We start from the raw sequence: 56,194 nt of genomic DNA, 5'->3' as shown, positions 1-56,194 counted from the left end.
CACCCCGTCGGCCGGGATCGCGGCGTGCTCGGTCGCGGCGACGTTCGCCGTCGGGTAGCCGAGCTCGCGGCCCCGCTGGTCGCCGCGGACCACGACCCCCTCCACGCGGTGCGGCCGACCGAGCGCGTCCGCGGCGGCCTCGACGTCGCCGGCCGCGATCGAGCTGCGGATGTAGGTGGACGAGAACGTCACGGTGCGGCCGCGGTCGCCGTCGGCGACGAGGTCGAGCCCGATCGCCTCGAACCCGAAGCGCTGCCCGAGCCGCACGAGCTCGTCGACGTCGCCGGCGGCCCGGTACCCGTAGGTGAAGTTGCGCCCGACGACGACGGCCGAGGCGTGCAGCCGGTCCACGAGCAGCTCGTGGACGAACTCGTCCGGCGCGACGTGGGCGAAGTCGGTGGTGAACGGCAGCACCCAGAAGGCGTCGACGCCGAGCTCGGCGACCAGCTCGGCCCGCCGGGTCAGCGTCGTGAGCTGCGCCGGGTGCGAACCGGGACGCAGCACCTCGCTGGGGTGCGGGTCGAAGGTGATGAGCGTGGTGGGCACCCCGAGCTCACGGGCCCGCTCGACGGCGTGGCCGATCAGCTGCTGGTGACCGCGGTGCACGCCGTCGAACACGCCGATGGTGACCACGCAGCGCCCCCAGCCCGGGGGGACGCCGTCACGACCGCGCCAGCGTTGCACTGCTCGGGCCTCCGGGGCGGGTCGACGGGGTCGGGTCCACCGCCGCGGGCGGTGCGACGGCGGGTCGGCCGCCAGCGTACGGCCGTCGGCGCGGGTGCCCGCGCGCGCCGGGGGACCCGACACGATCCCGTCACCGGAGCGCCACCGCATGGGGTGATCGGTCGGCGGGGGTGTCGGCGAGGGGCACGTCACGCATCCCGACGACGCCTCCCGCCCGCGCCATGTGCCCCTCGTCGACCAGGTGGCCCGGCGCCTAGCCGGCCGGAGCCAGCACGAGCACCGGCCGCGCCCGCCCGTCGTCGTCGGCGACGAGGCCGATCACGTGCCCGTCCGGCCCGAACACGCCGGTGGTCCCCGCCGTCCCGGTGGTCGGGAGCGGGCGGCCGTGGGCGAGGTCGTCGGCGCCACCGGCATCCACGTCGCGGCGGGGGAACGCCGTCCCGACGGCGGCGTCGAGGTCGAGCGACAGGCTCGCGCGGCCCGCCTCGCCGTCGGCCTCGGCGCCGAGGGTCTCCAGGTCGCGGGCGTGCGCGAGGGTGAACGGCCCCACGCGGGTGCGCCGCAGCGCGGTGAGGTGCCCCCCGACCCCGAGCGCCCGGCCGAGATCCCGGGCGAGGGCGCGGACGTAGGTGCCCGAGGAGCAGTCGACGACGACGTCGAGGTCCACCGTCGCGTCCTGGCGGCGGGTCTCGAGCACGTCGAAGCGCGCCACGTGCACCGGCCGAGCCTCGAGCTCGACCTCCTCCCCCGCGCGGGCCCGCTCGTACGCGCGCTTCCCGTCGACCTTGATCGCCGAGACGCTGCTCGGGACCTGCGCGATGTCGCCGGTCAGCGCTGCGATGCCGTCCACGACCGCCGCATCGGTGACCGCACGGGCGTCGGCCGTCGCCGTCGGCTCACCCTCGGCGTCGTCGGTGGTGGTCTCGACGCCGAGCCGGATCGTGGCCAGGTAGGTCTTGGTGTCCAGGGCCAGGTGGCCGAGCAGCTTCGTCGCCCGCTCGACGCCGAGGACGAGCACGCCGGTCGCCATCGGGTCGAGCGTCCCCGCGTGCCCGACCTTCCGGGTACCGACGAGCCCGCGGACCTTGCCGACGACGTCGTGCGAGGTCCAGCCGGCCGGCTTGTCGACGACGAGCAGTCCGGGCGGCGGGGGCTCGCGGCGGGGTCGGCGGGGGGATCGCTGGTTCATCGCCGGGCATCATGCCCCGCCCCTGGCCCCTCCCCCACGCGCACGTCCTCGAAGGAGATCGAGACCGCCGGGATCCGCCGCGGCGCAGGGACCTCGTCGGGGCCGTGCATCCAGACCGGCAGCGCGGCGAGCCACGTCGGCCCGGTGTCGTGCTCCCAGGGCACGGCGAGCCAGCCCGCCGTCGTCGCCGAGACCGGGTCCCCCGTCCACACCAGCACGACGTGGGACAGCCCGACGCGGCCGTCGTCGGGGACCGCCCGCGGTGGGAGGCCGAAGCCGTCGAACCACAGCTGCCCCGTGCGGTCGTCCGGGGAGGGGGCGTAGACGAGGCCGTTGGCGGTGGCCGCGGCGCCGCGGACCTCGCCGACCCAGCGCAGCGTCCCGAAGTCCGGACGGCTGCCCGACCCGTCCGGCGCCTTCATCAGGTGCAGGACCACCCCGTCGTGCGCGACCGCCAGGGAGTTCCACGGGGCACCGACGAGGACACCCCGCGGCTCCCACTCCGGCGCGGTGCGCAGCAGCACCGTGCGCAGGTTCTCCGAGGAGGTGATCCCGAGCGTCACCGGGGTGTCACCGGCGACCTCGGGATCGTGCCTCGCGACGTTGCGCTCCCACACCTGCGCGACGGCGTCCTCCAGCACCCCGAGGACCCCGACCGCACTCCACCGCTCCCGCACCCCGCGCAGCCACGCCAGGGCCGGAGCGTCCCAGCCACCCTCGCCGCCGTCCCACGTCCCGCTCACGGGTCGGATCAGAGCACGGACCCCCGACAGCGTGGCCCCGGGCGGGACGGCTCAGGTCTTGGGGCCGCCCGCGACGTAGATGACCTGGCCGGAGACGAACCCGGCCCCCTCGCCGGCGAAGAACGCGACCATGTTCGCGATGTCCTCGGGCGCCCCGGCGCGCTGCACCGGGATCTCCTTGGCGCGCCCGGCGACGAACTCGTCCCACGGCACGCCGAGCCGCTCGGCGGTCGCCTTGGTCATCTCGGAGGCGATGAACCCGGGGGCGACGCAGTTCGCGGTGATCCCGAAGCGGCCCAGCTCGATCGCCAGGGTCTTGGTGAAGCCCTGCAGACCCGCCTTGGCCGCCGAGTAGTTCACCTGGCCGCGGTTGCCCAGCGCCGAGGTCGACGACAGGTTCACGATCCGGCCCCAGCCGGCGGCGACCATGTGCTTCTGGCAGGCCCGGGTCATCAGGAACGAGCCGCGCAGGTGCACGCCCATCACGGCGTCCCAGTCGGTCTCGGTCATCTTGAACAGCAGGTTGTCGCGGGTGATGCCGGCGTTGTTGACCAGCACCGTCGGCCCGCCCAGCTCGGCGACGACGCGCTCGATCGCCGCGTCGACCGCGGCGGAGTCGGAGACGTCGGCGCCGATCGCGATGGCGCTGCCACCGGCCTGGGTGATCGCGTCCGCGGTGCCCTTGGCCGCGCTCTCCTCGAGGTCGATCACGGCGACGGCGTGCCCGTCGGCGGCGAGGCGCTGCGCGGTCGCGGCACCGAGTCCGCGGGCGGCACCCGTGACGACGGCGACGCGGGAACTGGGAGCGGTCATGGTCTGCGAGACCTCCTGGTCCGAAAGCGATCGTTCACCGGCATCCTGCACCGGGTCGGCACCCGACGTTCAGATGCCCCCGGGCACCATCCACCGATCACCGCGCGCCCGCACGCCGACCCCGAGCGCGCGACCCAGCATGAACAGCGACAATCCGGCCCACACGCCCGCGAGCCCCCACCCGAACGCCAGCGAGAGCCAGATCATCGGCAGGAAGCCCACGACCGCCGAGCCGAGGGTCAGTCGGCGCAGGAAAGCCGCATCTGCGGCGCCGAGGAGCACCCCGTCCAGGGCGAACACGTACCCGGCCACCGGCTGCAGCGCGACGAAGAACCACCATGCCTGCGGGATCGTCGCGAGCACCGTCGGGTCGGGGCTGAACACACGGGGCAGCACCCCGGCGAGTGCGGCGAACACCACACCCGCGAGGACACCCAGGACGAGCCCGTAGCGGGTCACGCGGCCGGTGACCGTCCGCGCCGAGGACCGCGACGACGCTCCCAGCGCGGCCCCCACGAGCTGCTGGGCGGCGATCGCGAGCGAGTCGAGCACGGTCGACATGAACGTCCACAGCTGCAGCACGACCTGGTGCGCGGCGACCGAGGCCGCCCCGAAGCGGGCGGTGACCGCGGTCGCGGACAGGAAGCAGGCCTGGAAGGCCAGGCTGCGCAGCAGGAGGTCGCGCCCCAGCCCGAGCTGGGCCCGCAGATCGGCGGGCACCGGGCGCAGCGGGACCCGCAGTGCCGTCGCCTCGCGGACCAGCGCCGCCCCGAACAGCAGCAGCACCACGGTCTGCGCGCCGACGTTGGCGATCGCGGAGCCGACCAGTCCCAGGCCGGACCAGGAACCGGCCCCGTGCACCAGGAACGGACACGCCACCGCCGACGCCCCGTTCCCCGCCAGCACGACGACGACCGGTGCCCGGGTCGACTGCACGCCCCGCATCCAGCCGTTGCCGGCCATCGCGACGAGGATCCCGGGCGCGCCGCACAGCGCGACCCGCATCCACGACACGGCCTGGTCGGCCAGCGCCCCGCCGTCGCCGAGCACCTCGGCGACGGGACGCGCGATCAGCTGCCCCACGACGACGACGGCGAGGCCGGCCAGCAGCGCGAGCCACGTCGCGGCAACCCCCTCGGCGATCGCGCGGTCCCGCCGCCCCGCACCGAACGCGCGGGCCGCGCGCGCCGTCGTGCCGTAGGCGAGGAAGGTGCCCAGCGACGACACCTGGGCGAGCACCACGGCGCCCACCGCGAGCGCGCCGAGCGGCAGCGCCCCGAGCCGCCCGACGACGGCGGTGTCCACCAGCAGGTAGAGCGGCTCGGCCACGAGCACGACGAGCGCGGCGGCCGACAGCGACAGGACCCGGACCGGGCCGGCGTCGAGGACCTCGGGCCCGGAGGTCGGGTCCGCGGAGCTCACAGCAGCGGGGCCGCCGCCAGGGCCCGGCGGACGTCGGCGACCACGTCCGAGCCGTCGGTGGTGGTGGCCTCGACGGTGAACCCGGAGGCCGAGCGGTGCCCGCCGCCGCCCATCGCCATCGCCGCCGCGGCCACGTCGAGCCGGCCCTTGGAGCGCAGCGACGCCGTCCAGCGCAGCGGGCCGACCTGCTTGAGCACCATCGCGACCTCGGCCTCGGCGGTCGTGCGCAGCACGTCGATGATGCTCTCGACCTCCTCCTGCCGGCCGCCGTGGATGTGCTCGGTCGTCGCGCACGCCCAGACGAAGCCGAGCCCGCGGGCCTCGTCGGGCTCCAGCGTCGCGGTGGACAGGACCGCCGAGAGCATCGCGAGCCACGAGAACGGGTGGGTGTCGAGCAGCGGCCGCGTGACCGCCTCGGCGTCGACCCCGGCCACCAGCAGGCGGGCGGCCATGTCGTGGGTCTTCGGCGATGCCGCCCGGAAGTTGCGGGTGTCGGTGACCAGGCCGGCGTAGAGGCACCGGGCGATCGGCAGGTCCACCGGGGCGCCGAGCGCGTCGAGCAGGCCCAGGACGATCACCGCGGTGGCCTCGGCGGTCGGCTCGACGTAGTACGCGGTGCCGAACCCGCCGTTGGACACGTGGTGATCGATGACGAGCGTGGTGCCCGCGCCGTCGACCCGCGAGGCCAGGGAGCCGAGCCGGTCGACGCTGCCGGTGTCGAGGACGACGAGCAGCTCGGGCGCGGCGGGGACCTCGGCCGCGGGGACGACGAGGTCGGCGACGTCGAGATCGCGCAGCGACTCGGCGGGCTGCTCCGGGGCCCCGAACGACACGTGCACCCGGGCGCCGCGCCGGTGCAGCGCGAGACCGAGGGCGAGCGCGCTGCCGAGGGCGTCGGCGTCCGGGTTGACGTGGGCGAGCAGGACGACGTCGTCGGCCGCCGCGAGCATCGCGACGGCCTCGTCGATCCCGACCGCCCGGGGGTTCACCGCGACGGGCCGCCGAGCGCGGCGTCGTCCGAGAGCCCGTCGTCGGAGAGCTCGTCGTCGAGGTCGTCGGCGTCGAGATCGTCCTCGTCCTCCCGCGGCTTGCGGTAGGGGTCGGCCTCGCCGGCGTAGGACGCGCCCGCGGCGTGCGAGGCGACCTCGGCGTCCGCCTCCCGGGCCCCCGCGAGGAGCTCCTCCATGCGCGCGGCGCCCTCGGGCACCGCGTCCGGGACGAAGTCGAGGGAGGGCGTGTGGCGGACGCCGGTCTGGCGGCCCACGGCGGAGCGCACGACGCCCTTCGCGCTGTCCAGCGCCATGGCGCTCGCCTGCCGGGCGTTGTCGTCGCCGTAGACGGTGTAGTAGACCGTCGCCTCCCGCAGGTCCGCGGTGAGCCGGGCGTCGGTGATGGTGACCATCGCCAGACGCGGGTCCTTCACCTCGTGCTCCAGGGTCGAGGCGACGATCTGGATGATCCGCTTGGCGAGCCGTCGGGCCCGCGGTGCGTCGGCCATCGGGGAGGCCTTCCTCCTGCCCACCGGCGTTGGCCGGCGAGGGTCGTCAGTCGTCGTGCGGGCCCAGCCAGCGGGTCCGCGCGGAGAGCACCTGGAACTCGGGATGGGAGCTGACCAGGCGTTCGCAGTGATCGAGCACGTCGGTGACGTGCCCGGGGTCCGCGGCCACCACCGCCACGCCGATGAGGGCGCGACGGTGGAGGTCGAGGTGTCCGGCCTCGGCGACCGAGACCGCGTACTTCCGCTTGATCTCGGCGACGACCGGGCGCACCACGGAGCGCTTCTCCTTGATGCTCCCGACGTCGCCGAGGAGCAGGTCGAGCTCGAGGGCGCCGACGTACACGTCAGCGCCCCCGAACCCCGATCAGGACCGTCACTCGCGCGGCTTCTCCCGCATCTCGTAGGTCATGATCTTGTCGTCGACCTTGAGGTCGTTGAACGACCCGAGCGTCAGACCGCACTCGTAGCCGTCGCGGACCTCGGTCGCGTCGTCCTTGAACCGTCGCAGCGAGGCGATGGACAGGCTCTCCGCGACCACCGCACCGTCGCGGACAAGCCGGGCCTTGGCGTTGCGCCGGATGATCCCCTCGGTGACCAGGCAACCGGCGATCGTGCCGAACTTGGAGGACCGGAAGACCTCGCGCACCTCCGCGGTGCCGAGCTCGACCTCCTCGTAGATCGGCTTGAGCATGCCCTTGAGGGCCGCCTCGATCTCGTCGATCGCCTGGTAGATGACCGAGTAGTAGCGGATGTCGATGCCCTCGCGGTTGGCCAGCTCGGTGGCCTTGCCCTCCGCGCGGACGTTGAAGCCCATGACGATGACGTTGGACGCGATCGCGAGGTTGATGTCGCCCTCGGTGATCGCACCGACGCCCCGGTGCAGCACGCGCAGCTGCACCTCCTCGCCGACGTCGATCTTCGTGAGTGCGTCCTCGAGCGCCTCGACGGTACCCGAGTTGTCACCCTTGATGATCAGGTTGAGCTCGTTGGTCTCCTTCAGCGCGGCGTCGAGGTCCTCGAGCGAGATGCGCTTGCGGCGGCTGGCGAGCTCGGCGTTGCGCTCACGGGCGCGCCGCCGGTCGGCGATCTGACGGGCCACGCGGTCCTCGTCGACGACGAGGAACGTGTCTCCCGCGCCGGGCACCGACGTGAAGCCGATAACCTGCACCGGACGGGAGGGCAGCGCCTCCTTCACGTCCTCGCCGAACTCGTCGAGCATCCGCCGGACACGGCCCGAGGCGTCGCCGGCGACCACCGAGTCGCCGACGCGCAGCGTGCCGCGCTGGACCAGGACCGTCGCCACGGGGCCGCGGCCGCGGTCGAGGTGAGCCTCGATCGCGACGCCCTGGGCCTCCATGTCGGGGTTGGCCCGCAGGTCCAGGGAGGCGTCCGCGGTGAGCAGGACGGCCTCGAGCAGCCCCTCGATGTTGATGTTCTCGCGTGCCGAGATGTCGACGAACATCGTGTCGCCACCGAACTCCTCGGCGACGAGGTTGTACTCGGTGAGCTGCTGACGGATCTTGGAGGGGTTCGCCCCCTCCTTGTCGATCTTGTTCACCGCGACCACGATCGGCACGTCGGCCGCCTGGGCGTGGTTGATCGCCTCGACCGTCTGCGGCATGACGCCGTCGTCGGCCGCCACCACGATCACCGCGATGTCCGTGGACTTCGCACCACGGGCACGCATGGCGGTGAACGCCTCGTGACCCGGGGTGTCGATGAAGGTGATGGCCCGCTCGGCACCCTCGAGCTCGGTCTCGACCTGGTACGCGCCGATGTGCTGCGTGATGCCACCGGCCTCGCCCTCGGCGACCTTCGTCTTCCGGATGGTGTCCAGGAGACGCGTCTTGCCGTGGTCGACGTGACCCATGATCGTGACGACCGGAGGCCGGGCCTCGAGGTCCTCGTCGTCGCCGTCGTCCGAGCCGTAGGTCAGCGAGAACGACTCCAGCAGCTCGCGGTCCTCCTCCTCGGGGGACACGACCTGCACGTCGTAGTTCATCTCGCCGCCGAGCAGCTCGAGCACGTCGTCGGACACCGACTGGGTGGCCGTGACCATCTCGCCCAGGTGGAAGAGCACCTGGACCAGCGAGGCCGGGTTCGCGTCGATCTTCTCGGCGAAGTCGGTCAGGGACGCGCCGCGGGGCAGCCGGACGGTCTCGCCCTTGCCCTTCGGCAGGCGGACACCGCCGACCGACGGCGCCTGCATGTTGTCGAATTCCTGACGCTTCTGCCGCTTCGACTTGCGACCACGACGCGCGGGACCACCCGGACGCCCGAAGGCACCCGCGGCACCGCCGCCACGACCGCGGCCACCGCCGCCGCCGGGACGTCCGCGGAAACCGCCCGCGGGCGCGCCGCCGCCACCGCCGCCGGGTCCGCCGCCCCCACCGGGACGGAAGCCACCGCCGCCGCCACCGGGACGGCCACCGCCACCGGGACGGCCACCGGGGCCACCACCGCCGCCGGGACGGCCACCAGGACCACCGCGACCGGGGGGACCGGCCGGGCGGGCCGGCATCATGCCGGGGTTCGGGCGCGGGGGCATGTTGCCCGGGGACGCGCCGCCGCCGCCCGTGCCGCCGGGACGCGGCGGCCGGTCGTTCGCGGCCGGACGCTGCTCGCCGTCACGGGGCGGACGCGGCGGGGGGGCCTCGCCGTCACGCGGCGGACGGGGCGGACGCTCGCCGCCGCCGGCACCGCCGCCACCGGCCGGGCGCTGGCCCTGCGGACGCGGCGGGGCGCCGGAGCCGACGCCGAAGGGGTTGTTGCCGACGCGGGGCGTCTTCGGGCCCGGCTTGGGGGCCGCGGGACGCGGCGCGACGGTGCTGCCGTCGGCCGCCGCGGCGGCCGGACGCTGGTCCTGGCCGCCCTGGCCCGGACGGCCCTGGCCGGGACGGCCGCCGCCCTGGCGCTGGTCGCCGCCCTGGCGCTGGTCGCCGCCGCGCTCGCCGCCCGGACGCTGAGAGCCCGGCTTCGGGATCCCGCGGGACTGCTGGCGGTCCGAACGCTCCGTGCCGCCCGGGCGCGGGCCCGGACGACCGGCGTCGCCCGACTGGCCCTCACCGGGGGTCGGCGCGGAGGGACCGTCCCCACCGGGACGCGGGGCGTCGTCGGGGCGCGGGGCCGCGGGGGCGTCCGCCGGGGACGCCGACGCGGCGGGGGCCTCCGGAGCCGCGGGCGCGGCCGGAGCCGCGGGACCGGGCTTGGGGCCGGCGGGACGCGGGCCGGGCGCCGGGGCGGAACCGCCGGACGCCGGGGCACCGCCGTTGCCGGCGCCGGAACCGGAGCCGCCGGGGCGGGCGCCGGGACGCGGCTTGCGGGCGGCGCCTGCGCCGTTGCCGCCGCCGTTCATGGAGTCGCGCAGCTTGCGCGCGACGGGGGCCTCCACGGTCGAGGACGCCGACTTGACGAACTCGCCGAGGGATTCCAACTGCGTGAGTACCTGCTTGCTGGTGACGCCGAGCTCCTTCGCGAGCTCGTGCACCCGGGCCTTGCCTGCCACTGATCTCCTCATTCTCGAGGTCGGCGGCGTGCCCGCGACCTCGTGTCCTACGCCTGCGCGCTCATCGCGAGTGCTTCACGGCTGGCTCATCGGGGGTCGACCTGCTTCCTTGTTCTCCGGTTCCGGCGGGGCCGTCGGAACCTGCACCCGCGTCGGACGGCGGCGGGTCCACCTCGAGCAGTGCGTGCAGCGCCCCGGTGTCGAGCGACCCCGGGACGCGTAGCGCCCGGGAGAACGCCTTCCGGCGCTCCGCGCGGTGCAGACAGTCGGAGGCGGGATGCATCCAGGCTCCCCGCCCCGGCTTGCGACGCCGTGGGTCGGGTTCGCATGCCCCGTCCACGGCCACCACTCGCAGCAGTTCCGACGCCGGCCCCCGCGTTCGGCACCCCACACAGGTGCGCACCGGTCCTTCGATCGGTGGAACCTCATGGGGGACCGGGCGGGTCCGGGCCATGGGTAACTCTACCGCGCCCCGCCCCCGCCGCTCGACGTGGTCCGAACCGGAGGGCGGAGGAGGATCGATCCCGGTCAGGGCGCCACGAGATCCGGCTCGGCCTGACCCGGCTCGGCGTCGGACCGGATGTCGATCCGCCATCCGGTCAGACGTGCGGCCAGACGGGCGTTCTGTCCTTCCTTCCCGATCGCCAGCGAGAGCTGGTAGTCGGGGACGACGACGCGGGCGGCGCGCGCCCGTTCGTCGACCACCTCGACCGAGACGACCTTCGAGGGCGAGAGCGCGTTGCCGACGAACTCGGCCGGGTCGTCCGAGTGGTCGATGATGTCGATCTTCTCGCCGTGCAGCTCGTCCATGACGCCCCGCACCCGCGCGCCCATCGGGCCGATGCAGGCGCCCTTGGCGTTCAGACCGGCCACGTTCGAGCGGACCGCGATCTTGGACCGGTACCCGGCCTCGCGGGCGATCGCGGTGATCTCGACCGCGTCGCTGGCGATCTCGGGGACCTCGAACGCGAAGAGCTTGCGCACCAGGTTGGGGTGCGTGCGCGAGAGGGTCACCGCCGTGCCGCGCGGCGTCCGCGTCACGCCGATGACGTAACACCGGACCCGCTCGCCGTGTTCCAGCTTCTCGCCCGGGACCTGCTCGGCGGACGGGATGACGCCCTCGATCGAGCCGATGTCCACGACGACGACGCCGCGGGCGTTCGCGCGGGCGTCGCGCTGCACGACCCCGGCGACGACCTCGCCCTCGCGGGTGGCGTACTCGCCGTAGTTGCGGTCGTTCTCCGCGTCGCGCAGCCGCGCGACGACGACCTGGCGGGCGGTCGACGCGGCGATGCGGTCGAAGCCGGCGGGGGTGTCGTCGACCTCGCCGAGCGGCTCGCCGTCGTCGGAGAGCTCGGGGACCAGCACGCGGATCTCACCGCTGTCGCGGTCGACCTCGGCGCGGGCGCCCGGCGTCTCGCGTCCGGTCTGGCGGTAGGCCGAGAGGAGCGCGGACTCGATGGCGGTGACGACGCTCTCGAAGGAGATGTCCTTGTCACGCTCGATCGCGCGCAGGGCCATCAGGTCGACCTTCACTGCTCCGCCTCCCGCCGTGCCGCCCGCAGCGCCTCGACCTCGGCCTCGGGCGCGGGCTTGAACTCGACCTCGACCGCCGCGCGGGTGACGTCGGCGAGGGGCACCGTGCGCAGGTCCTTCCCGACGGCGAGCGTGACCGTCGCGGGCTGGGTGCCGACGCCGCCGACCCGGCCTGTGAGGGTCTCGCCGTCGGTCAGCGTGACCGCGACCCGGCGCAGCCAGGCGCGTTCCCAGTGCCGCGGCTCGGTGAGCGGCCGGTCGGTGCCGGGGGTGGTGACCTCGAGCGTGTAGGAGCCGGAGAGCGCGGAGCGCACCGCCGGGTCCTCGGCCTCCCGCGCGTCGACGGCGGCCGACACCTCGCGGGACAGCTCGGCGACGGCGTCGAGGTCGACGCCTCCGGTCGGGCCGTCGTCGACCCCCGGGACGTCGGAGGATTCGACGGTGACGCGGACGACGAGGCTGCGACCGGCGGGGCGGACGTCCAGTTCGTCGAGCACGAAGCCGGCGCGCGCCACGACGTCGTCGACGACGGGTTGCAGCGCGCTGGCGGCGGCACCGGTGGGTGAGCCCACGGGCGCACGGGACACGGGGGTCCTCCTGGCTGGGTGGAGTCCGGGCTGGGGGCGCCGCGGGGCACGGACTACAGCTCCCGCGGGCCTCCCAGGGTAGCCCGCACCGCACCGGCGCGGCCCGGACCCGCGTCCGGCCCGTCGCCCGGTCCGGCTGGCAGGATGAGCGCCGATGTCCACCCCGTCACCGTCGCGGCGCAGCGTCCTGCGCGCGACGGCCGGGCTGGTGCTGACCGGGACGGCGCTCACCGCCGCGGCGGCCTGCGGGAACGCCGACCAGGGCCCGGACGAGCTGGAGGCCCCCCTCGCGGCGGCCCGCGCGGATGCCGCGCTGGCCACGGTGGCCGGCCAGGTGTTCCCCGACCTCACCGCGCGGGTGACCCCCGTGGCGCAGGCGCGCCGCGCCCACGCCGACGCGCTCGCCGCCGAGGTGCGCCGCGCCCGGCCGGACCGTGCCGACGCCGTCGACGCCCCCGTGACTCCCCCACGCCCGCCCGCCTCGTCCGCGGCCGCCGCGTCGGCGCTGCGGACGTCGCTGGTCGCGGCGCGGGACGCGGGCTCGGACCTCGCCGTGCGGACCGCGCGCTACCGCAGCGGGCTCATGGCGTCCGTGGCGGCCGCGTGCGCCGGGTACGCGGAGGTGCTGGGCTGATGGCCGGTCCGCTGGACGACTCCGACACCCGCAACGCCGTCCAGGCCGCCCTCGGCGCCGAGCACGCGGCGGTGTGGTCGTGCGGCCTGGCCAGCGCCTACCTGGCGCCCGGGGACCAGGGCACGCTCTCGGAGTCGGCGCTCGCGCACCGGGAGCGGCGGGACTCGTTGGTGGCGCTGTGCGAGGCGGGGGAGGTCGCGCCGGTGGCGGCCGCTGCCGCGTACGCGACCCCGCGGCCGGTGAACGATGCGGCGAGCGCGGCCGCGCTGCTCGTGGTGGCCGAGGACGACTGCGCGGTCGCGTGGCGGGCGGTCCTGGAGCGGACCGACGACGCGGGGCTGCGGAAATCCGGGGTCGCGGCGGTGGTGTCGTCGGCGACGGTGGGCGTGCGCTGGCGGCAGGTGTCGGGCACCCAGCCGGTGGTGCCGACGTTCCCGGGGACGCGCTGAGGCCCGTCCCGTTCTGAGCGAAGGGCTCCCTCGCTCGATCTATCCGGCCGTGGGCGCCCCTCGCCGGAATCGGGGGCGCTCCGGCGGCGCAGATCCTGGCCTTGATCGTTTTCTGTGTGAGGAAAGGGGGCGAGGACCGAACGGTCCATCACACCCGTCGCGATCTTGTGGGATCAGCCCAGGCCGAGCGCCTGCTTGGCGACCTTGTCCAGCGTGCTCTCCCCCACCGACCCGGACCCGGCCGAGGCCGTCTCGGTGATCACCACCGAGTCGCCGAGCAGGGCCGACCCGTACCCCGCGTTGCCGAGGGAGGCGGGCGCTCCGGGGAAGCCCCGACCCTCGCGCAGCAGGTCCGCGACGTTGCCGGTGCCCGACGAGTCGACGAGCGCCTTGAACGCCGTCGCCGACGCCACGTCGTGCATCCGCACCAGGGCGACCGAGGCCACCATCGGGGTGCCGCCGACGTCGCCGGACCACAGCGACCGGTCGAGCTGCGTGCAGGGCCGTTCGCGGAGGAACTGCACCGCGAGGCCGTAGGCGTGGCCCTCGCAGGTGGGCTCGGTGGCCACGACGCGCTGCGTCCAGGACACCCCGTCGACCACCCGCACCGGCTGGGCGGCGACGTCCTCGGGCGCCGGGGACACGCCACGCACCACGAGCACGGCGACGCCGAGCGCGACCGCGAAGGTCACGACGGCGGCGACCGCGAGACCCCGCCAGGTGCTGAGCCAGGTGGTGAGGGCGGGTCGCCGGGTCGGGCGGCCACGACGGCGGCGCGGTCTGCTCCCGGCGTCGACGGCCGGCCAGGGCCCGGGAGTCGCCCAGGTGCCGGACGTCGCGGGCGCACCGGCGGAGGCGTGCGTGGCGCGGTCGTCGGCCGCCGGGATCGGGGAGGTCGAAGGTCGGGGTGCCGCCTCGTCCTCGGGGAACCCGTCGGGGCCGACGGGCAGGACCCCGGTACGCGGCGGTCCCGCGGGCGCACCTCCGGGACTCGACGCACCCGCGGAGCGCGCGGCCGGGACGACGGCCGGGACGGCGGAGCCCGACACGCCGGGGCCGGACGACGTCGGGCCGGCGCCGCCGACGGCCGGGTTCGAGCCGGACGACGTCGGGCCGGCGGACGGGCCGGGAGCGGACCGGCCGGGGCCGGACGACGTCGGAGCACCCGACGGCCCGGAGGTCGGGGACCCGAACGACGCGAACCCTGCCGGCGCCGAGCTGGCCGGAGCGATCCCGGGCGGCACCGAGCGCGGCCCGGACGACGAGGACCCCGACGAGCCGGCACCGGACGACGACCCCGACCCCACGACGCCGGACCGGTCCCGGCCGCCGTCCGCGAGCTCGCCCGGGAATCCGGCGGTGTGCAGGTCGGCGGCGTCCGGGACGAACTCGGCGAGGCGCCAGGCGGCGAAGAGGCGGCGCACCTCGCCGGCGTCGAGGACGCTCGGCCCGGCGGAGGCGGTCAGGACGAGGCGCGCGGCGGTCGCGACGCCGACGCCGGTGTCCTCGTCGGTGCGCTCCGGGTCCTCGTGGCGCGAGGTGGCCGGCGCATGGCGGTCGACGATGGGGACGACCTGGCGCGGGGCGGTCGGGGTCGGCTCGGCCAGCGCCAGCAGGCGGTCGATCTCGGCCGCGGCGAGCTCCTGCGGGCCGGCGCCCGCGCCGCCGTCCGCACCAGCCGTCGTGACCCCGACGCCCACCGGGTCCCGACGCGACGACGGCGCCGGGACGAGACCCAGGACGCCGTCGGGACGCAGCACCAGCGCGTCCAGCTCGCCGTCGGGTCCGCCCGGGAGCGCGACCGCGACGCCCGGTGCGGTGGGCAGCCCGTCGAGCAGGGTGCGGACACGACTGATGCGCTCCGGAGAGATCCCCAGGCGGGGATCCGGGGCGACGAGGAGCATCCGGCCTCCACGATCGGGGGACGACGACCGGCGCTCACCGTAGCCCGTGAGATCACGGCGACGTCACGACCCCCGGCGTCGTCGGCCGGTCACCGGACGGGCCGGCGCCGTTCGCCGATGCGGGCGACGATCGGGGTCAGGGTGCGGGAGGCGGCCGGGAGTACGGACTGTGTCCGGGTGAGCCAGCCACGCCAGGCGGGCAGGACCTTCAGCTGCCGTCGCGAGGAGAGCAGGTCCATGGCGCCGGCGACGACCTCGTCGACCCCCAGCACCCGGGGCCCGGTGAAGAGCAGGGCCGAGCTCGGGCGGTCGGCGACGGCGTGCAGCAGGTCGGTGCTCACGGCGTCGGGGCACAGCGCCCGCACCCGGATCGGGCGCCGCGCGGCGCCCAGCTCGATGTGCAGCGCCTGCGAGTACGACAGGGCGGCCGCCTTGCTGGCCCCGTAGATCGCGAGACCCGGGGTCGGGCCCAGGCCGGAGAGCGACACCACGTTGAGGATGTCGCCGCGGCGCATGACGTCGACCGCGGCGCGGCAGCCGTGCACCAGCCCGAGGGTGTTGATCTCGATGGTCGACGTGACCTCGGCATCCGTGGACTCCCAGACCGACGCGGTCGAGAGGACGCCCGCGTTGTTGACCCACACGGTGACGTCGCCGAGGTCCGCGGCGGCGCGGGCGACCGCGCGGTGGGCGGCTGGGTCGCGAACGTCGAGGGGCATGGCGGTGGCGGGGCCGTCGAGGGAGTCGGCGGTCGCGCGGGCGGTGTCGCCGTCCACGTCGGTGACGACCACGTGGTGGCCGCGCGCCGACAGGGCCCGGGCGATCCCGGCCCCGATGCCGCGCCCGGCTCCGGTGACCACGGCGACTCCGGCGTGACCGGTCATGGCGACGTCCTCTCGGTTGCGGGCGGGCCTGGTCGAGCTGTCAGCGATGGTCCGTTGCTGACGTCTGTCGTCAGCAACGGACCATCGCTGACACGACGAGCCGGGCGATTCTGACGCACCGCCACGACCCGTAGGCTCGAGACCGATGCGCAGCGAGGAGATCGAGATCCGGACCGGTGATGACGAGGCCGTCCGCGACATCACCCGCGAGTGCGAGCGCTTCCTCTCCGACGCGGACGCCGGCGACGGCCTGCTGCACGTCTTCGTCCCGCACGCCACCGCGGGCATCGCCGTGATCGAGACCGGCGCGGGCAGCGACACCGACCTGCTGCGCCAGCTCCGCGAACTGCTGCCCGCCGACGACCGCTGGGGCCACCGCCACGGCTCCGCCGGCCACGGCCGCGACCACGTCCTGCCGGCCCTGATCAGCCCGTCGCTCTCGGTCCCCGTGATCGGCGGCCGGATGACGCTCGGCACCTGGCAGTCGGTGTGCCTCGTCGACACCAACGGCGACAACCCGAACCGTCGCATCCGTCTCAGCCTGCTCGCCGGCTGATCGCAGCGGGCATCCTGGGCACCGTGAGCATCCCGACGCGCACCGACGTCCTCGTCGTCGGCGCCGGCCCCGCCGGGTCGGCCGCCGCGGCCCGGGCCGCCGAGGCCGGGCACGACGTCGTCCTCGCCGACGCCGCCGTCTTCCCCCGCGACAAGGCCTGCGGCGACGGCCTCACCCCGCGGGCGATCGCCGAACTGCAGCACCTGGGCCTGGGCGAGTGGGTCCGCGGGCGCGGCGTGAACCGCGGGCTGCGCGCGGCCGGCTTCGGCCAGCTGCTGGAGCTGCCCTGGCCGGGTGGATCGCTGCCCGGGCACGGCGGCGCCGTCGCGCGCACCGAGCTCGACGCCCGCATCCGCGCCGCCGCGCTCGAGCGCGGCGCGGTCCCGGTCGAGGGGGCCCGCGCGGTCGACGTCGAACGGGACGGCGACCGGGTCGGCGGCGTCGTGTTCGACGGTCCGGACGGCCCGACGACGATCGCCTGCCGTCACCTCGTCGTCGCCGACGGGGCCCGCTCGACGCTGGGCCGCGTGCTCGGGCGCGTCTGGCACCGCGACACCGCCTACGGGGTGGCCGCCCGCGGCTACGTCCGCTCCGGGCGACACGACGACGAGTGGATCTCCTCGCACCTGGAGCTGCGGGGCACCGAGGACGAGGTGCTCTCCGGCTACGGGTGGGTGTTCCCGCTGCACGACGGCAACGTCAACATCGGGGTCGGGACCCTCGCGACCGAGGCCCGGCCGGCCAACATCCGCCTGCGCTCGTTGATCGCGCACTACGCCGAGCAGCGCCGCGAGGACTGGCAGCTCGACGGCGAGGTCCGCGACGTCGCGTCGGCGCTGCTGCCGATGGGCGGCGCGGTCTCGCACGTCGCGGGGCGCAACTGGGCGCTCGTCGGCGACGCGGCCGGCTGCGTGAACCCGCTCAACGGCGAGGGCATCGACTACGGGCTGGAGACCGGTCGGACGGTCGTGGACCTGCTGGAATCCGGCGACGATCTCTCGGTCGCCTGGCCCGCGACGCTGCGCCGGCAGTACGGGTCGGCCTTCTCCATCGCGCGGCGGCTGGCCAAGCTGCTGACGACGCCGCGGCTGCTCCCGCTGGCCGGCCCGGTCGGGATGCGCTCACGGGCGCTGATGACGGTGGCGCTGCGGGTGATGGGGAACCTGGTCACCGACGAGGACGCCGACGTCGTCGCCCGGGCCTGGCGGCTGGCCGGCCGGGCGTCGCTGCGGGTGGACGAACTGCCGCCGTTCCCGGCGGCGGACCTGCGCACGCCTGCCGTCGCCGGGTAAGAGCTCCCCGGACGACGATGGGCACGCCACGCAGGTTCCGAGCGCTCCGGACCTGCGTGACGTGCCCGTCATGATGAACCCGCGAGGGGCTCAGGGCGTGATGACGACCTTCAGCGCGAGGTTCGCCGCCGCGTTGCCGAAGACGTCGTAGGCCTCGTCGAACTGGTCGAAGTGGAACTTGTGCGTCCCCATCTTCTCGGCGGGGATGCGTCCGCTCGCGACCATCTTGAGCAGCGTCGGGATGGACACCGTGTCGACCAGGCCCATCGTCAGCTTGACGTTCGCGATCCACATGTCCTGCATCGGGATCTCGACCGGCGTGCCGTGGACACCGATGTTCGCGATCGTCCCGCCGGGCCGCACGAGCGACGCCGCCGTCAGCAGCGTCTCCGGGTAGCCGACCGCCTCGATCGCCACGTCGACGCCGAGACCGTCGGTCAGGCTCACGACGTCGGAGACGGTGCCGGGACCGACCTCGATCGCGTCCGTCGCGCCGAACTCGAGCGCCCGCTCCAGGCGGAACTTGTTGGAGTCGACCGCGATGACCTTCGAGGCGCCCCACAGCCCCGTCGTGAGGACCGCCGAGAGGCCGACCGCGCCGGCGCCGACGACCGCGACCGTGTTGCCGGGCCGGACCCCGCCGGCGAGGACCCCGACCTCGTAGCCGGTCGGCAGCGAGTCGGCGAGGAAGATCGCCTGCTCGTCGCTGACCGACTCCGGGACGGCGTAGAGCGAGGTGTCGGCGTAGGGCACGCGGACGAGCTCGGCCTGGGTGCCGTCGATCAGGTGGCCGAAGATCCAGCCGATGCCGCCGACGGTCTGGCAGTGCGACGGCATCCCGCGCTGGCAGTACTCGCACCGGCCGCACTTGGTGATCGCCGGTACCAGGACGCGGTCGCCGACCGAGAAGCCGCGGACCGCGTCGCCGACCGCGGTGATCGTCCCGACCGCCTCGTGGCCGAGGATCCGGCCGTCGGTCACCGCGGCGACGTCGCCCTGCAGGATGTGCAGGTCGGTCCCGCAGATCGTCGTGGTGTCGACCTTCACGACGACGTCGGTGGGCTCCTGGACCTGGGCGTCCGGGACGTCCTCCCACGCCTTGGAACCGGGACCGTGGTAGACAAGGGCCTTCATGGCAGGGACCTCCCGTGGCTGCGCTGCGACGCGACCGACGCTAGTGGCGCAGGACACAGCGGGACTGTCCGATATCGAGACGATCCGCCCCGGCCCCGCGGCGCCGCCGACCCTCGACTGTCCCGCGCGTGGGACAGGTCAGGTGCGCTGCGCGCCGGTGAGCAGAAATTGACGCCTGGGCATCAATTTCTGCTCACGAGCGCGGAGCGCACCTACGCGATGTAGCTGATCCCGAACGCGTCGATCTTGCGGTAGAGCGACGACCGGGCGATGCCCAGCAGCGCGGCGGCCTTGTACCGGTTCCCGCGGGTCTCGTAGAGCGCGTGGATGATCGCGTCGGCCTGGGCGGTCTCGAGCATCGTCAGCCGCGGGGCGCTGGTGAAGCAGAACGCCGGGAGGTCGGGCGCCTGCACCACCCCGACCGGCTTGCGCGCCACCACGTAGCGCAGCACGTCCTCGAGCTCGGCGATGTTGCCCGGCCACGAGTAGCCCTCGAGCACCCGCACCACCTGGTGCGACAGCCGCAACGACCGCGCCCCGCTCGTCGAGCGCAGCACCGACCGGGCGATCTCGGCGAGCTCGTCGGTCCGGTGGCGCAGCGCCGGCACCCGCACGGTCTCGTGGAAGTGGCGCAGCAGCAGCCCGTAGGGCCGGCCGGCGTCGACGGACGCGCTGTCGAGGCACCCGACGACGACCACGCGACCCGGTAGCGCCGTGTGCGGCCGCAGCGCCTCGTCGAGACGCCGGGCGCTGCGCGGGGTGAGCGCGTGGACCTGGTCGAGCAGCACCAGGTGGACCTCACCGCCGACCTCGCCGACGAGCCGGTCGTCGTCGGGACCCGCGTGCTCCCCGAGCGCCGAGCAGTCGACCGCCGTCGACGTGCCGGCCGGGAACAGGTGGCCGAACCGCTCCCGGGCCAGCGTCCGCTTCCCGACCCCGGTCTCTCCCACCAACAGCAGGTGACGACGGTGCGCGAGCGTCGCGGTGACATCGCGGCGGGCCCGGACGTAGGGGCTGAAGAGCTCCTGGTTCGCCCGCAGCCGCGCCTCCTCGGAGGCTTCCCGGGACGGGCGTCGGTGCAGGTCGGCGGCGAAGTCCCGCCGGACCGTCGGCGCCACGTGCGAGCCCTGACGACGGCGGGCCTCCCGGGCCGCCGACGAGCCCTGACCGGCCCCGACGTGCGTCTCGACCGGCGTCCCGCCCAGGACCGCACCGACGACCTCCCCCGCCTCGCCCACGACCTCGCGGATGCGGACCTCCGCGCACAGTCCCGACGGCAGGTCCAGGTGGCGGGCCGCGCCGGTCTCGTCGAGGAGCACGCTGGCGGTGAGCAGGTCGTGCAGCGACTGCTGGTCGGGCGGCGGCAGCGCCTGCACCCCGCGGCCGACCCAGAGGTCGTCACCCCCCGCGGCCAGCACCCACGGCACGCCGTCGGCGCGCAGAGCCGCCGTCGCGTCGTGCATCGCCAGCACCCGCCGCTGCCGTGCCCGCTCGTCGTGCTCGGTCACGCCCCGGGCGAGCGTCCGGGCCAGCGCCAGCGGCGTCCCGCCCTGCTCGGCGGCATGGGTCACGACGACGACGGCGGCCCGGTGCGGCCCGCGCGTCACCGGCGCGGCGGCGTCGCGCAGGACCCGCAGCGCCGGATGGAGGTGCTCGGGGCCCTCGACGAGCACCGCCCGACGGGTCTGCCGGGTGAGCGCAGCGGCGGTCGTCCCGACCGAGCGCTCGTCGTGGCGGTGGCCCGGGACCCACCAGGCGGCGTCGAGCAGTTCGACGGGCGCGGTGGCGGTGTCGTGGCGGATGCGCAGCGTGCCGTCGTCGGAGACCAGGCCGACCGAGCACCCGGCGTCGGGGTTGTCGGTGACGAAGGCGCCCAGCACGGCGTCGGCCGCGGCGAGCAGCGGGCCGCCGTCGTGGTGGCCGACGAAGGGCGCCGGGCCGCCGTCGACCCCGCCGCTGCGCTCCCACGACGCGAGCACCTCGGCCCGCACCTCGTCGGGCACGAGCGCCGACCGGCCGCCGCGCAGGAAGCGAGCGCGCGCGGCGTCGAGATCCCGCTCGCGCACCACGCAGCGACGGTAGGCCGGACGTGCGGTCCGGCACCACCGCCAGGTGGCTACGCCGAGCGGGCGCCCCGGCCCCGAACTGTTGATCATCAGCACATGGCGCATGTCTAGAGCGACGTGGGCCTGGCTGAGGTACTCGTGATCATGTGGGGGTCGACGGCCCCATCCACGGTGGGCACCATCCCGCAAGCCGGAACGACCTGCGTCGCGTGCTGATGATCATGACGGGCCCAGGTTGGGGCGTGGCGCGCATGGCTCAGCTTGTCAGCCGATGGCGCGCGCCAGTCCCTCCGCGCTCGTCACGTCGTCGAGGGCGAGCGCGACCGCACCGTCGAGCGGCGCGTCGTCGCCGTGGACGCCGTCGAGGACCGGGGTCGGGTCGGCCCGGCGGAACGCCATGAGGCCGCGCTCGTAGGCCTCGTCGAACGCCGGGCCGCGCAGCCGCGGGGCGAGGCCGCCGAGGACGACGACCTCCGGGTCGTGCGCGTTCACCAGCCCGGCCACCCCCCGGCCGAGCGCCGCGGCGACGCGAGCGACAGCGGCCAGCGCAGCCTCGTCGCCGGCGTCCGCCCGGTCGAGGATCTCGGTGGCGAAGGTGCGGGGGTCGGCGGGCGGGTCGACGCCGAGGTGGCGGGCGAGCGCCCGGCCGTCGAGCTCCGGCGCCCAGCAGCCCCAGGCCCCGCACGCGCAGGGGATCGCCGGGTCGCCGAACGGCAGGTGCCCGAACTCCCCCGCGGCCCCGTGCGCGCCGAGCTGCGGGCGTCCGTCGAGGAGCAACGTCCCGCCGATCCCGACCTCCACCGTCAGCGACAGCGCCGTCCCCGCCCCGACGGCCGCGCCGGTGCGGGCCTCGGCGAGCCCGGCCAGGGTCGCGTCGTTGCCGGGCAGCACGGGGATCTCGGGGTGGTCCGGGCCGGCGACGAGATCGGCGGCGATCGGGGCCCAGTCGAGCTCGGTGGCGCGGACGAACACGTCGTCGGACAGCGGCGCGGGGACGGCGAGGCCGAGCGCGAGGGGTGGTCGTCCACCGCTCCCGTTCGGGACGAACGACTCGTTCGTGCCCGTAGACGCCACGAACGAGTCGTTCGTCCCGGGAGCTGCGGGAGCGGCGGCGCCGATCGCGCGACGCAGCTGCTCGGTGAGGTCGTCGCCGCGCCGACCGGAGCACAGCACCGTCGGGACCCCGTCGAGACCCGCGACGGCGAGGCGCCAATCCTCGTGGCGCAGGTCGAGCGCGAGGACGCGGGGGCCGTCCGGAGCCGGACGCAGGCACGTCGTCGGGCGGCCGCGCCCGCTGATCGGCGCGCGGTCCTCACAGAGCCAGCCGGACTCGCGCAGGCGGGCGACGGTCTCGGTCGTGGTCGCGCTGGACAGGTTCAGCCGCGTCGCGAGCTCGACGCGCGTCAGCCCGGGTGAGCGGCGGACCTCGTCGAGCACACTCGCGCTGGTGCGCCACCGGTCGACCCGGGCGCGATACGGCTCACAGCGTTCGCTGCTCTCGCCGCTTCCCACGATGCCCACGTCCTCATTATGCTCGGATGGCGAGGAAAAGCGTGGGGAGGGGACCGGCCATGACCCGCACGAGCGATCGCCCCACGGTCGAGGCGTTCGCCGCGGTGCTGTTCGACATGGACGGCACCCTGGTGGATTCGGACGGCGCCGTCGAGCGGTCCTGGCGGACGTGGGCGCGGGAGTACGGCGTCGACGCCGAGCAGGTGATCGCCGTGATGCCGGGCCATCCCGCCGCGGACACCGTCGCCCGGATGCGCCCCGACCTCGACGCGGCCGCGGTCGAGGCGGCCGCACAGGCCCAGCTCGAGCGCGAGTACCACGACCTCGACGGCGTCGTCGCCACGCCGGGCGCCCTCGCGCTCGTCGCCGAGCTCGACCGCACCGGCCGCCCGTGGGCCGTCGTGACCAGCGCGGACGCCCGGCTGGCCGCGATCCGGCTGGGCGCCGCGGGCATCCACGCCTCGGTGGTGATCGACCGCGGCGCCGTCGTCGCGGGCAAGCCGGATCCCGAGGGCTACCGCCTCGCCGCCGCCCGCCTCGGCGTCGACCCGGGCGACTGCCTCGTCGTCGAGGACACCCCGACCGGCGCCGCCGCCGGCCGCGCGGCCGGAGCCACGGTCGCCGGCCTCAAGGGCATCACCGCCGACGTTCCCCTCGCCGCCCTCACCGACCTGTTCTGACCCCCTCTCGAGCCTGCCCCCGGAGGCCCCTGCAGTGAGCACATCCGTCGAGTCCCCCACGACGAGCACGTCGGGGTCGACGACCACCCGCACGCCGCTCGGCGGGCGCGTCCCCGCCGGGGTCAGCCTGGCCGCGCTCTCGCTCGGCGGGCTCGCGATCGGCACCACCGAGTTCGCGAGCATGGGCGTGCTGCCCGGCTTCGCGTCCGACCTCGGGGTCTCCGTCCCGACGGCGGGTGCGGCGATCAGCGCCTACGCGCTCGGCGTCGTCGTCGGCGCGCCGCTGATCGCGCTCGTGGGCGCGCGCTGGCCCCGCAAGCGGCTGGTGGTCGCGCTCGCCGTCATGCTCGTCGTCTTCAACGCGCTCTCGGCGCTCGCGCCGGCGTTCCTGCCGTTCGTGGGTCTGCGCTTCCTCGCCGGCCTGCCCCACGGGGCCTACTTCGGCACCGCGGCGGTGCTCGGCTCCGCGCTGGTCCCGCCGGAGAAGCGCGCCCGCGCACTGGCCACCGTGATGCTCGGGCTGACCGTCGCGAACATCGTCGGCGTCCCCGCGGCCACGTGGCTGGGCGACACCTTCGGCTGGCGCAGCGCCTACGTCGCCGTCACCGCTATCGCGCTGATCACCGTGCTGGCCGTGACGACGCTCGTACCCAGTCCGGCCGGCGACCGCGGCGGCAGCCTGCGCGGCGAGCTCACCGCGCTCACCCGCCCGCAGGTCTGGCTGACTCTCGGCGTCATCGCCGCGGGCTTCGGCGGGTTGTTCGCGGTCTACAGCTACATCAGCCCGATCCTCACCACCCAGGCCGGGGTCTCGACGACGCTGGTGCCGCTGCTGCTCGGCGCGCTCGGCGTCGGCATGACGATCGGCAACATCGCCGGTGGGCGCTTCGCGGAGCGCGCCCCGCGGGTGACGATCGCGGTGGCGCTCATCGTCTACTCGGCGGTGCTCGTCGGCTTCGTGTCCGGCGCCCACCACGTGGTCTCGGCGACGATCGGGCTGTTCGCGCTGGGCTTCGTCGGGATGTCCGCCGGGCCGGCGCTGATGGGCCGGCTGATCGACTTCGCCGCGGAGGGGCCGTCGCTCGCGGCGGCGAGCTTCCACTCCGCGTTCAACGTCGCGAACGCCCTGGGCGCCGCGCTCGGCGGAGCGGTCCTGGCCGCGGGGCTGGGCTACGACGCGCCGGCCGCGATCGGTGCGGTGCTGCCGGTCGTCGGGCTCGTGGTGTTCGCGGTCAGCGTCGGGATGGAGCGCCGCCGCCGGGCGTGATCAGGACCCGCCGGTCAGCGCCGCGACCACCTCGTCGACCGGCACCTCGCGGCGCTCGCCGGTCGCCCGCTCGGTGACCTCGACGACGCCGTTCGCGAGGCCCCGCCCGACGGTGATCGAGGTCGGGACGCCGATGAGCTCGGCGTCCGCGAACTTGACCCCGGGCGAGGCCTTGCGGTCGTCGAGGAGCACCTCGAGGCCCGCCTCGGCGAGCCCGGCCGCGATCGTCTCGGCGGCCTCGCTCTGCGCGGCGTCCTTGCCGGCGATCACCAGGTGGACCTCGAACGGCGCGACCTCGCGGGGCCAGACCAGGCCCTTGCCGTCGGCGTGCTGCTCGCAGATCGCGGCGACCGCGCGGGAGACCCCGACCCCGTACGAGCCCATGGTCACCGTCACCGGCTTGCCGTCCGACCCGAGCGCGGTCAGGCCGAGCGCTTCGGCGTACTTGCGGCCGAGCTGGAAGATGTGGCCCATCTCGATGCCGCGGGCGGCGACGAGCGGGCCGGCCCCGTCGGGCGACGGGTCGCCGGCCCGGACGTCGGCGGCCTCGATGGTGCCGTCGGGGGTGAAGTCGCGGCCCGCGACGAGGTCGACGACGTGGCGGCCGGGCTCGTCCGCGCCGGTCACCCAGGCGGTCCCGGTGACGATGCGGGGGTCGACGAGGTAGCGCACGCCGTTCTTCGCGAGGCCCACCGGACCGATGTAGCCCTTGGTCAGGAACGGGTTGGCCGCGAAGTCGGCGTCCTCGAGCAGGGCGACCTCGGCGGGTGAGACGGCGGCCTCGAGGCGCTTCATGTCGACCTCGCGGTCGCCGGGCACCCCGACGCCGAGCAGCGTCCACTCGGTCTTCCCGGGCAGCTTCGTCTTCACCATGACGTTCTTGAGCGTGTCCGCCGCGGTGAACCGCCGGCCGAGGCCGAGCGTGTTCACGTGCGCGACGAGCGTGTCGATCGTCGGGGTGTCCGGGGTGTCGTAGACGACGGCCTCGGGCTTGTCGGCGATCGACTGCTCCGGCGGCGCGGGCGTCGTCACCGCCTCGACGTTCGCCGCGTAGCCCGACTCCAGGCACCGCACGTAGGTGTCCTCGCCGGTCTCGCACGGCGCGAGGAACTCCTCCGACGCCGAACCGCCCATCGCCCCGGACATCGCCGAGACGATCTGGACGTCCAGGCCGAGCCGCGAGAACAGCCGCTGGTAGGCGAGGCGGTGCGCCGCGTAGGACTCGGCCAGCCCCTCGTCCGAGAGATCGAACGAGTACGAGTCCTTCATGACGAACTCGCGCCCGCGCAGGATGCCCGCGCGCGGCCGCTCCTCGTCCCGGTACTTGGTCTGGATCTGGTAGAGCGTCACCGGGAAGTCCCGGTACGACGACGTCTCCCCCTTCACCATCAGCGTGAACAGTTCCTCGTGCGTGGGCCCGAGGAGGTAGTCCGCCTTCTTGCGGTCCTTGAGGCGGAAGAGCGCGTCGCCGTACTCGGTCCAGCGACCGGTGGCCTCGTAGGGCTCCTTGGGCAGCAGGGCCGGGAAGTGCACCTCCTGGCCGCCGATCGCGTCCATCTCCTCGCGGACGATGCGCTCGATGTTGCGCAGCACCCGCATGCCCAGCGGCAGCCAGGAGTAGATCCCGGGCGCCACCCGGCGCACGTAGCCCGCCCGCACCAGCAGCCGGTGGCTGGGCACCTCGGCGTCGGCCGGATCCTCGCGCAGGGTGCGCAGGAACAGATCGGACATGCGGGTGACGCCTCGTGCCATGTCCCGAGCCTAGCGACGGTGCACGAACCCGTTTCCGCGCGGCCCGCACCCGGCGGACGGGGCCGTCGCGACCGCGGCTAATGGTAGGTGACGAGGTCCGGCGCGGGGGCCAGCGCGAGCGCCTGCTGCGGGGAGAGCATCGGGGTGTCCTGGGTGTAGAAGAGCTTGAAGCCCAGGTGCATCTGCGCCGGTCGCTGGAGGTCCTTGTACTTGCCGAGCTTGTTCGGAGGGGCGCCGAAACCGTCGATGTGCTGCACGACGGCGAGCTGCGGCGGCGTCGCCAGGCGCTCCGGGTTGGTGATCATGTTCGAGGTGAACTGGTGCACCACGAACAGCTTCTGCGGGAGGTTGTCGGCCGCGACCATGCCCGCGAGCCACGTCGAGACCTGGTTGATCTCGTCGGCGGACACGGTGCCGATCTGCTGGCCCGGCACCTGCCCCGGCGGCATCCGCCACTCCGGGTCGAGCGCGAGGCTGACGTCCGGCTCCTTGAGCAGATCCGCCCACGGCCGGACCGCGGTCATGAAGTCGGTGCGCCCGGGCTGGATGTCGATGATCATCAGCTGCTTGTGCGCCCGTGCCGCCGCGAGGTACTGGCGGGCGGCGTTCTGGTCGATGTCGTGGTGGTAGTCGCCGTCCGGGCCGGGGCCCCCGTCCGCGACCCCGACGATCAGCTCCATCGCCGGCTGCACCGTGCGCCCGGCGGACGCGAACGGCGCCGCCGCCTGCTCGAGCTTCGTCGCCGCCTGCTCGGGGGTGCCCGCCCCGAGGACGCCGAGCCGGTCCGAGTCCGCGGTGCCGTAGTAGGCGACGACCCGGTAGTTCGGGAAGATCGTCGTGCCACCCCGGGGCAGCTGCGGGATCGGTGGTGGCGTGGGTGGAGCGGCCGGGACGGTGATCGCCGGGGTCGCCGCCGCGCGGGGAGGCGGCGCCGACGATGCGGCGTGGTCGGAGATCAGCGCGACCAGCCCCAGGAACACCGCCAGGATGAACGCCGCCAGCAGGAACGCGAAGAGCACCCGACGACGACGGCGCCGGTCCCGCACGATCCCGGGCCGCGGCGGCGTCTCCGGTGCGGCCTCGGGGTCGGTCTCCGGGTCGGCGACCGGGACGATCCTGTCCGTCCGCTCCGCCTCCGCAGGGTCCGCGACCGGGACGATCGTGTCCGTCCGCTCCGCCTCCGCAGGATCGGTGACCGGGACGATGGTGTCGGTGCGCTCCGCCTCGGCCGGCTCGGCGACCTTCGCGGTGGTGGAGGTGGTGTCCTCGCCGGCGCGGGTCCGGGTGGAAACTCCCGCCGGCGATCTCGTCCGCTCCTTCTCCGGCGCCGCCGCCACGGCCCCCGTCGCCGCGGCGGCACCTGTCGTGAGCTCGACGTAGCGCCGGGACTTCTTCTCCTTCCCCGGCGGGGCGGATGCGGTCGAGGGGCGCAGGGACGCGGTCTTCGCGCGGTCCGGCCACTGCCCGTTCCGCGTCGTCGGCTCGGTCGGTGCCGATGCCGTCGGAGCCGTGGTCTTCGCCGCTGCGGCCGCACCCACGCCGGCCGCAGCGGCGCCCGCGACCGCCGCCCCGGTGCCGTTCGCGCGGCCGGTCTTCTCCGCCGTGGTCGGAAGTCCTGGTGCGGAACCGAGTCGCGATGACTCGGTTGCGCCATCACCCTCGGACCTCGCCTCGCTCGGCGAGCCCGAAGGCTGCACCGCAGGTGTCCCGGAGCGCACGGTGTCCGGCTCGGTGGGCGTCGGCGGTTCGGGCGACTTGCCGCGCCGCTCGGCCGGGGGTGCGCTGCTCGCCGACACCCCGTTCGAGCGCGCCGGCTTCTCCGCCGTGGTCGGAAGTCCTGGTGCGGAACCGAGTCGCGATGACTCGGTTGCGCCATCATCCTCGGACCTCGCCTCGCTCGGCGAGCCCGGAGGCTGCACCGCAGGTGTCCCGGTGCGCACGGTGTCCGGTTCGGTGGGCGCGCCCGCCGCGTCCTCGCGTCGAGGCGCCGACGGACCGGAGCGCTTGACCGGCGACGGAGCCCTGGACGCGGCGTCCCGCTCGGTCGGCGCCGTCTCGTCCTTCGGCGACGTCCGCGACGAGGCGATCGCCGCTCCGACGGCCGCCGCACCCACCGCGGCCGCGCCGGCAGCCGCCGCCGGACCAGCCGTGGAGTCCTGACCATCGGCCACCGTCGTCGACGAGCCCTCCGCCCCGCCGACCGCTGAGCCCCGTCCCTCGGTGGCCGTCGCCGGGCTGCCCTCGGCCGGGACGTCCGGTGACGGGTCGGGCGTCGTCGTCCGTGCCGTCGTCGCTTCCGCGGGCGGAGGAGTCCGGCGGTCGTCGGCCGACGGGTCGCCGGTCCGCCAGGGTGGGACGCCGAGCATCGGGGGTCGTTCGGCGTCGGCGCGCGACGCCGGCGGCCCACCGGGCGGAGCGCCGTTCTCGGTCCGCTTCGCCGACGACGGGCGTCGGCTCCAGGGCATGCGGCGGCCCTCGCCGGGGCGGCGCGCGTCCTCCGACGGGCGGGCGGGTCCGGTCGAGCCTCGCGGGGGGACCGGGCGCGCGGACGCGCCGGAGGGGCGCTCCGGTGCCGGGGCATCGTCCGAGGCCGGAGCCGGGTCCGCCGCCGACGCGGCCCGAGCCGCTGCCGCCTCACCCGACGCCGACACCCCCGTCGCACCGGACGCCGACGCACCCGACGGCGACTCGCCCTCGTCGTCGGGCTCGTTCTCCGGCGAGCGGCGCGGCTCCGGGGCCTCGGTCGGCGCCTCCGCGACCATCGTCGAGCCGGATTCCTCCGGTGCCGCGGATGGGAGCTCATCCCCCTTCGCCGCCACGTACCGCTCCGGCGGCTTCAGGGTCACCTCGTCCGGCCCGCCCCAGCGCATCACGCCCACCTCCGCCTCCCCCGGGGCGGCGGACGGCCGCACCCCGGGCACACCGTAGGCAGCGAGCGCCGGGAATTCAGCACATCCGGCCCGCGTGTCACAGGCGCATCACGCGTAACAGAGGCGATTCAGGCCAATCCGAGCACGGACAGTGCCGTTCGCGCCGCTTCACCGCCCTCGCTCTCGGCGATCGCGAGGGCGGACGGGACGTCGAGGTCGTCGAGGAGGGCGGCGACGACGGCGTCCGCGGCCGCGTCCCCGTCGACGTGCCGCGCGGCCGCGGCGAACAGCCGCTCGAGGCGACCGGCGGCGGCGTCGAGCGCCCCCGGGGCGATGTCCCAGGCCTGCGCCCACGGCCGATCGAGCAGCAGGAGGCGCACCGCGGCGGCCGGGTGGGTCTCGAGGAGGTCGGCGACGAGGACGAGGTTGCCCGCCGACTTGGCCATCTTGGCGCCGTCCACGCGCACCGTCCCGACGTGCAGCCGGGCCCGCGCGAACGGATGCACCCCGGTGACGGCCTCGGCCATCGCGGCCATGCACCGGTGGTGCGGGTGGCGCAGGTCCGCCCCGCCCACGTGCAGGTCGACGGCGGGGCCGAGCACCGAGAGCGCCATCGCGGCGCACTCGGCGTGCCAGCCCGGGCGCCCGTCGCCCCACGGGCTCGGCCAGGCGGCCTCGCCGGCGGTGGCGGGCCGCCAGACGGTCGGGTCGTGCGGGTCCTCGGCCCGGGCGGAGACGGGGACCTCGGACGCGTCGGGATCGGTCGCGACGACGTCGAGACCCACCGCCGAGGCCCGCAGCAGGATCTCGCCGTCGCGCTCGTAGGCGACACCGCGCTCGAGCAGGGCGGCGGCGAGGCGGACGACGTCGGCGACGTGGTTGTGCGCCCGGGGCTGGTGGGTGGGCGGGCGGACGCCGAGCGCGGCCATGTCGCGGTCGAACCGGAACTGTCCGACCGCGGCGAAGCTGTCGAACCGTCGGCCGGCCCGCTCGGCGGCGGCGTCGAGGACGTCGTCGACGTCGGTGATGTTGCGGCAGGTCTCGACCTCGATGCCGATGCGGCGCAGCACCCGGGTCGCGACGTCGGCCCACACGAAGGTCGAGGCGTGGCCGAGGTGGGTGGTGTCGTAGGGGGTGATGCCGCAGACGTAGGCGCGGGCACGCCCGACCAGCGGCAGCGGTTCTCCGGCGAGGGCGAGGCGAGAGGTCACGCCCTCATCCTGCCCTCACCGTCGCGCTCTGCCGCCCTTCGAGGCCCGTCGCCACTGGAGCATGCGGGCCAGTCCCGGGATCGCGAGGAGCAGCACTCCGGCGATCGCCGCGAACAGCAACCAGATGCCGAGCGGCAGCTCCGCCTGCCAGCCCAGGAAGTAGACCCGGGCCGGCCCGAGGTTCTGCAGGACGAAGATCAGCAGGAAGATGAGGAGCACGGCGCCGACGATCAGCCCGACCCAGGCGCCGCCGATCCGGGTCACGCCCGGCCCGGACCGAGGGGCGGTGCTCGTGCGGGTCGGAGCGGCGCCCGACGTCGGGTCCACCGCACCCGACGTCGGGTCCGAGAGCTCACCCGCACCCGCCGTCCCACCCGGCAGCCGATCGGTCTCCCGCTCCACCGGGCGCGTCGTCGTGGACTCCGGGACCGCGGGCGAGCCCGGCGTCGTCGGGCCGTCCGCGGGGGACGGCGCGGTGAGATCGGGCTGCTCGCTCATGCGCACATCGTGGCGCGGGCGCCGTCGGGCCCACCAGTCACCTCTCCCGGGACGAGGTCGGTCCGGGGCGCCGTGTCGCGCTGGGCCGCCACCTCGGCCGACCGCTCCCGCAGCGCCTCGGTGATCAGCCGGTGGGCGTCGGAGCCGAGCACCAACCGCCGGGGCGGGTCCGGCCGCTCCCCCGCCTCGATCATGGCGGCGACGACGCGGCCCTGGTCGCCCGGCATGTCCGCGACGGAGATCCGCGGGCCGTGCAGGTGCTCGTAGGCCGGGAGCTCGTCGGCGTGCTGGGCGGCGTCGAAGAAGGAGGTGCGGATCATCCCCGGCTCGACGAGCACGGTCCGGATCCCGAACGGCGCGACCTCCGGCGCGAGCGCCTCGTAGAAGCCCTCGATGCCCCACTTCGACGCGTGGTAGAGCGAGAACGCCGGGAACGACATCTGCCCACCCATGCTCGAGACCTGCATGAGCAGCCCGCCGCCCTGCTCACGCAGGTGCGGAACGGCGAATCGGGCGAGGTGGATCGACGCGGTCAGGTTGACGGCGAGCATGTCCTCGACCTGCGCGTCGGTGAGCTCCTCCGCCGCCCCGAACGTCCCGGAGCCGGCGTTGGAGACGACGACGTCGATCCGGCCGAGCTCGGTGAAGGCGGCGTCGACGACGGCGTGGAGCCGGTCGGTGCCGGTGACGTCGAGAGCCGCGCGCCAGAGCCGGTCGCCGTGGGTCGTGGCGAGGTCGTCGAGCTGCTCGGGGCGTCGCAGGGTGGCGGCGACGCGATCCCCGCGGGCCAGGAGCTGCTCGGTGAGCTCGCGCCCGAAGCCGCGGGACGCGCCGGTGACGAACCATGTCTTCATGAGTCCATTGCGCGCCCCGGACGCCCCGTGATCAACGACCGTCTCCGCCACGCTGTGACAGGCTGAGCCTGTCAATCACTGTCAGCGAAGGAGCGCGGGTGGAGCTGCGTCAGCTGGAGTACGTGATCGCGGTGGCCGAGGAGCGCCACTTCGGGCGGGCCGCGGCCCGGATGCACGTGCGCCAGCAGTCGGTGAGCGAACAGATCCGGCGCCTCGAGCGCGAGCTCGGCGCCCCGTTGTTCGGCCGCACCAGCCGTCGGGTGGAGCTCACGACAGCGGGTGAGGCGTTCCTGCCCGAGGCGCGCGCGACGATCGCGGCCGCGCGTCGTGCGAGGGACGCCGCGACGGGGCACGCCGAGCTCCGCGTCGGGTACGCCGAGGACCTGGGCACCGACCTGTTCACGCGGGCCGCCGCGGCCGTGCCGCCGGTGCACGTCGTCCCGGTGCCGATGTCGAGCCCCGAGCAGCTGACCGCGCTCGTCGAGGGACGACTCGACGCCGGGTGGGCGTGGGAGCCGGAGCTGTCGGCGGAGCTGGCCTCGGCGCTCGTCGGGCGCGAGGAGGCGGTGATCGTGCTGGCCGCGGACGACCCGCTGGCCGACCACGCAGAACTCGACCCGACCGCCCTCTCCGGACGCCCCCTCGCCGTCGTGCCCCGCTCGGTGAACCCGTGGCTGCACGACCGCTTCGTCACCGGTCTGCGCGAGCGGGGCGCCGACGTCGTCGCGACCCACGAGGCGCTGCGCCTCGACCGGCTGGTGCCGCTGGTGGTCTCCGGCGTGGCGTTCGGGATCACCCAGCGGCGCTCACTCGCGGGTGGGGTGCCGCCCGGGGTGGTCGTGCGGCCGCTCGCCGGGGAGCCGCTGCTCGTCGAGCACCGGCTGGTGTGGCGGCGGGACGCGCCGAACGCGCTGACGCGCATGTGAACGAATGTGGTCGCCAGGGCGACCACATCTGTTCACATGCGAAGCCACCGCTCGAACGCCTGCCGGGCCGAGGCGTCACGCGCGGCGATCGCGGACAGGTCCTCGGCCAGCGCCTGCAGCCACTGCTCGACGTCGACCCGGCGCCGGCTGATCACGACCCCGCCCGACACCCGCCGGACCTCGGCGTGCACCCGCTCGCCCTCGGCCCGCAGTTCCAGGTCGCGGCCCTCGCCGTGGACCAGTACCGACTCGGCGCGGCCCTCCCGCCCAGCGAGCCGGTCGGACAGTCCCCGCCGGTAGCCGACCTGCACGGTCCCCGGTGGGAGCGCATCCCCGAGGGCACCGGAGAGCACCCGGGCGTAGGAGGCGACGTCGGCGCGGTCGGTGCGCAGCGCCTGGGCGAGCACGGCCACGTCGGCCATCGGACCGAGGCCGGTCGGCTCCACCCCGCCCGCACCGGACGCGCGCGGCTCCAAGGCGCCACCCCCGTCGTCGGGACCCGTCGTCATACCCTCACCCGTCCGTCAGCGGCAGCACGAGCTGCGGGGTCGGGATGTGGTGGTCGGCGCGCAGCGGGCGGACCGCGGTGCCGATCGCGAAGAACTCCGTCGTGTGCCCGCCCCAGCGGTGACCGTGCGCCCGCAACCGGACCCCGACGATGCCCTCGGCGTGCAGCGCCTCGGCCTCGGCCTGCATGCGGCTCATGGCGAGCTCGCGGGCGTCGTAGAGCCCCTCGGTGTACTGCGGCAGCTCGACGTTCTGCCCGATGTTGCTCATCGCGCGGAACATCCCCTGGTGCGCGATGTGGTAGACGCAGGTGCCCATCACCATGCCGAGCGGGGCGTATCCGGCCTGGATCAGCGTCCAGAAGTCCTGCCCGGAGAGGTCGGAGGTGAAGGGCTGACGGTGGACGTTGCGCCAGGACCCGCCCTCCGGCGGCGCGCTCTCCGCCGAGACCGCGGTCCCGACGGCGATGAACTCGGCGAGATCGTTGCCGAACTCCTTGAACTCGATGTCGAGCCGCACCCCGACGATCCCGTCGGCGCCGAGCTGGTCGGCCTCGGCCTCCATGCGGGTCATCGCGAGCTCGCGGGCGTGGTACATCGCCTGCGAGAGCGTGTCGAGCTCCTGGTTCTTCCCCCAGCGGCCCACCTGGAAGCCCACGTGGTAGATGCTCGAGCCCAGGACCAGCCCCAACGGCCGGAACCCGGCCTCGCGCACCAGCAGGAACTCGTTCACCGAGAGGTCCGAGGTGAACATGCTCGTCGCCTGGCCGGGCCGCATGTGGGCCAGCCGGCGCATGGCGTCGGACGGGACTCCCGTCGCGGTGGGTGCGTCGGACTCGGTCACGAGGTCTCCCGGGTGGGGCGCAGGGGCAGGAACGTCAACGACGACGTGGTCGCGGGGGTCGTCGGATGGTCGACGGCGAGCAGGGCGTTGCCGAAGACGGTGGCCTCGGCGATGTGGTCGCGGTGGTTCTCGGACGGTTCGATCTCGTGCATGCCCACGCCCATCGCGGAGACGATCGCGCCCTCGGCGCCGATCGCCCGGATGCGCCCGGCGAAGTCCTTGCGGGCCTGGGCGCGGGCCGCCGTCACGAGCTGGGTGTAACCGGTGACCTCGGTGTTCCCGCCCATCCAGGACACCTGGTTGCGCGTCCGCATGTCGTCGTGGCGGACGAGCATCGCGATCCCGTAGGCGATGCTGACCGGCAGCCAGCCCGCCCCGAGGAGCTTCGCCACGTCCTGACCGGCCAGCTCGGTGCAGAACGGCCGCGGCGGGCGGTCGTGCGCACGGCGGGACCGGACGGCGGTGCCGAGCGCGGTGAACTCGCGGCTGCCCTGGTCGAACGGCGTCGCGGCGAGGGTCACCCCGACGACGCCGTCCGCGCCGATCCCGGAGGCCTCGAGCTGCATGCGGTGCAGCGCGGTGTCGTAGCCGTGGCGCAACGCGTCGACGTAGGGCGCGAAGGCGGGCACCGGGGTCATCGGGCCCAACGGGCCGCCGAACCCGCCGCCCCACGCCCCGCAGCCGCCGTACCCACGCCAGCCGATGTTCTCGACGATCGAGCCCATCACCTCGCCGACCGGCTCGAACTCGGTGGCCGAGAGCCCGGCGGCCGAGGGCACGGTCAGCATCGAGGTCCACGGACCGCCCGACGCGGCACGACGCACCCGCTCGGCGGCGACCGGAGGCAGGCCCCGGCCGTCCCACTGATCGGACACGCCCGCAAGCTACACCCGCTCCCTGGGACATCCCTGCTGGTCAACGGGGGTTTCGCCGGGTCTGCGACGCGCCGTCCGGTTCACGCCGTGGCGTCCTGCCCGCTCCACTCCCGACGACGGGTCGCGTCCAGCGAGCGCATCCCCTCGAGCATGGTCGCGAGGTTGTTCTCGAGGTGCTCGCGCACGGCGGCCCGGACCTGCTCCTGGTCGCGGGAGCGGGCGGCGCGCACGAGCTCGTCGTGGGCGTGCGCCCGGTGCGCGGCGAACGACTCCGGGGCGCCGACGGGGTCGAAGACCAGCCGCGTGTAGCGCTCCGAGGCGTCCCACAGCGGGGCGAGCATCCGGCGGTCCCAGCCGCTGGCGGCCGGCTCGATCATCGCGGCGTGGAACTCCCGGTGCGGCGCCCAGAACGCCTCGCCGAGCACCTCGCCGAAGGTCGCGCGGACCATCCGGTCGAGCTCGTCGACCTCGGCGTCGGTCCGGCCGGGCGCAGAGAGCGCGGCGAGCTCGGGCTCCACGGTGATCCGGAGCCGGTAGATCGCGCGCAGGTCGTCCGCGTCGAGCGGGGTGACCATCGCGCTGCGCGACGGGCTCAGGGTGATCAGCCCCTGGGCCTCGAGCTGGCGTAGCGCTTCACGGACCGGGACGTGGCTGACGCCGAGCTGTTCGGTCAGCGCCGGGACCGTGAACGGCTGCCCGGGCGGCAGCTCGCCGGACAGGATCGAGCGCCGGATCTCGTGCAGCACGAGGTCGACCGCCGAGGCCTTGCGCGAGGCCACCGACCGCACCCCGGAACCCGCATCGCCCGCCACGCCCACCCCCGTGATCTCCCGGTACGCGGAGCAGCGTAGCGCAGATTGACAACTTATAACTTAGCGCCCTAGCGTCGAGCGTGGCGCAGGTCACGCCGTCCGTGACCACCGACCGGAGGTGCCCGCATGTCCTCGACGTCGATGTCCGACTGCTCGCTCGACCGTCCCGGCACGTCCGACGAGGCCCGTGCCCTGCGCGCGGAGCTCGTCGGACGGGCCCGCGAGATCGTCCCGGTGCTCGCCCGCAACGCCGCGCAGACCGAGGCCGACCGTCGGGTGGTCGAGGAGAACATCGAGCTGATCGACCGGGCCGACCTGTTCGCGATCATGAAGCCGCGGCGGCTCGGCGGGCTCGAGACCGACATGCGCACCAAGCTCGAGGTCTCCCGCGAGCTCGCCCGCGGCTGCGGCTCGACGTCGTGGGCCGCGACGCTGATGAACGTCTGCTCCTTCTTCGCCGGTCTCTATCCGGACCGGGCGCAGCGCGATCTCTGGGCGGACTCCCCGGGTGACCGCATCGCCGGCGTGCTCGCCCCGACCGGCGAGGCGACGCGGGTCGAGGCCGGGTACCGCCTGTCCGGGTCCTGGGGCTGGGCATCGGGCTGCCTGCACGCGCAGTGGGCCGTCGTCGGGTTCCCGGTGCCCGACGAGCGCGGCGAGATCGTCGACCAGGGCCTGGCGCTGGTGCCGATGAGCGAGCTGTCGATCTCCGACACCTGGTACGTCGCCGGCATGCGCGGGACCGGGTCGAACACGCTCGTCGCCCGGGATGTCTTCGTCCCCGGCCACCGGGTGATCTCGATCCCGGCGGCGATCGGCGGCCGCTACGCCACGGAGCACACCGACGAGGCGCTCTACCGCTCGGCATTCATCCCGGTCGCGGCGCTCGTGCTGGCCGGCCCGCAGCTCGGGCTCGCCCAGGCCGCGCTGGACCTGGTGATCGAGAAGGCGCCGAAGCGCTCGATCTCGTACACGTTCTACGAGGTCCAGACCGAGGCGCCGACGGTGCAGCTCGCGGTGCCAAGGCCGCCTCGCTGGTCGACGCGGCCCACCTGTTCGCCTACCGCGCGGCCGCCGACATCGACCAGGCCGCCGTCGACGGCGTCTATCCCGACTACGCGGCGCGGGCCCGCGTCCGGATGGACACGGGCGCGGCGATCGAGAACGCCCGCGAGGCCATCCGCGTGCTCGTCTCGGCCCACGGCGCGTCGTCGTTCGCGGAGACCAGCCCGCTGCAGCGGATCTGGCGGGACTCGGAGGTCGCGTCGCGCCACGCGGTGATCAGCCCGGCGATCTCGACCGAGGTGTACGGCCGGGCCCTGCTGGGCCTGACCGACGGCGTGACGGCGCTGGTCTGACGGGTCGGGAGGACCTCCAGCATGCGAATCACCACTGTCAGCGGCCGGCTCACCCTGCTCGAGCCCGGCACCGATCCCGACGAGCCCCGCGGGATCGACGTCGCGGACGCCTCCGGGGGCCGGTTCGACGCCGACCCGCAGGCGGTCTACGCCCGGTGGGACGAGCTGCGGGCCTGGGCCGCGGCCGCGTCGTTCACCTCGGCGGCACCGCTCGACCCGACGGCGCTCGGGCCCGTCACCCCACGCCCGACCCAGGTCTTCGCGATCGGCCTGAACTACCGCGACCACGCCGCCGAGTCCGGCTTCGAGCTGCCGAACGAACCCGTCGTGTTCACCAAGTACGCGTCCAGCTTCACCGGCCCGCGCGGCGACGTCCGGCTGACCGGCGGGAACGTCGACTGGGAGGTCGAGCTGGTCGCGGTGATCGGGGCGGGCGGGCACCGGGTCGCCGAGGCCGACGGCTGGGACCACGTCGCCGGCCTCACGCTGGGCCAGGACCTCTCCGACCGGGTCGCCCAGTTCGCGGCACCCCCGCCGCAGTTCGGGATGGGCAAGTCGTTCCCCGGCTTCTCCCCCGTCGGCCCGGCCCTGGTCACCACCGACGAGCTCCGGGCGGACGGGATCGACCCCGACGACCTCGAGCTGGGCTGCCTGGTCAACGGCGAGAGCGTCCAGAAGGGCCGGACCTCGGCCATGATCTTCTCGGTCCCGGCGCTGGTCGCGAAGCTCTCGGCGATCGTGACGCTGCTGCCCGGCGACGTGATCTTCACCGGCACGCCGTCGGGCATCGGCGCGGGCATGACGCCGCCGCGCTTCCTCGCCGAGGGCGACGAGCTGACGTCCTGGTGCACCGGCATCGGGCACCTGCGGCAGCGGTTCGTGTCATGACCGGCTACCTCGAGGCCGAGGACCGGCCCGGCACCTTCGTCCCGCACACGTTCGACGAGCACACCGTCGACCTCGGCGAGATCCGCATGAACTACGCGGTGGCGGGTGCCCCGTCGAACCCCGCGCTGCTGCTGATCCCCGGCCAGACCCAGTCCTGGTGGAGCTACGAGCCGGTGATGGGCCCGCTGGCCGAGCACTTCCACGTGCACGCCGTCGACCTGCGGGGGCAGGGCCGCTCGACCTGGACCCCGGGCCGCTACACGATCGACCTCTTCGGCGGCGACCTCGTGCGCTTCATCGACCTGGTGATCGGCCGGGAGACGCTGGTGGGCGGGCTGTCCTCGGGCGGCGTGCTGTCGGCGTGGCTCTCGGCGTTCGCGAAGCCCGGGCAGGTCCGCGCCGCGCTCTGGGAGGACCCGCCGTTGTTCGCCTGCGAGCGGACGCCGGCGATCGGGCCCGGCATCGGGCAGGCGATCGGGCCGCTGTTCGCCTGCTGGCACAAGTGGCTCGGCGACCAGTGGTCGATCGGCGACTGGCCCGGCGCCCTGTGCGCCATGCCGACCGAGATCCCCATGGAGCTGCTGCGCGGCCTCGCGGCGATGATGCCCAGCGACGACGCCGAGGCTCCCGACGCGGGGCCACCGCAGAACCTCCGCGAGTACGACCCCGAGTGGGCGCGGGCCTTCGTCACCGGCGCCGCGACGGCGTCGTGCGACCACGCCGCGATGCTCGCGCGGGTCCGCGTCCCGGTGCTGTTCACCCACCACTTCCGGACGGTGGACCACGGGACCGGCCGGCTGATCGGCGCCTCGTCCGACGACCAGGCCCGTCGCGTGCGGGAGATCGTCACCGCCGCCGGCGCCCCGATCGAGTACCGCTCCTTCCCGGACATGCCGCACTCGATGCACGAGCACGACCCGAAGCGCTACGTCGAGACCCTCCTCGAGTGGGTCGCGACCCTCGACCGTCCGCAATGACCGGGAGGACACCGATGCCCACCGAGAACCGTCAGACCCCGATCATCCCGCCGCGGCTGCACCACGCGACGTTCCTGACGCTCAAGCTCGACGAGATGGTCCGCTGGTACGGGATCGTCTGCGGGCTCCACCCGGTGCACTACTCCGCGGGCGCGGCCTGGCTGACCAACGACGAGGCCAACCACCGGATCGCGCTCATCGCCCACCCGGCCGTGCACAAGCCGGTGAACAAGCCGACCAGCGCGGGGCTGCACCACACCGCGTTCGAGTACGCGGGCTTCGGGCAGTGGCTCGACAACTACGCCCGGCTGCGGGGCCACGGCATCACGCCGTTCATGTGCCTCGACCACGGCATCACGATGTCGATGTACTACGCCGACCCGGAGGGCAACGGCGTCGAGATCCAGTTCGACGCGTTCGGCGACTGGGCGGTCTCCAAGGAGTGGATGTGGGCCTCGCGCGAGTTCGCCGAGAACCCCATCGGCGAGTGGTTCGACCCGGACAAGCTCCTCGAGGCCCGCGAGCAGGGCCTGTCGCCGGACGAGATCCACGAGGGCGCCCGCGCGGGCAAGTACCGGCCGGAGCACCCGCCGGCCGACCTGCTGCTGCCGGAGGTCTACTGAGCGGGTTCGGCGGGCCGGCGGGCGTGCCCGGCCCCGCCCGCCGACCAGGGGCACATTGCGCAGGTCAGCGGCCCTTCGGAGCTGCCTGACGTGCCCCTGATCATGCCGCGCGGCGGGCGCAGCCCGGCGTCAGCGCGCCAGCGCGACCGTCACCCCGGTCCCGCGCTGCTTCTCGACGACGAGCACCCCGGCCCCGCCGGTCGCGCGCGCCGCGAGGATCGCGGCAGCCTCGGCGACGCTGCCGGTGCCGGTAAGGCGGCGGACGACGGCGGACGGGTTCGGGACGACGACGGCGTCGAGCTGTTCGGTCGTGTAGGCGAGCAACGTGCGACCGTCGGCGACGGCGTCGATCGAGGGTTCGCCGAGGCGCCGGTCGATGGTGGCGACGACGGCGATCGTCACCTCGCCGAGCGCGGCGACCGCGTCGGCGAGGTGCGCCGGCGGTGTCCCGGGCTCGACGCCGACCCCGAGGACCAGCGGTTCCGTCATCGGGCGCGGCACGCCCGGGCGAACCGCGCGACGGCGTGCGGGCGACCGGCGGGGTGGGTGTGCAGATAGGAGGCGTGGACGTTCCCGGCGACGTACCCCTCGGTGACCGACTCGCCCCCGTGCGCCGACCAGTGCCAGGCCGGGGTGGCGCCGGCCCTCGGGGTGGTGACGGTCCGGTGGAACTCGTGCCCGGTGACGGTCTCCGCGCCGGCCGCGACGGGTGAGTCGGCGGCCGCCGTCGCGGTGCGGTAGCCCAGGTGCAGCCGCGGGCCCATCGCGGCGTCGGCGTCGAGGACCCCGCACATCGCGGCACCGTCGAGCGAGCGCCCGAGGTAGAGGAGCCCGCCGCACTCCGCGTGCACCGGGCCGCCGTCGAGCGCGAACCGCCGGACCGCCTCGCGCAGCGGCGCGTTCGCGGCGAGCGGCTCGAGGTGCTCCTCGGGGAACCCGCCGGGCAGCACCAGTCCGGCCGTGCCCTCGGGCAGTGCCTCGTCGCGCAGCGGGTCGACCGTCACCACCTCGCAGCCGGCCGCTCTGAGCAGCTCGGCGTGCTCGGGGTAGCCGAAGGTGAACGCGGGCCCGCCGGCCATCGCGACGATCGGCGGCGGGCCGTCGAGGCGTTGCGTCCCGGCCGCGGGGTCCCAGGCCGCTGCGGGAGTCGCCGGCGCACGACGGGCCAGCGCCTCCACCGCGTCCAGGTCGACGTGTTCGGCAACCAGCGCCGTCATCGCGTCCACCGCCGCGCGGGCCGCGTCCCCGTGCTCGGCGGCGGTGACGAGGCCGAGATGTCGCGAGGGCACGGCCAGCTCGGCGCGCCGGGGCACCACCCCGAGCACCGGCATCCCGACCTCCGCGCAGGCCGCCCGCAACGCCTCGGCGTGCCGCTCGGTGCCGACGCGGTTGAGGATCACGCCGGCCGGGCGCACCCGGGGGTCGAAGTGGGCGAACCCGTGAAGCAGCGCGGCGATCGACCGGTGCTGGCCGCGGGCGTCGACCACGAGCACGACGGGCGCCTCCAGCACGCGCGCGACGTGCGCCGTCGACCCGTCGTCGTTCGCGCTACGCGCCCGTGCGTGTGTTTCCGCGTCCTGGGACGGAAACGCACGCACGAGACGGCCGTCGAAGAGCCCCATGACCCCCTCGACGACGGCGAGCTCGGCTCCCCGGGTCCCGTGCACGACGAGCCCGGGCAGGCGATCCGCGCCGACCAGGACCGGGTCGAGGTTGCGACCCGGCCGGCCCGCGGCGAGCGCGTGGTACCCGGGGTCGACGTAGTCCGGGCCGATCTTGAAGGGCGCGGGACGGGTGCCGCGGGCGGCGAACGCGCCGAGCAGTCCCGTCGCGATCGTCGTCTTCCCGCTGCCCGACGACGGCGCCGCCACCACCACCCGCGGCGGCAGAGTCACCACTCGATGCCCTTCTGACCCTTCTGGCCGGCGTCCATCGGGTGCTTGATCTTGGTCATCTCGGTGACGAGGTCCGCGACCTCGACGAGGGCGTCCGGCGCGTCCCGCCCGGTGATGACGACGTGCTGGAACCCCGGCCGGTCGCGCAGCACCTCGACCACCTCGTCGACGTCGATCCACCCCCACTTCAGCGGGTAGGTGAACTCGTCGAGGACGTAGAAGTCGTGCGCGCCGGACTCCAGCCGGCGCCGGATCTCCGCCCAGCCCTCCCGGGCGGCGTCGGCGTGGTCGTCCTCGGTGCCCGCCTTGCGCGACCACGACCAGCCCTCGCCCATCTTGTGCCACTCGACGGGCCCGCCCTGCCCGGTCTCGGAGTGCAGCTCGCCGAGCGCCTTGAGCGCGGTCTCCTCGCCGACCCGCCACTTCGCCGACTTCACGAACTGGAACACGGCCACGCTCGAACCGGCCGTCCACTGGCGCAGCGCCATCCCGAACGCGGCCGTCGACTTGCCCTTGTTCGGTCCGGTGTGCACGACGACGAGCGGACGGCGGCGGCGCTGGCGGGTGGTGAGCCCGTCGGCGGGCACCGTGCTGGGAACGCCCTGCGGCATGGTGGTTCCTCCTGGACTACGGCGCGGGCTGGACGGCGGCGCGGGCGACCGCGGCCACGCTCTCGCCGGTCAGCTCGTCGAGGGTCACGATCGCACCGGCGGCCGCCCCGGCGACCCGACCGGCGAGGCCCAACTTCACCGGCCCGGACTCGCAGTCGACGACGACGGTGCTCATCGCCGCCCCGCCGCGGCCCGGCCCGGCCTCGCGCGCGAGCCCGCGCGCGGCGTCGAGGGCCTCGTCGAGCGGCCTGCCCCCGGCGCCCCCGGACCGCGGCGACACGGTCGCGCGCCCGTCGGTGAGCACGATGAGCAGGCCGCGCCGGCGCGGGTCGCGCACCCGCTCGGCGCGCAGCACCCGGCGCGCTGTCCGCAGCCCGTCGGCGAGCGGGGTCCGGCCGCCGGTGCGCAGGTCGGCGAGGCGGTGGTGCGCGGTGTGCACCGACGTCGTCGGGGGCAGCGCGAGCGTGGCGCCGGACCCGCGGAAGGTCACCACACCGACCTTGTCGCGGCGCTGGTAGGCGTCGCGCAGCAGCGCCTCGACCGCGCCGGTCACCGCGGTCATCCGCCGCCGCGCGGCCATCGAGCCGGAGGCGTCGACGCAGAACAGCACGAGGTTCCCCTCGCGGCCCTCACGCTGCGCGTGCCGCAGGTCGTCCGGCGCCGGACGACCGCGCCGTCCGCCGCGGATCGAGGCGAGCACCGTCGCCGGCAGGTGCGGCGCCGGACCGGAGGCGGGGGTCTCGACGACGGCGCGGACGGTGCGGCCGCGTCGTCCGCGGGAGCGGGAGCGGCGCCCGGGCGCGCCCTCGCCGAGGCCGTGCACCTCGAAGCGCCGCGTGCGCAGCCGCGTCGGGGTGGGGGCGCCGACCGGGCGACCGGCCGGCTCGTCGGCCGTCCCGGCGGGAGTGTTCTCGGCACCGGCGTCGGCGTCCTCCGACGACGGGTCGGGAGGACCCTGACCGTCGGTCATGGACTCTGCCGGGGCCTGCCCCGTCGGGCCGCCGTCGCCGGAACCACCCGACGGCGGGGCGCCGGACGGCACTCCCTCGTCACCCTGGTCGTCCGCCTCGACCTCCTGCGGCTCGCCGTCGTCGGGGCCGGGGTCCTGCGGACCGTCGTCGTCGGGACCACCGTCGTCGGGACCACCGGTGGGCGGGTCCGGCGGCTGGTCGTCGTCGTGGTCCTGGACCGCCTGTTCGGCCTGCTCGAGGGCCTTCTCGAGTTCGTCGGAGGAGAGGTGCGGCTCGTCGAACGGGTCGCGGCGGCGGCGGTGCGGCAGGGCGAGCCGGGACGCCGCGCGGACGTCCTCGACGTCGACCGCGGCGCTCCCCCGCCACGCCGCGTGCGCAACGGCGGTGCGGGCGACGACGACGTCGGCGCGCATGCCGTCCACGTCGACCGCGGCGCAGACCGCCGAGATCCGCACCAGTTCGCGGTCGGCGAGCATGACGTCGGAGAGGCGCTCGCGGGCCACGGTCAGGGCGGCCCGCAGCTCGTCCTCGGCGTCGGCGTAGCGGGCGGCGAACCCGGCCGGGTCGGCGTCGTGGGCCAGCCGGCGGCGCACCACCTCGGTGCGCTCGCCGACCTCCCGCGAGGCGGTCACCGCGACGGTGAGCCCGAAGCGGTCGAGCAGCTGCGGGCGCAGCTCGCCCTCCTCCGGGTTCATCGTCCCGACGAGGAGGAACCGGGCCGGGTGCGCGAACGAGATCCCGTCGCGCTCGACGTGCGAGCGCCCGGAGGCGGCGGCGTCGAGGAGCAGGTCGACGAGGTGGTCGTGGAGGAGGTTGACCTCGTCGACGTAGAGCACGCCGCGGTGGGCGGCGGCGAGCAGGCCGGGCTGGACCGAGCCGCGGCCGTGGGCGAGGACCTCCTGCAGGTCGAGCGACCCGATCAGCCGGTCCTCGGAGGCGCCGACGGGCAGCTCGACGAGCCGGGCCGGACGGTGCTCGACGGGCACCTCGGGGCCGAACGGGCCGTCCGGGCTCTCCTCACCGGCCTCGACGTCGACCCCGAAGCGGTCCCCCGCGCGCACCGTGACCTCGGGCAGCAGGTCCGCGAGCGCCCGGACGATCGTCGACTTCGCGGTGCCCTTCTCGCCGCGCACCAGCACGCCGCCGATCCCGGGGTCGACCGCCGAGAGCAGCAGGGCCAGCCGCAGGTCCGGGTGGCCGACGACGGCGGAGAAGGGGAATGCCACGAGGCGCGACCCTAACCCGGGCCGACGCGCGACATCTCATCCGTCGCTGAGATGTGGCGTAGGTGGCCTCCGGCCATGTGAGCAGAAATTGACGCCGGAGCGTCAATTTCTGCTCACGGGCGCGGAGCGCACCTCGCGGCCTTCAGCACCAGCAGGTCCCGCTCGGCGACGCTGGTCGCCGCGGCCGCGGCCGCGCCGTAGGCGTGGTGGGCCGCGGCGAGGTCGCCGGCGCGCACCAGCAGGTGGGCACGCGCCGCCGGCAGCCGGTGCCCGAGCCGGCCGGCCTCGCCGTCGAGCGCGTCGAGCAGCGCCAGCCCCGCCCGGGGCTCCCCCGCCTCGGCGAGCGCGACGGCCCGGTTGAGCGCCACCACCGGCGACGGGTCGATGCGGCCGAGCACCTCGTAGAGCCCGGCGATCTGGGGCCAGTCGGTGTCGCGGTAGTCCGCCGCCTCGGCGTGCACGGCGGCGACCGCGGCCTGCAACTGGTACGCCCCGACCCGGCCGCGGCGCATCGCCCGCTCCACCCGCTCGGTGCCCTCGGCGATCAGCGCGGCGTCCCAGGCCGAGCGGTCCTGCTCGTCGAGCGGGACCAGCTCGCCGACCGGGCCGGTCCTGGCCGGCCGCCGGGCCTCGGTGAGCAGGACCAGCGCGAGCAGCCCGCCGACCTCGGGTTCGTCGGGCAGCAGCCGGTCGAGCTCCCGCAGCAGCCGGAGCGCCTCGCCGGCGGCCTCCGGGGGGCCCGCGTCGTCGGGACCGTTCCCGACCGTCGCGAGCAGGTAGAGCACGTGCAGCACCGCGCGCAGCCGGTCGGGCCATTCCTGCGGCGTCGGGAGCCGGAACCGGTCCCCGGAAGCGCGGACGGCCTGCTTGGCCCGGTGGATCCGCTGGTTCACCGCGGGCTCGGTGAGCAGGAGCAGCCGGGCGATCTCGGGCGTGGCCAGGCCGCCGACCGCGCGCAGGGTCAGCGGGATCGCCGCCGACGGGGTCAGCGCCGGATGCGCGCAGCTGAAGAGCAGGGCGAGCGAGTCGTCGCGCGAGGGCGCCAGCGACGACGGGAGCCCCGGGTCGGCGACGACCACGGCGTCCTCCCGGGCCCGCCGCGAGGTGTCGCTGCGGACGCGGTCGACGTGGCGGCGCACGGCGGCGGTGACCAGCCACGCCGTCGGGTCGTCCGGCACCCCGCGCTCCGGCCAGGCGCCGGCCGCCGCGATGAGGGCCTCCTGGACGGCGTCCTCGGCGTCGGCGAGGTCCCCGAGGCGCCGGGCGAGGGCCGCGAGGGCCCGCGGCGCGTGCTCGCGCAGCAGGCCCTCGAGGTCCCCGGTGGTCGTCACGGTCAGGCCCAGGTGAACATCACGGCGCGGACCTCGATGCGGTTGTTGATGGGCTTCCCGCCCGGCCCGGGGGCGGCGGCGACCTGGGCGGCGATCTCGACGGCGCGGTCCTCGTCGACCACGTCGACGAGCTGGTAGCCGGCGAAGAGCTCCGTGCTCTCCGGGTACGGCCCGTCGGTGACGATCGGGACGCCGGCGTCGATCCCCGAGACCACCCGGGCGCTCGCCGGGTCGGCCAGCGCCTGCATGGTGAGCAGCTCCCCGCTCTCGGTGAGCTGGGTGTTGATCGCCCGGAGCGCGGCGAGGTGGGCCTCGGCGTCGGCGGGGTCCCACTCGGTCATCGGGGGGACGGCGGTCTCGGCGGCGTTGTGGCGGGTCAGCAGCAGGAACTTCACGGCGGGTCTCCTCGCTCGGTGTGGCCGCACCCGGTGTGCGGCTCGACCGGGGGTCGGAACCGCGACCCGCACGATGACACCGTCGGGCCCCGCCGCCCACTCCTCACCCGATCAGACCAGTGAATGCCGTGAGCACCGTCAGGCCGCGACGCCGTTCCCCGCACGCTTGTCGGCCTGGAACGCCTCCTCGTCGAGGCCCCGGCGCCAGTAGCCGGAGATCGAGAGCAGCTCGCGCTCCAGTCCGCGTTCCTCGAGCAGGTGGGACCGCAGCGCCCTCACCTGGCTGGTCTCACCGTGGACGAACGCCTGCACCCGCCCGGCGGGCCAGGCGGCGTCCCGGACGGCGGCGACGACGTCCTCGCCCGCCTCGCGGTGGGCCCAGCGCACCGTCAGGTCACCGGGGCAGTCGAGCGTCAGCTCGTCGTCGGGACCGTCGACCTCGACGAACGCGTGCACCGGCGTGCCGGGGGCGACCCGCTCGCACGCCGCGGCGATGGCCGGCAGCGCGGCCTCGTCGCCGATCATGACGTGGGCGTCCGCGTCCCCGGCGGGCGAGTAGGCGCCGCCCGGGCCCTGCAGGACGAGCTCGTCGCCCGGCTGCGCGGCCAGCGCCCACGGTCCGGCGACGCCGGTATCGCCGTGGACGACGAAGTCGATGACCATCTCGCCGGCGGCGTGGTCGAGGGAACGGACCGTGTAGGTCCGCATGATCGGCCAGTCGGAGCGCGGCATGGTCTCGCGCACCGCGCCGACGTCGAACGGCTCGGGGTAGTCCACGCCCGGCCGGCGGAAGGCGAGCTTGACGTAGCGGTCGGTGTAGCCGTTGTCGGTCACGCCGGCCACTCCGGGACCGCCGAGGACGATCCGGACCAGGTGCGGGGTGAGCCGCTCGGAGCGCAGCACGGTCAGGCGGTGGCCGGAGCCACCGCGCTTGGTCGCCGGTGCCGTGGGTGACGCCATGGAGCCTCCTCGAATCAGGTTAGGCTCACCTTACCGTGCACCCCTGGGCGCGGCCTGTGTCCGGGAATGACTCTGTCCGGGAATGACTCTGTCCGGGAATGACCGAGGGCGGACCGGCCTGCCCGCCGATCCGCCCTCATCCCCCGTCCGGTCTGCCCACCAGGGGGGACGCCTCAGGACAACTGCTTCTGGATCAGCGCGGAGTTCGGGCCGACCCGGGTGTAGAAGCCCGGCTTGCCCGCCCGCGCGCACCCGTCGCCGAAGCTCGTGATGCCGATCAGCTTGCCGCCGGCCACCAGCGGCCCGCCGGAGTCGCCCTGGCAGGTGTCGACACCGCCGTCGTCGTACCCGGCGCAGGTCAGCAGCCCCGGGTCGAAGTTCGACGCACCCGCCTTGCAGTACGAGTTGTCGCGGATCGGCACCGTGGCGGAGAGCAGGAAGCGCGAGGGCGTCCCGTTCTCCGCGGTCGAGCCCCAGCCGTAGATCGTGGCCGCGGTCGCCGGCGAGTAGAGCGCGCTGTCCGCGGGTGTCGCGAGCGGGAGCGGCTTCTGGGTGGCCGGCGTGGCGAGCGTGAGCACCGAGACGTCCAGGCCGCTGCCGACCGCGGTGAACGTCGGGCTGACCCAGGTCTTCGTGACGGGGATCGAGCTGCCGGCCTGGGACTGCTTGTCGTCGCGCCCGACGACGACGAAGGTCTTCCGGTCCGGCGACGAGGCGGTGCAGTGCGCCGCGGTGACGACCTTCGTCGGGCTCACCAGCGTGCCGCCGCAGAACTGGAAGCCGGAGGCGTCGGTGAGGTAGACGACCCAGGGAGCGGCCGAGGTGGAGGCCTGCTGCCCGCCGACGACGCGACCCTGCTCGGCGTCGTTGCCCGATCCACTCCCGCTGTCGGACCCGCCGTCCGAACCGCCGTCGGAGCCACCCGAGCCGCCGGACCCGCCGTCGGAACCCGCGTGACCCGAGACGACGACGTCGGCGACGCCGTCCCGCACCGTCGCCGAACTCTTCCCGCCGAAGCCGACCAGCCCGACCGCGACGACGGCCAGGACGACCACGCCCGTCGTCGCCAGCAGCACGGTCCTGCGCGCCATCGCCGCGGCGATCACGCCCCTGGGCGTGGGCGCCGCCCGGTGACGGCCGCCCGCACGGCTCCGCCCGTCCTCGGGGTCCGCGGCCGCGTGCTGCACCCGATCCGCCGTCGCACGTTCCCGCATGCACCCCTCCCCTCACGTTCCGCTGCCCCGGGCTCCCCCTGACCGGGGGCTGTCCGGGGCAACGCCCAGCGCCTGACGGAGCAGAACCTGACCAGAGGTGGCGGAGGCGCGACAAGACGAAGAGACGGAGTTCGCCCCGCTGAGCGACGACGAACGGTCGATTTCCGTCGGTAAACGACACCGCCGAGTGAGTTGCGTGCGGTGAGCGGTCGGATGACAGCGTTGTTCGGCCGGTCGTTGACCGCTCGTCGTGCCGCTCGGCGGTGGTGACGGTCGGTCGTCGTTGCGACGACTGTGGGTGACGACGTGCGGACGCGCCGGAGTCGGCCGTCCTCAGTAGCGTGGAGGTCGTGCCGCACCACGACCTCGTCATCATCGGCTCGGGATCGGGCAACTCGATCCTGGACTCGCGTTTCGACGACTGGGACGTCGCGATCGTCGAGCACGGCGTCTTCGGCGGGACCTGCCTGAACGTCGGCTGCATCCCGACGAAGATGTACGTCTACGCCTCCGACGTCGCCCAGGCCGTCCGCGAGGCGAGCGCCTACGGCATCGACGCGAGCATCGACAAGGTCCGCTGGCCCGACATCCGCGACCGGGTGTTCTCCCGCATCGACCCCATCTCGGCCGGCGGCCGCCGCTACCGCGCCTCCGAGAGCCCCAACGTCACGCTCTACGAGGGCCACGCCACCTTCACCGGCGAGCGCGAGCTCGCCGTCGCACCCACCGACGGCGGCGCCGCCGCGACGTTGTCGGCGGACCGGGTCGTCATCGCCGCCGGATCCCGCCCGACGGTGCCCGCGTGCATCGCCGAGTCCGGCGTGCCGTTCCACACCTCCGACGACGTCATGCGCCTCGACGACCTCCCCCGCCGGATGATCGTCGTCGGCGGCGGCTACATCGCCGCGGAGTTCGCGCACGTCTTCGACGCCCTCGGCGTGGACGTCACCGTCGTGACCCGCGGCCCGGCGCTGCTGCGGGAACAGGACGAGCTGGTGACCGAACGGTTCACCGCGCTCGCCCGGGACCGCTTCACCGTGCACACCGACGCCGCGCCGACCGCGGCCGAGCAGCGCCCGGACGGCACCATCGTGCTGACCCTCGCCGGGCAGGGCACCGTCGAGGGCGACGCCCTGCTCGTCGCCACCGGCCGCGCCCCCAACGGCGACCGGATGGACGTCGCGAAGACCGGCCTCGAGCTCACCGACGACGGCCGCGTGCCGGTCGACGAGTACCAGCGCACCGGAGTCGAGGGCATCTGGGCGCTCGGCGACGTCAGCTCCCCCTACCAGCTCAAGCACGTCGCCAACCACGAGGCACGGGTCGTGCAGCACAACCTGCTCCACCCCGACACGCCCCGCGCCACCAGCCACCGGTTCGTGCCGTCGGCGGTGTTCAGCCACCCGCAGGTCGCCGCGGTCGGGCAGCGCGAGCAGGACCTGCGCGACGCGGGCACCGCCTATGTCTCGAAGGTCCAGGCCTACGGCGACGTCGCGTTCGGCTGGGCCATGGAGGACCGGACCGGGTTCGCCAAGGTCCTCGCCTCCCCCGACGGCACGCTGCTCGGCGCGCACTTCATGGGCCCGCAGGCGTCCTCGCTGATCCAGGTCCTGGTGCAGGCGATGGTGTTCGGCCAGAAGGCGCAGGAGGTCGCCACCGGCCAGTACTGGATCCACCCCGCGCTGCCGGAGCTGATCGAGAACGCGCTGCTGGGCCTGCCGCTGGACGTGTAGCCGGTCCGGCCCCGGGCCGGCCCCGGACCGCACGAACGGCTCGTTGGTCACCTTCGAAGGTGACCAACGAGCCGTTCGTCCCGTTCGGCGACTACTCCGTCCGCCGGAACCGGGTCACGGCGAGCCCGAGCAGGAGCACCGAGAAGCCGATCGTCAGCACGATCTCCAGCCACGTCGGGACCAGGAACGAGCCCCAGTGGATGCCCGGGTCGTAGCGCGCGAGGTCGGCCGCCGAGGCGTTCAACCGCGCGAACACCACGTGGCGCAGCGGCTCGACGGCGTAGGTCATCGGGTTGATGTGCGTGAGCACCGTCAGCCAGGTCGGCAGGTTCCCGAGCGGGAAGAGCGCCCCGGACAGGAACATCAGCGGCGTGATGATCAGCTGGACCATCGGCATGGCGGTCTGCACCTGCTTGAGCCGCGCCGCGAGCATCAGCCCGAGCGCGCAGATCATGAACGCCATGAGGAAGATCAGCACGAGCAGCTCGACGAACATCAGCGGGTCGTAGGGCACCCCGACGAGCCCCGCCAGCGCGAGCAGCAGGATGCACTGCAGCGTCGCGACGGTGGCGCCGCCGACCGCCTTGCCGAGCAGGATCGACGTCGTCGACACCGGCGCCACGAGCATCTCGCGCAGGAAGCCGAACTCCCGGTCCCACACGATCGAGATCCCCGAGAACGCCGCGGTGAACAGCACCGAGATCGCGAGCACGCCGGGGAACAGGAACGTCGGGAGCGAGACCCCGCCGCTGCGCCCGCCCGCGCTGGAGAGCAGTGATCCGAGGCCGCTGCCCAGCACGAACAGGAACAGCAGCGGCTGGGCCAGCGAGGACACGATCCGGGTCCGGTCCTTGAAGAACCGGATCATCTCGCGCTGCCAGACGACCGCGGCGGCGCGCGCCTCGGTGGCGATCCCGCTCTGCGGGACGCGCACCGCCTCCACGCGCAGTCCGGCCGCCCGCTCCGGACCGCGGTCGTCGAGAGCGGCGCCGTCGGGACTGCGTTGCGTCTCCGTCATCGCGTCAACGTCCCCTCATCCGCATGGCCATCGGGTGCATGGACGGCCCGCGGTTCGCCTCGGCGTCACGCAGGGTCGTGCCGGTGTGGGCGAGGAACACGTCGTCGAGCGACGGCCGCGTCACCGCCACGGACTTCACGACGACGCCCTCGGCCGTCAGTGCCGCGAAGAGGCGCGGCACGAACCCGGCGCCGTCGGGCACCGAGATCGTCACCGCTCCCTCCCGGACCGCCGCCTCGAGCCCGAACTCGCGCCGGACGGCGACCAGCGCCGCCTCGTCGTCCTCCGTCGTGACCGAGACCCGGTCCGCCCCGACCTGCGCCTTGAGTGCCTCCGGGGTGTCGAGCGCGACGATCCGGCCCTCGTTCATGATCGCGATCCGGTCGCAGTTCTCGGCCTCGTCCATGTAGTGCGTGGTGACGAAGACGGTGATCTCCTCGGCCTCGCCGAGCCGCGCGAGGTAGTTCCAGATCGACGCGCGGGTCTGCGGGTCCAGGCCGATGGTGGGCTCGTCGAGGAAGAGCACCTGCGGCGAGTGCAGCAGGCCCCGGGCGATCTCCAGGCGCCGCCGCATGCCGCCGGAGTAGGTCGTCACCGGGTCCTTGCGCCGCTCCCAGAGCCCGACGGTGCGCAGCACCTCCTCGCGCCGCGCGGCGGCGGTGCGCCGGTCCACGCCGTAGAGCTCGCCGTGGAAGCGCAGGTTCTGCTCCCCCGACATCGGCCCGTCCAGGGTCGGCTCCTGGAACACCAGTCCGATGCGCCGGCGGACCGCGGCCCGGTCGGCGACGACGTCGAGGCCGGCGACGGCCGCGGTCCCGCCGGTCGGCTCGACGAGGGTGCACAGGATGTTGATCGTGGTCGACTTGCCGGCGCCGTTGGGGCCGAGGAAGCCGAACGTCTCGCCGCGGGCCACCTCGAGGTCGATCCCGCGGACCGCCTCGACCTCCCCGTAGCGCTTGGTCAGACCGCTGACCGATACGGCCGGTTGGTCCACCTTCGCTCCATTCTCTAACAGCGTTAGAGTCACGGTAGTGGGGCGCCGACCCGAGCAGCAAGGAGGTTTCGCCGGTGGCGATCAGTCGCGACGAGGTGGTGACGGCCGCGATCGACCTCCTGGACGAGGCCGGGCTCGCGGCGCTCTCGCTGCGCCGGCTCGCAGCGAGGCTCGGGGTGTCGGCGCCGACGCTGTACTGGCACGTCACGGACAAGCGCGCTCTGCTCGACCTCATGGCCGAGCGCATCGTCGGCGAACCCGCCGCTCCGGACGCACCCGCGGACGGGGAACCCTGGTGGGAGTGGTTCGCCGAGCAGGCCCGCCGGCAGTACCGGGCCCTGACGTCGCACCGGGACGCCGCCCTCGTCGTCGCGGGCAACCGTCCGACGACGAGCACCTCGGTCGAGCACATCGAGCACGTGCTCGCGGTCCTGGTCGCTGCCGGACTCGAGCCCGGCGAGGCGATGGACGCGGTGTTCGGGGTCGGCCACTACGTGCTCGGGGCGGCCCTGGAGGCGCAGGCCGAGGCGGCGCGCGGCGACACCCCGCCCGATCCCGACCTCGTCGCTCGGATCGCGGAGCTCCCGCACCTGCGCGCCGCCGGTGAGGCGGGCCTCGACGTCGGGCGCACCTTCGAGCGGGGACTCACCTGCCTGATCGACGGCCTGCGGGCGCGGGCGGAGTCGGCGCCGGAGGCGGATCGGGCGCCGGCCGGCCAGGCTCCGGCCAGCCAGGCTCCGGCCAGCCAGGCTCCGGCCAGCCCCATTCCATGATCAGGAGCACATGGCGCAGGCCTGCGGGCGCCATCGGATGCCTGGTGTGCCCGTCGTCGACGGCCCGCCCCGCACCCCGTTGATCATCAGCACTCCAGGCATGCGCAGCGCCGCCGCACCGCGCCCCACGTGCTGATGATCTTGAGGCGAGGTGAGGGGAGCCGCGCCCGAGCGCCCCTCAGCCGATGCCGACCGACGTGGCCGCCGTCCCGGCCACGTGGTCGAAGTAGGCCTCCCGGTCGATCACCACGTTCTCGTACTGCCCGAACAGCTCGAACCCGACGGTGCCGAACAGCAGCGTCCACGCCGAGACCGCCGCCGGCGCCAGGCGCGGGTCGATGCCGAGCGTCCCGGGGACGTCGGGCGCGACCGCCGCGGCGACGTCGTCATCCCCGACGACGCCGCCGTCGGCCGCCGTCGCAATCGCGCCCAGCACCACGCCGACCCGCCCGGCGGCCGGCAGCGTGTCCTGCGGGGCGGCGTAGCCGGGCACGGGCGAGCCGTAGATGAGCGCGTACTGGGCCGGGTGCTCGAGCCCCCAGGCCCGCACGCTGCGCCACACCGCGAGCCAGCGCTCCCGCGGCGACCGCCCGGCCACAAGAGCGGCGGCCGCCTCGGCCGCCTCCCCGACGTCGTCGTAGGCCTCGATGATCAGCGCGGTGAGCAGTTCGTCCCGGCTGGGGAAGTAGCGGTAGACCGCCGAGGAGACCATCCCGACCTCGCGTGCCACCGCCCGCAGCGACAGCGCCGCCGCCCCGACCTCGGCGAGCTGCGTGCGGGCCGCGGCCAGGATCGCCTCGGTGGTCTGTGCGCGGGCGCGCTCGCGGGCGGTGGGCATGGAGCACACCCTCGCACATTTCCGAGAGCACTGCTCTTGACACGCCCCGCTCAAACAGAGAGCATTGCTCTCAACAGAGAGCGCCGCTCTCGAAAACCGTGAAGGAGCGATCCCGATGAGCACCCACTACCAGCAGCCCGGCTTCCTGACCCGCCACGTCATGAACCCGATGGTCGCGTTCATGACCCGCCGCGGCGTCTCGCTCGCCGGCTCCTCGGTCCTCGGCGTCCCCGGCCGCAGTACCGGCGAGATGCGCACGACCCCGGTCAACCCGCTCACCCTGGACGGGCAGCGCTACCTGCTCGCCGCCCGCGGCCACACCCAGTGGGTGCGCAACCTGCGGGTGTCGGGCTGGGCCGAGCTCACCGTCGGCCGGAAGACCGAGCGCGTGACCGCCCGGGAGATCACCGACCCGGCCGAGATCGTCCCGATCCTGCGCGCCTACCTGAAGGTCTGGGCGTGGGAGGTCGGCGCGTTCTTCCAGGGCGTGGGCGCCGACGCCTCGGACGAGGAGCTGGCCGCCATCGCGCCGCAGCACCCGGTGTTCGCGATCACCGGGTGACGGGGGCGGCGCGGCCCTCCGACCGGCGATAGCGTGCCCGACCATGAGCGAGCGCGTGCACGACGTCGTCCTCTACGGCGCGACCAGCTTCGTCGGGGCCCTCACCGCCGACTACCTCGCCCGTCACACCCCGACCGGCACCCGCGTGGCGCTGGCCGGCCGCTCGCGGGACAAGCTCGAGCGCGTCCGCGCGTCGCTCCCCGCGCCCGGCTCGGACTGGCCGCTGATCGTCGCCGACTCGACCGACCGCGCCGCGCTCGACGCGATGGCCGCCTCCACGACGGCGCTGGCCACCACCGTCGGGCCCTACGCGAAGTACGGCCTGCCCCTGGTCGAGGCATGCGCCGCGGCGGGGACGCACTACGCCGACCTCACCGGCGAGGCGACGTTCGCCCGCGAGGCCATCGACGCCACCGACGCCCGCGCCCAGGCGACCGGTGCGCGGATCGTCCACTCCTGCGGCTACGACTCGGTGCCCTCCGACCTCGGCGTGATGCTCCTGCACACCCGGGTGCAGGCCGACGGCGAGGGGGAGCTCACCGACGTCGACGCCGTGGTCCGCATCCGGGGCGGCGTCTCGGGCGGCACCATCGACTCGATGCGCGGGCTCGCCGACACCGTCAAGGCGGACCGGTCGACGATCAAGATCCTGCGCGATCCCTACAGCCTCTCGCCCGACCGCGGCGGCGAGCCCGACACCCGTCAGCCCAGCGACAACCCGCCGCCGCACCGCATCGACGGCGGCTGGCGGGACGGCCGGTGGGCGGCGCCGTTCGTGATGGCGTCGTACAACACCCGCATCGTGCGCCGCTCCAACGCGATCGCCGGCTACGCCTACGGCAAGGGGCTGCGCTACGGCGAGGTGATGGCGACCGGCTCCGGTCCCGCCGGCGCGCTGACGGCGGGCGCGGTCGCCGCCGGGCTCGGCGCCCTGCTCGCGGGGTTCGCGACGCCGGGTGCGCGCCAACTGCTCGACCGCGTCCTGCCCAAGCCGGGCGAGGGCCCGTCGGAGCAGACCCAGGCGAAGGGGTGGTTCCGCCACGACCTCGACGCCACCACGACGACGGGTGCCCGCTACACCGGTCGGATCTCGGCCTCCGGCGACCCGGGGTACGCGGCCACGGCAGTGATGCTCGGGGAGTCGGTCCTCTGCCTCGCCCTCGACGGCGACCGGCTGCCCGACCGCGCCGGCTCGCTGACCCCGGCGACCGCGATGGGCCCGGTGTTGGTCGAGCGGCTGCGGACCGCCGGGCACGTGTACGAGGCGGGCCGCGCGTCGTAGATCTCGTGGACCTCACCGGCCCCACCGGCCCCTCCAGGGCCGATCGTCCGAACGTCGACGGCCGAATGCCGTCCGATCGGTCAGCGCCGAATGGCCGATCGTGCGCGATTGAAGTGTCCGCCATCCGGGCACGCCTGCGATGTGTCGATCGCCCGCGCGGGCTCCTCCGCCGCGGGCGATCCACCGACCAGTCACGCGACGCGCAACGGAGGACGCCGTGAGCGACCAGATCCAGGTCAGCAAGACCGTCGACGCCAAGCCCGACGAGATGTTCGCCATCCTCTCCACGCCGCAGCGGCACCAGGAGTTCGACGGCGCGAACATGCTCCGCGGCGTCGAGGGCAGCGGCAACCAGGTCAACGGCACCGGCGACGTGTTCATCATGAACATGGAGAACGACGCGCTCGGGCCGTACCAGATGAAGAACACGGTCACCGCGTTCGAGCAGAACCGGAAGATCGGCTGGGCGCCGTCGATCCACCCGATCGACGGCTACACCGACAAGCTCGGCGACGTGAAGGCCACCGGCCACACGTACACCTGGGAGCTCGAGCCGGCCGGCTCCGGCACGAAGGTCACCCAGACCTACGACTGGAGCGGCGTGAAGGACGAGAGCTTCCGCGGCTTCTTCCCGATGGTCTCCGAGGACCAGCTCACCGCGTCGATCGACAAGGTCGCGAACGCCGCGAAGTAGATCTCCCCACCCCGTTGTCAGCGATGGTCCGTTGCTGACGTCAGACGTCAGCAACGGACCATCGCTGACCTCAGGGGGCGCCGGCCGGCGGAACAGTCCGTAGCCCGGACGGCGCTCCGTGCTCGATCAGATGCTCCAGCGCCGCCGTGTCGAGATGGGACTCCACGAGGTCGGCCAGCAGGTCGAGCTGAGCGGCGCGGGCCGCCGCGAACGACGTCGTCGTCGACACCCGGAACGCCCGGCCCGTCGTCGTCGCGACCCGTTCCAGCAGACGCCGCCGGAACCCGTCGTTCTCGAGCAGGCCGTGCCAGTGCGTACCGAGCACCGCGCCGGCGTCGACCCCCTCCG

The 56,194-nt window shown here is 74.7% G+C and carries 56 protein-coding genes and 1 pseudogene (2 of these 57 cut by a window edge); 19 read left to right on the top strand and 38 right to left on the bottom strand.

Features of this window, described 5'->3' with window-relative positions:
• The 12 genes from LQ327_RS27925 to rimP form a co-directional block, all read right to left on the bottom strand.
• Positions 1–684: the 5' portion of a bifunctional riboflavin kinase/FAD synthetase gene (locus tag LQ327_RS27925; protein ID WP_230739078.1), read on the bottom strand. The gene continues 255 nt to the left of window position 1, outside the view; the window shows 684 of its 939 coding nt (coding positions 1–684); it begins with the start codon at positions 682–684; its stop codon lies beyond the left edge, outside the window.
• Between the two features lie 253 nt (positions 685–937).
• Complete coding sequence (truB, locus tag LQ327_RS27920) at positions 938–1,873, bottom strand: tRNA pseudouridine(55) synthase TruB (protein ID WP_230739077.1); 936 nt, start codon at positions 1,871–1,873, stop codon at positions 938–940.
• Entirely contained in the window at positions 1,870–2,616 is a 747-nt protein-coding gene (locus LQ327_RS27915; protein ID WP_230739076.1) for a hypothetical protein, read from the bottom strand. Before LQ327_RS27915 ends, truB begins: the two co-directional genes overlap by 4 nt.
• A 51-nt stretch (positions 2,617–2,667) precedes the next feature.
• Entirely contained in the window at positions 2,668–3,429 is a 762-nt protein-coding gene (fabG, locus tag LQ327_RS27910) for a 3-oxoacyl-ACP reductase FabG (RefSeq protein ID WP_230739075.1), read from the bottom strand.
• 69 nt (positions 3,430–3,498) lie between these two features.
• Positions 3,499–4,851, bottom strand: a complete 1,353-nt coding sequence (locus LQ327_RS27905) for an MATE family efflux transporter (RefSeq protein WP_230739074.1) — start codon at positions 4,849–4,851, stop codon at positions 3,499–3,501.
• Positions 4,848–5,801: a DHH family phosphoesterase gene (locus LQ327_RS27900; protein WP_230739288.1), complete on the bottom strand. Its 954-nt coding sequence runs from the start codon at positions 5,799–5,801 to the stop codon at positions 4,848–4,850. The genes LQ327_RS27905 and LQ327_RS27900 overlap by 4 nt, the downstream gene beginning before the upstream one ends.
• A 35-nt stretch (positions 5,802–5,836) precedes the next feature.
• Complete coding sequence (rbfA, locus tag LQ327_RS27895) at positions 5,837–6,349, bottom strand: 30S ribosome-binding factor RbfA (RefSeq protein ID WP_230739073.1); 513 nt, start codon at positions 6,347–6,349, stop codon at positions 5,837–5,839.
• Positions 6,350–6,395: 46 nt separating this feature from the next.
• Positions 6,396–6,692, bottom strand: coding sequence for a DUF503 domain-containing protein (locus tag LQ327_RS27890; protein WP_230739072.1), 297 nt, complete (start codon positions 6,690–6,692; stop codon positions 6,396–6,398).
• A gap of 30 nt (positions 6,693–6,722) precedes the next feature.
• Positions 6,723–9,854 carry a translation initiation factor IF-2 gene (gene infB / locus LQ327_RS27885; RefSeq protein ID WP_230739071.1) on the bottom strand — a complete coding sequence of 1,044 codons (3,132 nt, stop codon included), beginning with the start codon at positions 9,852–9,854 and terminating at the stop codon, positions 6,723–6,725.
• Between the two features lie 61 nt (positions 9,855–9,915).
• Positions 9,916–10,308: a YlxR family protein gene (locus LQ327_RS27880; RefSeq protein ID WP_230739070.1), complete on the bottom strand. Its 393-nt coding sequence runs from the start codon at positions 10,306–10,308 to the stop codon at positions 9,916–9,918.
• A 74-nt stretch (positions 10,309–10,382) separates the two neighbouring features.
• Positions 10,383–11,390: a transcription termination factor NusA gene (gene nusA, locus LQ327_RS27875; RefSeq protein ID WP_230739069.1), complete on the bottom strand. Its 1,008-nt coding sequence runs from the start codon at positions 11,388–11,390 to the stop codon at positions 10,383–10,385.
• Complete coding sequence (gene rimP, locus LQ327_RS27870) at positions 11,387–11,977, bottom strand: ribosome maturation factor RimP (protein WP_230739068.1); 591 nt, start codon at positions 11,975–11,977, stop codon at positions 11,387–11,389. The genes nusA and rimP overlap by 4 nt, the downstream gene beginning before the upstream one ends.
• A gap of 154 nt (positions 11,978–12,131) precedes the next feature.
• On the opposite strand from rimP, the gene LQ327_RS27865 reads away from it, so the two are divergent.
• A complete protein-coding gene (locus LQ327_RS27865) occupies positions 12,132–12,611 on the top strand; it encodes a hypothetical protein (RefSeq protein WP_230739067.1) in 480 nt (159 codons plus the stop codon).
• Positions 12,611–13,060, top strand: coding sequence for a ferritin-like domain-containing protein (locus LQ327_RS27860; protein WP_230739066.1), 450 nt, complete (start codon positions 12,611–12,613; stop codon positions 13,058–13,060). The genes LQ327_RS27865 and LQ327_RS27860 overlap by 1 nt, the downstream gene beginning before the upstream one ends.
• A 173-nt stretch (positions 13,061–13,233) precedes the next feature.
• Here LQ327_RS27860 and LQ327_RS27855 read toward each other — a convergent pair whose 3' ends face one another.
• Together LQ327_RS27855 and LQ327_RS27850 are read right to left on the bottom strand one after the other, a co-directional pair.
• Positions 13,234–14,964 (bottom strand): hypothetical protein, encoded by a 1,731-nt coding sequence (locus tag LQ327_RS27855; RefSeq protein WP_230739065.1) that lies wholly within the window; start codon positions 14,962–14,964, stop codon positions 13,234–13,236.
• 89 nt (positions 14,965–15,053) lie between these two features.
• Positions 15,054–15,848, bottom strand: coding sequence for an SDR family NAD(P)-dependent oxidoreductase (locus LQ327_RS27850; protein WP_230739064.1), 795 nt, complete (start codon positions 15,846–15,848; stop codon positions 15,054–15,056).
• A gap of 145 nt (positions 15,849–15,993) precedes the next feature.
• Here LQ327_RS27850 and LQ327_RS27845 point away from each other — a divergent pair, with 145 nt between their 5' ends.
• Positions 15,994–16,404, top strand: coding sequence for a secondary thiamine-phosphate synthase enzyme YjbQ (locus LQ327_RS27845; protein WP_230739063.1), 411 nt, complete (start codon positions 15,994–15,996; stop codon positions 16,402–16,404).
• A gap of 23 nt (positions 16,405–16,427) precedes the next feature.
• Entirely contained in the window at positions 16,428–17,696 is a 1,269-nt protein-coding gene (locus tag LQ327_RS27840) for a geranylgeranyl reductase family protein (RefSeq protein ID WP_230739062.1), read from the top strand.
• 90 nt (positions 17,697–17,786) lie between these two features.
• Here LQ327_RS27840 and LQ327_RS27835 read toward each other — a convergent pair whose 3' ends face one another.
• The 3 genes from LQ327_RS27835 to LQ327_RS35045 form a co-directional block, all read right to left on the bottom strand.
• Positions 17,787–18,830, bottom strand: coding sequence for an alcohol dehydrogenase catalytic domain-containing protein (locus tag LQ327_RS27835; protein ID WP_230739061.1), 1,044 nt, complete (start codon positions 18,828–18,830; stop codon positions 17,787–17,789).
• 212 nt (positions 18,831–19,042) lie between these two features.
• The gene (locus LQ327_RS35050) at positions 19,043–20,899 is read right to left on the bottom strand and encodes an AAA-type ATPase lid domain-containing protein (protein WP_230739060.1); all 1,857 of its coding nucleotides are present in this window, start codon (positions 20,897–20,899) and stop codon (positions 19,043–19,045) included.
• 261 nt (positions 20,900–21,160) lie between these two features.
• Entirely contained in the window at positions 21,161–22,417 is a 1,257-nt protein-coding gene (locus LQ327_RS35045; protein WP_230739059.1) for an ROK family transcriptional regulator, read from the bottom strand.
• Between the two features lie 50 nt (positions 22,418–22,467).
• Between LQ327_RS35045 and LQ327_RS27820 the strand changes: the two genes are divergently transcribed.
• Complete coding sequence (locus LQ327_RS27820) at positions 22,468–23,088, top strand: HAD-IA family hydrolase (RefSeq protein WP_230739058.1); 621 nt, start codon at positions 22,468–22,470, stop codon at positions 23,086–23,088.
• A 34-nt stretch (positions 23,089–23,122) separates the two neighbouring features.
• Positions 23,123–24,355: an MFS transporter gene (locus LQ327_RS27815; protein ID WP_230739057.1), complete on the top strand. Its 1,233-nt coding sequence runs from the start codon at positions 23,123–23,125 to the stop codon at positions 24,353–24,355.
• Here the strand turns inward: LQ327_RS27815 and LQ327_RS27810 are convergent, their stop codons facing one another.
• Both LQ327_RS27810 and LQ327_RS27805 read right to left on the bottom strand, forming a co-directional pair.
• On the bottom strand, positions 24,356–26,107 hold the full coding sequence (locus tag LQ327_RS27810; RefSeq protein WP_230739056.1) for a proline--tRNA ligase: 1,752 nt from the start codon (positions 26,105–26,107) through the stop codon (positions 24,356–24,358).
• 77 nt (positions 26,108–26,184) lie between these two features.
• Positions 26,185–27,645 carry a hypothetical protein gene (locus LQ327_RS27805; protein WP_230739055.1) on the bottom strand — a complete coding sequence of 487 codons (1,461 nt, stop codon included), beginning with the start codon at positions 27,643–27,645 and terminating at the stop codon, positions 26,185–26,187.
• Positions 27,646–28,039: 394 nt separating this feature from the next.
• Between LQ327_RS27805 and LQ327_RS27800 the strand changes: the two genes are divergently transcribed.
• Positions 28,040–28,267 carry a hypothetical protein gene (locus LQ327_RS27800; protein WP_230739054.1) on the top strand — a complete coding sequence of 76 codons (228 nt, stop codon included), beginning with the start codon at positions 28,040–28,042 and terminating at the stop codon, positions 28,265–28,267.
• 60 nt (positions 28,268–28,327) lie between these two features.
• Entirely contained in the window at positions 28,328–29,035 is a 708-nt protein-coding gene (locus LQ327_RS27795; protein ID WP_230739053.1) for a hypothetical protein, read from the top strand.
• A gap of 70 nt (positions 29,036–29,105) precedes the next feature.
• Here LQ327_RS27795 and LQ327_RS27790 read toward each other — a convergent pair whose 3' ends face one another.
• From LQ327_RS27790 to LQ327_RS27780, 3 genes are read right to left on the bottom strand one after another with little or no spacing between them, the layout of a single operon-like run.
• Positions 29,106–30,188: a class I tRNA ligase family protein gene (locus LQ327_RS27790; RefSeq protein ID WP_230739052.1), complete on the bottom strand. Its 1,083-nt coding sequence runs from the start codon at positions 30,186–30,188 to the stop codon at positions 29,106–29,108.
• Between the two features lie 15 nt (positions 30,189–30,203).
• Positions 30,204–30,686, bottom strand: a complete 483-nt coding sequence (locus tag LQ327_RS27785) for a LapA family protein (RefSeq protein ID WP_230739051.1) — start codon at positions 30,684–30,686, stop codon at positions 30,204–30,206.
• The gene (locus LQ327_RS27780; RefSeq protein WP_230739050.1) at positions 30,683–31,540 is read right to left on the bottom strand and encodes an SDR family oxidoreductase; all 858 of its coding nucleotides are present in this window, start codon (positions 31,538–31,540) and stop codon (positions 30,683–30,685) included. The genes LQ327_RS27785 and LQ327_RS27780 overlap by 4 nt, the downstream gene beginning before the upstream one ends.
• 98 nt (positions 31,541–31,638) lie before the next feature.
• Here LQ327_RS27780 and LQ327_RS27770 point away from each other — a divergent pair, with 98 nt between their 5' ends.
• Complete coding sequence (locus LQ327_RS27770) at positions 31,639–32,466, top strand: LysR family transcriptional regulator (protein WP_308286390.1); 828 nt, start codon at positions 31,639–31,641, stop codon at positions 32,464–32,466.
• A 32-nt stretch (positions 32,467–32,498) separates the two neighbouring features.
• On the opposite strand, the gene LQ327_RS27765 is transcribed toward LQ327_RS27770, so the two are convergent.
• The 4 genes from LQ327_RS27765 to LQ327_RS27750 all read right to left on the bottom strand — a co-directional run bounded on the left by LQ327_RS27765 (position 32,499) and on the right by LQ327_RS27750 (position 35,470).
• Entirely contained in the window at positions 32,499–32,975 is a 477-nt protein-coding gene (locus LQ327_RS27765) for a hypothetical protein (protein ID WP_230739049.1), read from the bottom strand.
• A 4-nt stretch (positions 32,976–32,979) separates the two neighbouring features.
• Complete coding sequence (locus LQ327_RS27760; RefSeq protein ID WP_230739048.1) at positions 32,980–33,816, bottom strand: heavy metal-binding domain-containing protein; 837 nt, start codon at positions 33,814–33,816, stop codon at positions 32,980–32,982.
• The gene (locus tag LQ327_RS27755; protein WP_230739047.1) at positions 33,813–34,691 is read right to left on the bottom strand and encodes a heavy metal-binding domain-containing protein; all 879 of its coding nucleotides are present in this window, start codon (positions 34,689–34,691) and stop codon (positions 33,813–33,815) included. Before LQ327_RS27755 ends, LQ327_RS27760 begins: the two co-directional genes overlap by 4 nt.
• 80 nt (positions 34,692–34,771) lie before the next feature.
• A complete protein-coding gene (locus LQ327_RS27750; RefSeq protein ID WP_230739046.1) occupies positions 34,772–35,470 on the bottom strand; it encodes a GntR family transcriptional regulator in 699 nt (232 codons plus the stop codon).
• Positions 35,471–35,629: 159 nt separating this feature from the next.
• Between LQ327_RS27750 and LQ327_RS35340 the strand changes: the two are divergent.
• The 5 genes and pseudogenes from LQ327_RS35340 to LQ327_RS27730 all read left to right on the top strand — a co-directional run.
• A pseudogene (locus LQ327_RS35340) lies at positions 35,630–35,890 on the top strand (hypothetical protein); the annotation flags it as partial.
• A gap of 230 nt (positions 35,891–36,120) precedes the next feature.
• Complete coding sequence (locus LQ327_RS35335) at positions 36,121–36,861, top strand: acyl-CoA dehydrogenase family protein (protein WP_372460771.1); 741 nt, start codon at positions 36,121–36,123, stop codon at positions 36,859–36,861.
• Between the two features lie 21 nt (positions 36,862–36,882).
• Positions 36,883–37,749 carry a fumarylacetoacetate hydrolase family protein gene (locus LQ327_RS27740; protein WP_230739044.1) on the top strand — a complete coding sequence of 289 codons (867 nt, stop codon included), beginning with the start codon at positions 36,883–36,885 and terminating at the stop codon, positions 37,747–37,749.
• Positions 37,746–38,726, top strand: a complete 981-nt coding sequence (locus LQ327_RS27735) for an alpha/beta fold hydrolase (protein ID WP_230739043.1) — start codon at positions 37,746–37,748, stop codon at positions 38,724–38,726. The genes LQ327_RS27740 and LQ327_RS27735 overlap by 4 nt, the downstream gene beginning before the upstream one ends.
• 14 nt (positions 38,727–38,740) lie before the next feature.
• A complete protein-coding gene (locus LQ327_RS27730) occupies positions 38,741–39,349 on the top strand; it encodes a VOC family protein (protein ID WP_230739042.1) in 609 nt (202 codons plus the stop codon).
• Positions 39,350–39,478: 129 nt separating this feature from the next.
• On the opposite strand, the gene LQ327_RS27725 is transcribed toward LQ327_RS27730, so the two are convergent.
• The 8 genes from LQ327_RS27725 to LQ327_RS27690 all read right to left on the bottom strand — a co-directional run bounded on the left by LQ327_RS27725 (position 39,479) and on the right by LQ327_RS27690 (position 47,952).
• Positions 39,479–39,838, bottom strand: a complete 360-nt coding sequence (locus LQ327_RS27725; RefSeq protein WP_230739041.1) for a cobalamin biosynthesis protein — start codon at positions 39,836–39,838, stop codon at positions 39,479–39,481.
• A complete protein-coding gene (locus LQ327_RS27720; protein WP_230739284.1) occupies positions 39,835–41,238 on the bottom strand; it encodes a cobyrinic acid a,c-diamide synthase CobB in 1,404 nt (467 codons plus the stop codon). The genes LQ327_RS27725 and LQ327_RS27720 overlap by 4 nt, the downstream gene beginning before the upstream one ends.
• 2 nt (positions 41,239–41,240) lie before the next feature.
• On the bottom strand, positions 41,241–41,855 hold the full coding sequence (cobO, locus tag LQ327_RS27715; protein ID WP_230739040.1) for a cob(I)yrinic acid a,c-diamide adenosyltransferase: 615 nt from the start codon (positions 41,853–41,855) through the stop codon (positions 41,241–41,243).
• A 16-nt stretch (positions 41,856–41,871) separates the two neighbouring features.
• Complete coding sequence (locus LQ327_RS27710) at positions 41,872–44,052, bottom strand: VWA domain-containing protein (RefSeq protein ID WP_230739039.1); 2,181 nt, start codon at positions 44,050–44,052, stop codon at positions 41,872–41,874.
• 113 nt (positions 44,053–44,165) lie between these two features.
• Positions 44,166–45,383 (bottom strand): RNA polymerase sigma factor, encoded by a 1,218-nt coding sequence (locus LQ327_RS27705; RefSeq protein WP_230739038.1) that lies wholly within the window; start codon positions 45,381–45,383, stop codon positions 44,166–44,168.
• A 2-nt stretch (positions 45,384–45,385) separates the two neighbouring features.
• A complete protein-coding gene (locus tag LQ327_RS27700) occupies positions 45,386–45,778 on the bottom strand; it encodes a YciI family protein (protein ID WP_230739037.1) in 393 nt (130 codons plus the stop codon).
• 138 nt (positions 45,779–45,916) lie between these two features.
• Entirely contained in the window at positions 45,917–46,738 is an 822-nt protein-coding gene (locus tag LQ327_RS27695; protein ID WP_230739036.1) for a siderophore-interacting protein, read from the bottom strand.
• A 173-nt stretch (positions 46,739–46,911) separates the two neighbouring features.
• Complete coding sequence (locus LQ327_RS27690; RefSeq protein ID WP_230739035.1) at positions 46,912–47,952, bottom strand: S1 family peptidase; 1,041 nt, start codon at positions 47,950–47,952, stop codon at positions 46,912–46,914.
• Between the two features lie 350 nt (positions 47,953–48,302).
• Between LQ327_RS27690 and LQ327_RS27685 the strand changes: the two genes are divergently transcribed.
• Entirely contained in the window at positions 48,303–49,685 is a 1,383-nt protein-coding gene (locus LQ327_RS27685; RefSeq protein ID WP_230739034.1) for a mycothione reductase, read from the top strand.
• Positions 49,686–49,776: 91 nt separating this feature from the next.
• On the opposite strand, the gene LQ327_RS27680 is transcribed toward LQ327_RS27685, so the two are convergent.
• Entirely contained in the window at positions 49,777–50,703 is a 927-nt protein-coding gene (locus LQ327_RS27680) for an ABC transporter permease (RefSeq protein WP_230739033.1), read from the bottom strand.
• Between the two features lie 4 nt (positions 50,704–50,707).
• The gene (locus tag LQ327_RS27675; protein ID WP_230739032.1) at positions 50,708–51,697 is read right to left on the bottom strand and encodes an ATP-binding cassette domain-containing protein; all 990 of its coding nucleotides are present in this window, start codon (positions 51,695–51,697) and stop codon (positions 50,708–50,710) included.
• A 74-nt stretch (positions 51,698–51,771) separates the two neighbouring features.
• Here LQ327_RS27675 and LQ327_RS27670 point away from each other — a divergent pair, with 74 nt between their 5' ends.
• Positions 51,772–52,470, top strand: a complete 699-nt coding sequence (locus LQ327_RS27670) for a TetR/AcrR family transcriptional regulator C-terminal domain-containing protein (protein ID WP_308286389.1) — start codon at positions 51,772–51,774, stop codon at positions 52,468–52,470.
• A 178-nt stretch (positions 52,471–52,648) separates the two neighbouring features.
• Here LQ327_RS27670 and LQ327_RS27665 read toward each other — a convergent pair whose 3' ends face one another.
• On the bottom strand, positions 52,649–53,308 hold the full coding sequence (locus LQ327_RS27665) for a TetR/AcrR family transcriptional regulator (RefSeq protein ID WP_230739031.1): 660 nt from the start codon (positions 53,306–53,308) through the stop codon (positions 52,649–52,651).
• Between the two features lie 115 nt (positions 53,309–53,423).
• Here LQ327_RS27665 and LQ327_RS27660 point away from each other — a divergent pair, with 115 nt between their 5' ends.
• The 3 genes from LQ327_RS27660 (at position 53,424) to LQ327_RS27650 (ending at position 55,846) form a co-directional block, all read left to right on the top strand.
• Positions 53,424–53,870, top strand: coding sequence for a nitroreductase/quinone reductase family protein (locus LQ327_RS27660; RefSeq protein ID WP_230739030.1), 447 nt, complete (start codon positions 53,424–53,426; stop codon positions 53,868–53,870).
• Between the two features lie 43 nt (positions 53,871–53,913).
• Entirely contained in the window at positions 53,914–55,152 is a 1,239-nt protein-coding gene (locus LQ327_RS27655) for a saccharopine dehydrogenase family protein (protein ID WP_230739029.1), read from the top strand.
• Positions 55,153–55,369: 217 nt separating this feature from the next.
• A complete protein-coding gene (locus LQ327_RS27650; protein ID WP_230739028.1) occupies positions 55,370–55,846 on the top strand; it encodes an SRPBCC family protein in 477 nt (158 codons plus the stop codon).
• A gap of 70 nt (positions 55,847–55,916) precedes the next feature.
• Here LQ327_RS27650 and LQ327_RS27645 read toward each other — a convergent pair whose 3' ends face one another.
• Positions 55,917–56,194: the final stretch of a cobyric acid synthase gene (locus LQ327_RS27645; protein ID WP_230739027.1), read on the bottom strand. Its footprint extends 1,246 nt past the window's final position; 278 of the gene's 1,524 nt are visible here — the last part of the coding sequence; its start codon lies beyond the right edge, outside the window — the gene reads right to left on this strand; it ends in the stop codon at positions 55,917–55,919.

Origin of the sequence: Actinomycetospora endophytica, assembly GCF_021026375.1 — a bacterium.
GTDB classification, from domain to species: Bacteria; Actinomycetota; Actinomycetes; order Mycobacteriales; family Pseudonocardiaceae; genus Actinomycetospora; species Actinomycetospora endophytica.
The sequence above is the reverse complement of the archived record's forward strand: the minus strand, read 5'-3'. Positions and strand labels throughout refer to the sequence as shown.

Coding starts and splice junctions, on each gene's coding strand:
- LQ327_RS27695 (WP_230739036.1), bottom strand. CDS start 46,738: ATGGCGTCACCCACGGCACCGGCGACCAAGCGCGGTGGCTCCGGCCAC.
- LQ327_RS27785 (WP_230739051.1), bottom strand. CDS start 30,686: ATGAGCGAGCAGCCCGATCTCACCGCGCCGTCCCCCGCGGACGGCCCG.
- LQ327_RS27730 (WP_230739042.1), top strand. CDS start 38,741: ATGCCCACCGAGAACCGTCAGACCCCGATCATCCCGCCGCGGCTGCAC.
- LQ327_RS27780 (WP_230739050.1), bottom strand. CDS start 31,540: ATGAAGACATGGTTCGTCACCGGCGCGTCCCGCGGCTTCGGGCGCGAG.
- LQ327_RS27665 (WP_230739031.1), bottom strand. CDS start 53,308: ATGCCCACCGCCCGCGAGCGCGCCCGCGCACAGACCACCGAGGCGATC.
- LQ327_RS27680 (WP_230739033.1), bottom strand. CDS start 50,703: ATGACGGAGACGCAACGCAGTCCCGACGGCGCCGCTCTCGACGACCGC.
- LQ327_RS27820 (WP_230739058.1), top strand. CDS start 22,468: ATGACCCGCACGAGCGATCGCCCCACGGTCGAGGCGTTCGCCGCGGTG.
- LQ327_RS27660 (WP_230739030.1), top strand. CDS start 53,424: ATGAGCACCCACTACCAGCAGCCCGGCTTCCTGACCCGCCACGTCATG.
- LQ327_RS27860 (WP_230739066.1), top strand. CDS start 12,611: ATGGCCGGTCCGCTGGACGACTCCGACACCCGCAACGCCGTCCAGGCC.
- LQ327_RS27900 (WP_230739288.1), bottom strand. CDS start 5,801: ATGCTCGCGGCGGCCGACGACGTCGTCCTGCTCGCCCACGTCAACCCG.
- LQ327_RS27655 (WP_230739029.1), top strand. CDS start 53,914: ATGAGCGAGCGCGTGCACGACGTCGTCCTCTACGGCGCGACCAGCTTC.
- fabG (WP_230739075.1), bottom strand. CDS start 3,429: ATGACCGCTCCCAGTTCCCGCGTCGCCGTCGTCACGGGTGCCGCCCGC.
- LQ327_RS27765 (WP_230739049.1), bottom strand. CDS start 32,975: ATGACGACGGGTCCCGACGACGGGGGTGGCGCCTTGGAGCCGCGCGCG.
- LQ327_RS27810 (WP_230739056.1), bottom strand. CDS start 26,107: ATGGCACGAGGCGTCACCCGCATGTCCGATCTGTTCCTGCGCACCCTG.
- LQ327_RS27690 (WP_230739035.1), bottom strand. CDS start 47,952: ATGCGGGAACGTGCGACGGCGGATCGGGTGCAGCACGCGGCCGCGGAC.
- LQ327_RS27725 (WP_230739041.1), bottom strand. CDS start 39,838: ATGACGGAACCGCTGGTCCTCGGGGTCGGCGTCGAGCCCGGGACACCG.
- LQ327_RS27850 (WP_230739064.1), bottom strand. CDS start 15,848: ATGACCGGTCACGCCGGAGTCGCCGTGGTCACCGGAGCCGGGCGCGGC.
- LQ327_RS27845 (WP_230739063.1), top strand. CDS start 15,994: ATGCGCAGCGAGGAGATCGAGATCCGGACCGGTGATGACGAGGCCGTC.
- truB (WP_230739077.1), bottom strand. CDS start 1,873: ATGAACCAGCGATCCCCCCGCCGACCCCGCCGCGAGCCCCCGCCGCCC.
- LQ327_RS27735 (WP_230739043.1), top strand. CDS start 37,746: ATGACCGGCTACCTCGAGGCCGAGGACCGGCCCGGCACCTTCGTCCCG.
- LQ327_RS27855 (WP_230739065.1), bottom strand. CDS start 14,964: ATGCTCCTCGTCGCCCCGGATCCCCGCCTGGGGATCTCTCCGGAGCGC.
- LQ327_RS27880 (WP_230739070.1), bottom strand. CDS start 10,308: ATGGCCCGGACCCGCCCGGTCCCCCATGAGGTTCCACCGATCGAAGGA.
- cobO (WP_230739040.1), bottom strand. CDS start 41,855: ATGCCGCAGGGCGTTCCCAGCACGGTGCCCGCCGACGGGCTCACCACC.
- LQ327_RS27740 (WP_230739044.1), top strand. CDS start 36,883: ATGCGAATCACCACTGTCAGCGGCCGGCTCACCCTGCTCGAGCCCGGC.
- LQ327_RS27835 (WP_230739061.1), bottom strand. CDS start 18,830: ATGAAGGCCCTTGTCTACCACGGTCCCGGTTCCAAGGCGTGGGAGGAC.
- rbfA (WP_230739073.1), bottom strand. CDS start 6,349: ATGGCCGACGCACCGCGGGCCCGACGGCTCGCCAAGCGGATCATCCAG.
- LQ327_RS27865 (WP_230739067.1), top strand. CDS start 12,132: ATGTCCACCCCGTCACCGTCGCGGCGCAGCGTCCTGCGCGCGACGGCC.